We start from the raw sequence: 56,196 nt of genomic DNA on the forward strand, positions 1-56,196 counted from the left end.
TAGCCACAAACGATATACATAGAGCAACTATTAGCATTAGTGCTATTTTATTGGTGATTGACTTCACACGAATTCCTTTACATAATGATTTGAATTTTATATCGGTCAATTATAAAATAATTGAATATTAATTTTTAAGAAATTTAATGTTTTTGAAAATTTTAATTAAAAATAAATATTATTACCTTATCTCATACCTTTTTGAAACTATGTGGTAGTAAAAGGCTCCAACGAAAAAGAGGCTTCCCATAAAGGCTGCGATCATCTCCACGCTTAGTCCAAGCTCATATAAAAAGCCAATCGCAAATGAGATAAGTGCGCTAAATCCAAGAAAAACCATATCATTATACGCGATCACTCTGCCGTAAAACTCTTTTTGGCAGTTTTGCTGAAGTAGCGTGTAGGTGTAACTCCAAAGGCTTGACGTGCAAAAGCCTGCAAAGATGATGCCAATGAGTGAGAGATAAAAATTTCGCAAAGAGAGCGCCCAGATGATGATGCCAGCTCCTTGACCGATGTAGATGTAGATGAGCGTTTTTTTGTTCATAAATTTACTAAGCATGGCCGGTGCAAACATAAGCGAGATCGACCTTGAGGCGTTTAATAGGCCAATAACTAGCGAGGTTGAGAGCAAATTTGCGTATCTATAGTCAGCCAAAAGCGCGATCAATGCATCATAAGCGGTAATACCAACAAAGGCGTGCAAAAATATAAGATGCACGATGAGCCTATTTTCTTTTAGGTATTTAAGCCCATTTTTTAGCATTTTTAGAGGGCGTTCTATGAGCTCTGGCTTTAAGCCTTGTAAATTTAAAAAGTATAAAAAGAAAAAACTAAAAATGTAGAGCATACCGTCAAGCAAAAAGGCGCTTTTGATGCCAAAAAAATGTATATAAACCCCAGCAAGTCCCATGCCAGCGGTGTATGAGACTGCCCAGATGATCGAGTGGATCTCGTTTGCAAGCTTTAGGCTCTCTTTGCTTAAAATTTTTGGCAACACGCTCATTTCTACTTGAAAATACATCCCGCCAACGCCGTTTCTAACAAAAATGATAAGCAAAAGTAGCCATAAAAAATCAAGTGAGTTTATAAAAAGCAGCATAAAAACACTCACTGTCTCAACCGCCATCATGATCACAAGCATAGGTTTTGGGCTAAATTTATCCACCAAAATGCCACTAAATGGAGCGATGACAACACCTGGGATAAATGCCATCGCCGCACTTAGCGTGAGCGCCCAAACAGGAGCGTCAAGCGAGATAAGTAGCGTAAAGATGCCTGTGTGCGAGAACCACACACCAAAGTAGCACATGAGCTGGACTGTGCTTAAAAGGCGGAAATTTCTCTCATCTCTTAAAAGCTTAAGATACTCTTTCAAACTACTGGTTCCACATCAGAGTTATTTGCTCTATTTGCGCCTCGTCTGGTATCTGGCTTAAGTTTGTTATCTCTTGTGCGAGTGGATTTTTAAGCTTTATGAGCATATCGTGGCTGTTTATTTTTAGATAGATATTGTTTGCGTCGCTTTGAAATTTAGAGATGACAAGTGCGTTTTTTATATCTTTGAAATTTGATTTTAGGCTGATGTTTTCTGGAGTTTTAAACTCATTTGAGTAAATTTCGATGCTTGTAATGATGCCGTTTAGCAAGGTGTATTCAAAAATTCTCTCGTTTTTATTTGTGATGATGTAGCTATTTTCTTTTTTGGTATTGTCTCTTTTTATGTTTTTTGCGCCATAAAATTTCATCACATCAGCGTTTGCTGACTCGTTTGTAAGTTTAGCAAAAAAGCCCTTGCCAAAGAGGCTAGATCTGCCTTTTTCTCTTTTGTAGTGTCCGCTTATGTGAGCATTTTTGCAAATTTTATCATTTGCGATTATGAAGATGTCGTTAGCGGTTTTATGCACGCTTAAAGCCACGCCTTTTTCGTCTAAAAGGTAAAAAATGCCCTTGCCATAAAGCAGCTCTGAGTTAAATTTACAAAGTGGTGAGCCATCTTTTAGCGATGAGTAAAAGCTTATCTTTGCGCCATTTTTACTAGGCACGAGCACAAGCTCTAAAAAGCCATTTTTGTCTTTAAATTTAGAAAATCTAGCAAAAAAACTATCTTTATATGCCTTATTTACCGGCTCGTAATTATAAATTTGAGCCAGCACGCCAACTCGCTTATTTTTCTTATCATCAAGCTGAAGAAGTGAGTTTTTGTTTGGCACAAAGTAGCTAAGTGCGCCGCTTTCATCTTTTAGCACGATAGCGCTCTCATCGACATCAAATGTGCCGCCTTTTTCTACCAAAGTAGCAGCCTTATCCATCGTAAGCATAGTTTTTGTGTAGGTTTTGTCTTTATTTAGAGTTAGGATGGTCTTCACGCCCTCGCAGTTTGAGCATGGCAAGGTGGTATAGTAGCTCGTGTAGATAGAGTTTGAAAGTATTAGTTTTTCTGGTTTTTTGGGTTTTTCATCTCTAAGAAGAGGTTTTTCTTCTTTTGATTTTTGTGTTTGCTCTTGATTTTGTGGCTTTAAATTTTCATTTTTCGCGCAGCCGATGATAAAAAATGAGATAAGTATGGCAAAAAGATATTTCATTTGCAACTCCTTAAAAATTGCAAAATTATATCATTTTGCCTTTAAAATTTATTTTACGCGTTTAAAGATGTATTTGTCTTTTAGCTCGCCAGTGACCTCTTTTTGATCCATGTCAAGCATCTTTAGGTTCTCGCCATCGACCTTATAAAAGCTCTTCTCTTTATACTCATCAACGGTTGTGATAACGCCATTTTTAACTGAGTATTTGCCCTTGCTAACGGCTTTGTAGTTGTCTTTTGACTTGTAGTTCATCACACTTTCAAATGTGCCGTCTTTTTTAAGCGTAAGGGTTGAGTCTATGCCCATGCAGCTAGCGCAAGGTAAAAACGCCTTGTAAGTGCCCTCGATGCTGCTTACTGGAGCCATGCAGCTACCTTTTACTTCACATTTGCCTTGTGGGACGCTCGCGCTTTGGTTTGACGTAGCGCAACCTGCTAAAAGTAGAGCCGCACTTAGTGCAAAGATAAAATTTTTCATGCTGATCCTTTTTGAAAATAAAATTTAAAATGTATTATAATACTTAAGAAAATAACAAATTATAAATTAAAGGAGAGAAGATGCAAGTTGAGACATTTGGCGTTTTAGTCGTTGTTTTGGTCATTTTTGCATTTTTGTTTTTAAAAGCTGGCATCAAGATCGTATCGCAAGCAGATAACTTGCTGATCGAGCGACTTGGTAAATTTCACAAGGTGCTTGACGGGGGATTTCACATCATAATCCCATTTGTCGATCAGATAAGGGCGATCATAACTATAAAAGAGCAGCTTGTTGATATCACAAAACAGCAAGTCATCACAAAAGATAATGTTAATATTAGCGTCGATGGCATCGTCTTTTTAAAGGTATTTGACGCAAAAATGGCGGTTTATAACGTAGATAACTACAAGCGCGCCATTGCAAATTTAGCCATGACAACGCTTCGTGGCGAGATAGGAGCGATGAATCTTGACGATACACTAAGCTCACGTGACCGCCTAAATGCCGCACTTCAAGTGGCTCTTGGTGATGCAGCTGGCAACTGGGGCGTAAAGATCATGAGGGTTGAAATTTCTGAAATTTCTGTCCCACTTGGTATAGAAGAGGCGATGAATATGCAGATGAAAGCTGAGCGCGAAAAACGTGCGATCGAGCTAAAGGCCTTGGCTGAAAAAGAGGCGCTAATACGCAACGCAGAGGCGCTAAAACAAGAAAAGGTGCTTCAAGCAGAGGCGATCGAGCGTATGGCTGATGCGAAAAAATATGAGCAAATCGCCATCGCAACGGCTCAAAAAGAGGCTATGGATATGATAAATGACAGCATGAGCAAAAACGCAAATGCGGCTGAATTTCTGCTAGCACGTGACAGGGTCGGGGCATTTAGTGAGCTAGCTAAAAACAGCTCAAAAGATAAAATTTTAGTTCCTTACGAGGCGACTGAGCTAATTGGCTCGCTTAGCGTTTTAAAAAATTTCTTAGCTAAGGATAAGGCGTGATAAGTCCTTTTATAATGATAGCTATCGGCGCGCTCTTGTGCGTGGCTGAGCTTATGCTATTTTCGTTTTATCTGCTCTTTTTTGGCGTCGCTTTTATCATCGTTGGAGCGGTAAATTTTGGCTTTAGTTTTGAGTGGAGCTTTCAAATTTTAGCCGTCTTAGTGCTTGCCTTTATCTTGCTTGCGCTCTTAAAGGCGCCGTTAAAGAGTAAATTTATGGCTAAAAAAGAGAGCTATAACGAGGAGTTTTTAGATGAGCCTGGAGTTGGCGAGATCAGAGAAAATATGGTCTATTTTAAAGGCACTCTTTGGAAGTATGACGGAGCGCTAAAAAACGGCGAGAAAGTGCAGGTTTTAGGCACTAAAGGCGACAAGGTTATATTAAAATAAAGTGCCATTTGGCACTTTATCTATTTTGCGTGGGCTGGGCAGCCTGCTGGCATTTGCTCATGCATCGCACCTTGCATGCCATGATGTGGGCAGCTTGGCATATTTTCTTGCATCATTTTTTGATGATGAGCACATCCACAACTTGCACCTTGAGGCCCAGCTGGCTTTGGCTCATTTTTGGCACAACCAACTAAAAATAGCCCGCAGATAACGGCAAATATCACCTTTTTCATAACTCGCTCCTTTAAAGAATTTCTCACATTTTAGCCTTTAAAAATTAATTTTTCATAACGCCTGATTTATCATATTTAAAAGCATTTTTGGCTAAACTTTCGCCCAAAAATAAGCAAAATAAAAGGTTAAATTTGAAAAGACTTAGTGTAAATGAAGCCATCGATCTTATAGAAAATGCACCGCTTCACGAGCTTGGCAAGATGGCGCTAGCTAGAAAAAAAGAGCTTCATCCAGAAGGCATTACTACCTTCATCGTAGATCGCAACATCAACTATACAAATGTCTGCTGGGTGGATTGTAAATTTTGCGCATTTTACCGCCACGCAAAAGAAGAGGACGCTTACGTGCTAAGTTTTGAGGAGATCGGCAAGAAGATCGAGGAGCTTATCGCCATTGGCGGCACGCAAATTTTATTTCAAGGTGGCGTTCATCCAAAGCTAAAGATCGAGTGGTACGAGGAGCTTGTAAGCTACATCAACAAGCACTATCCAAGCATCACGATACATGGCTTCTCAGCCGTTGAGATCGACTACATAGCAAGAGTTTCAAAAATTTCTACAAAAGAGGTCCTAAGACGCCTAAACGAAAAGGGCTTATACTCGATGCCAGGGGCTGGAGCGGAAATATTAAGCGACCGCGTTCGTGACATCATCGCCCCTAAAAAGTGCGACACCGCAGACTGGCTTCGCATACATAAAGAGGCGCACGAGCTTGGTATAAAAACGACTGCTACGATGATGTTTGGCACGGTTGAGAGCACTCGTGAGATCGTGGAGCACTGGGAGCACATCAGAAATTTACAAGATGAAACGGCTGGATTTAGGGCATTTATACTTTGGAGCTTTCAAGGGCTAAATACAAAGCTTATGCAAGAATTCCCAGAGATCAAAAAGCAAAGCTCAAACGTCTATCTAAGGCTTCTTGCGGTCTCAAGGCTCTTTTTGGATAACTTTAAAAATATCCAAAGTAGCTGGGTCACGCAGGGCAGCTACGTAGGCCAGCTAGCACTTCTTTTTGGCGCAAACGACCTTGGTAGCACGATGATGGAAGAAAACGTCGTAAAGGCCGCAGGTGCAAGCTTTAGGATGAATCAAGATCAGATGATCGAGCTTATAAAAGATGTCGGAGAAATTCCAGCTAAGCGCAACACAAACTACGATATTTTGGAGAAATTTTAGATGAAAATTTTAGATATCAATGTAAAAAATGTAAAAATCCCAGTCGTTTTTGAAAGCTCAAAAGCGATGCCAGTAGTGAGCCTAAAGCTAGTTTTCAAAGCAGCTGGTAGCTCGCAAAATGGCAAGCTTGCAGGCCTTGCAAGACTAAGTGCAAATTTGCTAAACGAGGGTGATATGAAGCTAGGCTCAGCTAAATTTGCCAAAGAGCTTGAAGTGCGGGCGATTAGCCTAAATGCAAGCTGCGGCTTTGAGACATTTTGCATAGACCTAAACTGCCTAAAAGAGCACTTTGCCTTTGCGTGCGGCAAGCTAAAAGAGCTACTACTTGCTCCAAATTTAACAGAAGAAATTCTAAATAGGTGCAAGACCGTCACTCTTGGCGAGATCGCAGCAAATGAAAACGACTTTGACTACGTGGCAAGGCAGGGGCTTTTTGAGCTTTTATACCCAAAAAGCGTGCTTGCACAGCCTAGTATCGGCACGAAAAAGAGCGTAAAAGCGATCACGCTTGAAGATGTGAGGAAATTTTTAAACGAGCACTTAGACCTTTCAAACCTGCTTTGCGTGCTTGGTGGCGACATCGACGAGAAGCAGACAAAAGAGCTTGCTAGCGTTTTAGAAATCCTAAAACCTGGCAAGGTGCGAAAACTAGAGCGCTTTAGTCCAAGCAACAAGTGCGAAAGCAGCGAGATCATCAGGCAAAGCGAGCAGGCCTACATCTACTTTGGTGCGCCATTTAACGTAAAACCTGAAGAAAAATACAAGGCCGCAGTGGCGACATTTATTTTAGGCGAGGGTGGCTTTGGCTCGAGGCTCATGGAGGAGATCCGCGTGAAAAGAGGGCTTGCATACAGCGCCTACGCTAGAAATTTGCTAAATCTCTCTTACAGCCAGTTTTACGGCTACATGCAGACAAAAAATGAGAAAAAAGATGAGGCGATCGCCGTTATAAAAGAGGAAATTTTAAAATTTAGCAAAAAAGGCGTTAGCAAGGCCGAGCTTGAGCAGGCGAAGAAATTTTTACTTGGCTCGTTGCCACTTAGACTTGAGACGCTATTTAAGCGCCTTGACATCGCGCAGGGTGAGTTTTATGAGCATGGCGAGCTTGGGGCATTTTTAAAGGACTTGGATAAAATTTCAGCCCTTTCGCTAAACGAGCTAAATAGCTTCATAAAAGCCCACGCAGAGATAAACGAGCTAAGTTTTTGCGTCCTAAAAAATGAAATTTGAAACAAGCGACAGAGCAAAACTTCTAAAAATAGGCGTGCTTAGCCTGCTCGACCTTGCTCTAGTGCTACCAAAGGGCTTTGAGGATACGACGATCGCTAAGAGCCCAAGAGAAGGGCAGGTTTGCATAAATGTAAAGATCACCTCGCTCGCCTCGCGCCCTGGCATGCTGACAGCACTTGCCTTTTGCGAGCAGTGGCAAAGTAGCGTAAAGATCGTCATTTTTAACGCAAAGTCTTGGCACTACGGCGCTTTTAAGGTCGGCAAAGAGATGGCGATATATGGGCTTTGCTCCTACGCCTTTGGCTCGTGGCAGATAGTAAATCCAAAAATCACCACAAAAATAGGCCAGATCGTGCCTAAATTTAAGACCGAGTTAAAAGACGAAGAGCTAAAAAAACTCATCTTAAAATATCTAAATTTACAAAATTTACTAGCCGAGGGCTTAAATGAAAAAGAGGCTAAATTTCTAGCTGATCTGCAGCGGCTAGATGAGCAAAGTGTGCAAATTTTATACCGCCTAAAAAATGATAATGATGGCGTGGAAATCTTAAAATTTGTAGAAATTTTTAACTACATAAAAAAGCTAAGTGCGAAAAAAACCTACTTTAAAAGTCCAAAAATCAAGCTTTTTGACATAAGCTCTTGGCTTAAGAGCTTGCCATTTACGCCGACAAATGATCAGCTAAATGCGATAAATGACATCAGAGACGACCTTAGTGCCGTGCAGGCAAAAAGGCGCGTCATAATGGGCGACGTGGGAAGTGGCAAGACGCTAGTTATCCTTGCAGCAGCGCTTAGCGTCTATCCGCAAAGTGCCATTTTGATGGCACCAACAAGCATCTTAAGCGAGCAAATTTATAACGAAGCAAAGAGGCTGCTACCGCCTTTTATGAATGTGATGTTGGTGCGAAGCGGGGAGAAAAAGATAGACTTTAGCGGGGTAAATTTGATCGTTGGCACGCATGCGCTGCTCTTTCACGAGCTACCAAATTCGCCCCTTGTCATGGTCGATGAGCAGCACCGCTTTGGCTCAAATCAGCGCAAAAAGATAGAAGAGCTTGCCTCAAACGAGGACGAGCGAGCAAATTTCGTGCAGTTTTCAGCTACGCCCATACCAAGGACGCTAAGTTTAATTCAGTCTGAGATCGTAAATTTTAGCTTTTTAAAGCAGATGCCGTTTAAGAAAAATATAATGAGCCAAATTTTAGGCGCAAGCGAGTTTGGCTACCTGCTAGCTCACATCAAAAAGCAGCTTGAGAGTGGCTTTCAAGTAGCCATCATCTATCCGCTAGTTGAGAGTAGCGAGAGCTCAAACTATCAAAGCCTAAATGAGGCGCAGGGCTTTTGGCTAAAGAATTTCAAAAATGTTTTTGTTACACACGGCAAGGACAAAGAAAAAGAGGAAATTTTAAGACGGTTTAGAGAAGAGGGCGAAATTTTGCTCTCAACGACAGTTGTTGAGGTTGGGATCTCGCTACCAAGGCTAAATACGATAGTGATCGTGGGTGCTGAGAGGCTTGGGCTTGCCACGCTTCATCAGCTGCGCGGTAGAGTGGGGCGAAACGGCGGCGATGGATACTGCTTTTTATTTACCAAGCTAAAAGAGGCGCCAGCTAGACTAAAAGAATTTTGCGCGACAAATGACGGCTTTAAGGTGGCCGAACTTGATCTGAAAAACCGCCAAAGCGGCGATATACTAAACGGCTTTTTTCAGCACGGAGCGACCTTTAACTTCTACGACTATGAGGATGATATCACGCAGGCTGCAAAGGCCAGAGTGGCGGAATTTAAAAATAAAGTTTAAATTTGATCTTGTGGGTTGCGTGAAATTTAAGGCAGATGATCGCTTTTGACAAATTTGCGTTAAATTTAAGATGATGGTGCAAGCTTTTATGGCTAGCTTTAAATTTGATAGAAAATGGCAACTGTTACGCGGGTTGATTTAGCTTTATCGCGACTTTTTAATATTGCTGTTAAAAAGGTTGCTAGCAAACCAGTCTGGTTCTCTGTGACAAAATGGCTCAGGGTTTTAGAGCACTTTTATTTTTGCGCTATATCTAAATTTGTCTTACCTAGCGAAATCTAATCTCTCGCAGACTATTTTTAAAATTTACATGAAAATTTGATATGGCGAGATTTTTTATCGCTCACTCCCAAACTCCCATTTTCTCTCTTTTAAACCTTGCTATCATATCCTCATTTCCACTTCGCTCGCTAATGCAAATCCACTCTTTTATATTCTTTGTCAGCCATTCGTTCTCTACCGCGTATCTACACATAAACATACCCAAATTTGCCAAATCATTTTCATTACCCTTTGCGTGAAAGGTATTTTTATCAATCTTGATCAAGTCGCACTGCTTGGCAAGTTTGTCTAAATATTCATAGATCACATCTAGCTTATACTTTTTCTCTCTTATAACCTTTTCTTCATCGATCACGATCTTTGTGCCTAGTAGTGGGTAAGCCATTGTTATCCTTTTAAATTTATTTTGCATTTTAGCATTTATGATTAGTAAATTTAAGTAGAAATTTTTAGATAAAACGAGTGATCTGCCCTTAAAAATTAAGAGCAGATAAATTTAGAGTGGATAAGTGAGGCAGCAGTTTCTTTTTACTTCGTCGATGTAGCTTACGTTTAAATTTAGTCCGTAAAGCTTACTTAAATTTTCGCTTCTAATGATCTCATCAACCGTGCCAAATCCAACCTCGCCATCACCTTTTACAAGAGCGACATATCCGCCAAGAAGCACGGCAAAGTCAGGGTTGTGAGTGGTTAGCACGACCGAGTAGCCAAGCTCTTTTAGCCATTTGACGGTGCGTAGAAATTTATACTGGTTGCCAAAATCAAGCGCGCTCGTTGGCTCGTCAAATATGATCATCTTTGGCTGCGCAGCCATCGCACGAGCGATCATACACATCTGCTTTTGACCGCCACTCATCTGTGTGATGAAGCGATCCTCAAGATACTCGATCTCAAGCTTTTTGGTGTAAATTCTAGCGATCTCTTCGTCCTCTTTGCTAGGTCTTGCAAAGATACCAAGGTGCGCCGCACGACCCATCGTGATAAACTCAAGCCCTGTGTAGTCATACTCAGTAACCTCGCTTTGAGCGACATACGCCATGATCTTAGCGCGCTCTTTGTTGCTTAGGCTATCTACGTTTTTGCCATCAAGGAAAATTTCTCCAGAAACTGGCTTTAGTGAGCCGCTGATGAGCCCTAGAGTGGTTGATTTGCCAGCTCCATTTCGACCAAGAATGGTTAAAATTTCCCCAGCGCCTATCTTTAAATTTACATTTTCTAGTTTGCCAGCCCCGTTTGGGTAGCTAAAGTTTAAATTTCTAACTTCAAGCATCACGCAACCTTTTTATTTCGCCATAAAACCCAGACGAAAAATACCGTGCCGATAAAGCCAGTAAGTACGCCAAGAGGCACTTCGCTCACGCTTATGCTGCGCGCTAAGGTATCAACAAATAGCAAAAATATCGCACCCATAAATATACTTGCAGGCATGCTTTTTATGTTATTTGCGCCAACTAGCATGCGCGCTAAGTGAGGCATGAGAAGTCCCACCCAAGCGACTATACCGCTTATGCAGACGCTGCACGCTGTAAGAAGCGTAGCGCAGATGATGATGACAGCGCGCTCAAAAGCCACATTTACACCTAGTCTTGCCGCACTCTCGTCGCCAAGAGAGAGCAAATTTATACGCCAGCTCATGGCGATAAGTAAAATGGCGCAGATGATCATCACTGGGGCGATGTATATTAAGTTATCGCTATCAAGCTTAGCAAGGCTACCAAGCTGCCAATAAACGATGTCAGGTAGCTTTGTCTCAGGGTCTGCGACATATTTTAAAAAGCCGATTATTGAACCCATGAGGCCACTTACTATGATACCAGAAAGAACCAACATAAGCGTGCTCGTGCGTCCCATCATCTTAGGTATGGCTAGAGTGATAGCAACGGCTGCTAGGCCAAAGCCAAATGCAAAAATTTGTATCCAAAATAGCGATAGATCAAAGATGATCGCAGTTGCAGCTCCCACGCAAGCACCTGCTGATACGCCTAGAAGGTCAGGGCTTACTAGCTGGTTTTTAAAGACACCTTGATAGGCTGCACCGCTCACGCTAAGAGCGGCACCGACTAAGATAGCGGCTATAATGCGAGGTATGCGTAAATTTTCTATCACGTTTGTGATGTTGCTAGCTGCGCCATCTCCAAAACCAAAGCTGTGAGCTAGCACGCTAAAGACGTCGTTAAAAGGTATGTAAAATCTACCAACGCCAAGTGCGACAAAGGCGCAAACAAGCGTTAGTAGAGCTAAAAAGATAACAACTATTGAAAAATTTGTGTTTTTCATATCTTACTTGCTGCTACCGTCAGGGTTTAGGCCTTTTAAGATATAGCCATACTCTTTGTCACTAAGATCGTGATTTAAAAACTCTTTATAAAACTCTTTTGTTTTTACTTTCATATCGACATCTTTAAATAGATCTGGTTGGATAGTTTTTGCTGCCCATAAAATTTGAAGTACGTTTTCAGCACCATATCTATCCCAGCTAAATACACCTTTTGGGTTACCATAAACTTTGCCGTTTTTAACAGCGTTTGAGCCAGAGAATGCAGGGTGCTCTTTTATCTTTTTGATCTGTGCGTCTGTGTCATTGCCGCCAACGATGATGATATCAGGGTTTGCATTGATGATCTCTTCAGCGCTAACTTCGATCATTGAACCCTCAGTATTGATAGCATTTACACCGCCACCTAGCTTGATCCAAGTGTTTTGGATGGTGTTTGTACCATCAACTTTTAGCAAATTTGCACCACCAAGAAGGTGAAGTACTTTTGGACGTTTAGCATCAGGGATGCTTTTTGTTCTTGTTGTTACAAACTCAGAGTTATCGTGGATTTTACTAGCAAGTTTTTCAGCTTTTTTTCTAGCATCATCAGTGCCTATGACTTCAGCTGTTGCGTAGATGCTTTTCTCCATATCTGGATAGTCTCTAAAGATCAAATTTACCGCGCTAAAGCCGTTTTTGATAAGTTCATCTTGGTAGTTTTTGCTTGAGACTATAACAACATCAGGCGCGAGCTTAACTAGCTCTTCGATCTGAAGGTCTTTGCCGTTTAGCGCAGCTGGTAAATTTTTAAGTTTTGGATAGACGTGCTCAAACCACTTGTTGTTTTTGATCAGATCAGTTGTGGCTACAACCTTATCCATACCGCCAAGTGCTAGGATGATCTCGTTGTTTGCATTCCACAGTGCTGCGATCTTCTCAACCTTCTCAGGCACGCTTACTTTGACACCTTGCATATCGGTTATGCTTCTTGCAGACTCAGCAGCACTTAGACTAAGAGCTGTAAAAAGTGAAGCAACAAGGCCTATTTTAGCCACTTTGTGCATGAAATTCATTTGCATATTTTTTCCTTTTTTCGTGTGAAATAATTTGGTTGATATGTTACCGCTATTTACATTAATGTTATGTAAAATTTGCATGTTCATTGTGAAAAAATTGCATATTTTGTAAATTCATATAAAGCTAATAGGATAAATATTCTCTTTTTATTGACATATGTCATTAGTCACTATTTTGAAATGAGATAAACTTTCTCCTAAATTTTAAAAAAGGAGAGTTAATGCGTGAATACAAGAGATACTGGCTCGCACTTGTTGCTGTGCTGGTAGTTTGCTTTAGTATTTTAGGCTACTACGGCGTTGAGGTTTATAGAAATTCGCCTCCAGTTGTAAATTTCACTGACGAAAATGGCAAGGTCGTGATCGATAAAGAGAGTATCTACAAAGGTCAAGAGGCTTGGCAAAGCATAGGCGGTATGCAAGTTGGCTCTGTTTGGGGGCACGGGGCATATCAAGCGCCTGATTGGAGTGCGGACTGGCTTCACAAAGAGCTAGTTGCCTTTTTAGAGATCAAAGCTGATGAAATTTATCATCTAAAATACGCCGATCTAAACGACGAACAAAAGGCAAATTTAAAGGTTTTACTTAAAAAAGAGTATAGAGAAAATAGCGTAAAGGACGATAAATTTGTGCTAAGCGCTGATAGGCTAAAGGCAATAAGTCAAGTAGCTAGCGAGTATGCCGCTCTTTTTGGAGATGATCCTAAATTTAAACCTTTAAGAGAAGCTTATGCGATGAAAGAAAATACGCTCCCAGGTGCAAGCGACAGAGCCGATCTAAACAACTTCTTCTTCTGGTCAGCCTGGGCGACAGCGACAAACAGACCTGGCAGCGAGGCAACATACACAAACAACTGGCCTCACGAACCGCTAATCGATAACGTGCCAACAAGTGAGAATATCTTTTGGTCGATCGCAAGCGTCGTGATACTTCTAACTGGCGTTGGACTTCTTGTTTGGTTTAGCTCATTTTATGGCAAAAAAGATGATGAAAAACTTGAGCCAATTAGCGAAGATCCGCTTAAAAAGCTAAATTTAACACCATCACAAAAGGCGCTTAAAAAGTATCTCTTTGTCACGCTAGCTCTATTTGCGTTTCAAATTTTAATAGGCGGCTTTACAGCTCACTACACAGTCGAAGGGCAAGAATTTTATGGCATAAATTTATCAGCCTACATCCCTTATTCGCTTGCTAGAACGTGGCATATACAAGCTAGCATATTTTGGATAGCGACTGGATTTTTAGCGGCTGGACTATTTTTAGCTCCGATCATAAATGGCGGCAAGGATCCAAAATATCAAAAGCTTGGTGTTGATCTGCTATTTTACGCGCTACTTATCCTTGTAGTTGGCAGTTTTGTGGGTGAGTATCTAGCTATCGCAAACATCATGCCTATAAATTTAAGCTTCTGGCTTGGACATCAAGGATATGAATACATCGATCTTGGACGTGTTTGGCAGATCATTTTGTTTGTCGGTCTTGTCATCTGGATGTTGCTTTTACTTCGTGGATTTGCAGGTGGCTTTAAAAACAAAGGCGATAAAAATTTACTTGCTATCTTTGCTATGTCGGCGGTTGCAGTTGGCTTATTTTACGGAGCAGGGCTATTTTATGGACAAAGAAGTCCATTGCCAGTGATGGAGTACTGGCGCTGGTGGGTCGTGCATCTTTGGGTTGAGGGCTTTTTTGAAGTGTTTGCGACGGCTTCGCTCGCCTTTGTCTTTGTCTCGCTGGGTCTTGTCTCAAAAAGATTTGCGACATTTTCAACGCTTGCAAGCGCGTCACTCTTTATGATAGGCGGCATCCCAGGCACATTTCACCACCTCTACTTTGCAGGCACCACAACGCCTATAATGGCTATTGGTGCAAGCTTTTCAGCGCTTGAGGTCGTGCCTTTAGTTTTACTTGGCGCTGAAGCGTATGAGCACTACAAACTTCAGTTTGCTCAAAGCTGGGCTAAAACGCTTAAATGGCCACTTTACTGCTTCATTGCAGTTGCCTTTTGGAATATGCTAGGCGCTGGTGTCTTTGGATTTTTGATAAATCCTCCGATCTCACTATTTTACATCCAAGGGTTAAATACAACGCCAGTTCATGGACACGCAGCGCTATTTGGCGTTTATGGATTTTTGGCACTTGGCTTTGTCTGGCTCGTGGCTACTTATCTATTTAAAGGGCAAGAATTTGATGAAAATTTGATGAAAGTTGGCTTTTGGGGGCTAAATGCAGGACTTATGCTAATGATCGTGCTTTCACTACTTCCAATAGGCATCTATCAGGCATTTGCAAGCCTAGATCAAGGTATGTGGTATGCTAGAAGTGCTGAGCTTTTACAGCAGTCACACTTGCAAAATTTAAGATGGCTAAGGATGCTAGGCGACACGATCTTGATAATCGGTGGCATCTGCTTCTTTGCACAGCTTTTAAAATTTATGCTTAATAAAAAGGCTTAAATTTATGGGGGCGCTTTGCCCCTTTGTTTAAGCTATCTTTTCATAAAATAGCGCAAATTTAAAGGATAGAAATGATCAAATTTATAAAAAGAATTTGCGTTAGTTTTGTAGTGCTTTTGCACCTATTTTTGGCTCTTGTGGTCGATTATTCATTCCCGCACTACGCAAGCGTGCAGATAACTGGTGGTGACGTAAAACGCATGGACAAAGATGGCATAATAGACGCTAAAAACCCAGCAGATGGGCCTGTTAGAGATGTCTATTTTATCTACGCAAAAGATGCGCAAAATGACCAAAAGGTGATGGCTTATAGAAATGAAGATACGGCGTGGGGCTTTCCATTTTATTTTAAATTTAACTCAGCCGACATCCAAGCCAAGGCTCAAGGCTTTGCAAATAGCGACAACAACGTCACTATCAAGTACTACGGATATAGAATTTCTATGCTAAATGAGTTTAGAAACGTGATCTCGATAAAAGATAGTGGCACAAACACCAGCTGGCCTATCGCTAGCTACGTGCTTTACTTCATCTTGTTTATCTCGCTTGTTATCTGGATAAGAAAGATAAATAAGGCTTTTGCACCAAAAACTGAAAATTTAGATACGAAAAAAGAGGCTGTATAAATCAGGGGCTTTATTAGCCCTTTTTGTTTATAAGATCAATAAGCCTAACGTCCTCGCTTCTTACGATTAGGCTCTTTGGCAGGTTAAATTTAGCTATCACTTCGCACTCTTTCTCCCTCATCTGCCCGTCATCCTTTTCGTGATCATATCCCAAGATATGCAGCAAGCCATGTGTAAAAAGTAGCGCAGTTTCAGCTTCTTCGCTGTGATTTAGCTCGGCAGCTTTTTCTTTTACCATATCTTTGTTTATGACTACCGAGCCAAGTGGGGCGTGGATGACAAGCTCAAGGGGGAAGCTTAAGACGTCAGTGGTTTTATCTATACCGCGCTCAGATCTGTTTAGCTCTCTCATCTCATCTTTATTGATAAATAAAAGCTCAACTTCTCCAGGCGTTAGATATGAGCAAATTTGATCTAAAATTTCTGGATAACTCTCTTCGCAAAGTATCATTTTTGGCTTGTCCTTAGTAAATTTTTGTATAATTTTAGCAAATTTAAAGGGCAAAATATGAAAAAAGCAGTTTGTATAATGAGCGGTGGCATGGATAGCACGCTTTGCGCTGTGATGGCAAAGAGGGCTGGATATGATGTGGTCGCACTTCATTTTGACTATAATCAAAGAACAATGAAGCGAGAAAAGCGCGCGTTTGACGAGATCTGTGAGCGACTTGGCGTGGTCAAAAAGATAAATTTAGACGTTAGCTTCATCGCTCAAATAGGCGGAAATTCGCTAACGGATAAGAGCCTGCAGATAAGAAAAGATGGCGTTAGCAAGGACGTGCCAAACACCTACGTGCCGTTTAGAAATGGCGTATTTATCTCAATCGCCGCAGCACTTGCTGAAAAAGAAGGAGCGCAGGCGATCTACATAGGCGTGGTCGAGGAGGATAGCTCTGGGTATCCTGACTGCAAAGAGAGCTTTATAAAAAGCATAAATGAGGCGATAAATTTAGGCACGTCGGCTGATTTTTCTTGCGAGATCGTCACACCGCTTGTAAATTTAAGCAAGGCTGATATCGTCTCAAAGTCGCTTGAGCTTAATTCACCAATAGAGCTTACATGGAGCTGCTACGAGAGCGAGGACGAGGCGTGCGGGCTTTGTGATAGCTGTAGGCTAAGGCTAAATGGCTTTAAAAAAGCAAACGCCGTTGATAAAATCCCTTATAAAAAGTGAAATTTGCCTTGAAATTTAAAAGCTAACTACTATAAATTTAGTAGCTAGCCTAAAATTTACTCTAAATTTAGCTCGCTTATCTGTTTTGCAAGCTTCTCTTTGTATTCAGCCAAAGAGCTTTTGATGATATTTGCATAGTCGTTTTGATTTACTAAAAGATACTCCTCTTTGCGTTTTACAACCGTGCTTAGCTCCTTGTTATTTACGCTTAAAGTGGTGCTTATATCGGTATTTAGACCAACTTTTACCGCACCAAGCGTTAAGTAAGTCCAAAGTTTTTCTATCTTTGCATTGACGCTTATCGTATCCTTATCTACTTCGTTTTCATTTTTTATGACCTGGTAGCCGTTGCTTCTAAAGGCATCCTCGATGCGCGCCCTTACTACGCTAGTTGTTCTTTGCTTATTTTCTAAAATGACGTTCCATAGCCCCTTGCCATAGCTGCTTCTGGTTCTGCCGATGTATTTTTGCTTATCTTTTGCGCTAACTTCATTTACATTGTGCTTATATAAAGATGGGGTGCTTGCTTGTTTTGGGTCGTTTTCAAAGGCTCTCACATCCTTGACGCTTTCGATGTAAATTTTTGTCTTTTTGCTAATGCTTGAAGGTGCTTGCTCGTCTGGTAAACTCACAAATATCCCCTTTGGAGCGCAGCCGCAAAGCATAAAAGCGGCAAATACCACTAGTAATAAATTTTTTATTTTCATCCTTTTAAATAAATTTCAAATGTAAATCGTTTTTTTGTAAATTTTATTAACTCTTTGTGCTAGATTTCAAATTTATATTTTGATATCCATAATCATAAAATCTTAAATTTAATAACTAAAATTTAAATTTAACTTTTCTTGACTGCTATCAACCAAAATGGCTAGCCACCTAGGATAGAATCCGCTTAAATTTTTAAATTTAAAAGGAGAGACGATGAAAGATATGAAGATGTTTTGCCATCAGTGCGAGATGAGCGCTGAGGATGGATGCGGTGCAAAGGGTCAGCCTATGGGTACCTGTGGCAAGAGTGACACGCTAGCGCTTTTGCAAGATACGATGGTTTTTGGCTTAAAAGGCCTTAGCGCATACCGCCACCACGCACACGAGCTTGGCGCTGATACTAGCAACGTTGATCGCGTTATGGCTGATACGCTTTATTTCACGCTTACAAACTCAAATTTCAACTTCGACGAGCACATCAAGCAGCTTCTTGAAGTAGGCGGTGCTGGCGTTGAGGTGATGAACCTGCTAAGCGAGGCTCACACAGCTAAATTTGGCATCCCAACACCAGTTAGAGTGAGCCAAAACAAGGTCGAGGGCAAGGCGATCTTAGTAAGTGGCCACAACTTGCACGCTCTAAAAGCGCTACTTGAGGCGACAAAAGATAAAGGCATCAACATCTACACTCACTCAGAGATGCTTCCAGCTCACGGATACCCAGAACTACGCAAGTATAGCCACCTAAAAGGCAACGTCGGCAAGGCGTGGTTTGACCAAACTAAGCTATTTAACGAATTTAAGGGCGCGATACTAATGACAACAAACTGCATCGTGCCACTACGCTCAAACTGCACATACGCTGACAGGCTATTTGGCTACTCGATTGCAGGCACAAACGGCGTAAAACACATCGAAAACGACGACTTCACACCACTTATCGAGTGCGCACTAGCTTGTGGCGACGTTAGCGGCTTTGATAGCGACGAGAGCCTAGTAACTGGCGGCCACTACAAGACTATCTTAACTTTAGCCCCACAAATTTTAGACGCGATAAACACTGGCAAGATCCGCAGATTTTTCGTGATCGCCGGCTGTGACGCGCCTGGCAAGGGACGTGAGTACTATAGAGAGCTAGCTGCTAGCCTTCCAAAAGACTGCGTGATACTTACTTCAAGCTGTGGCAAATTTAGATTTAACGACATCGACTTTGGCAACGTCCCAGGCACCGAGTTACCACGCTACATCGACCTTGGCCAGTGCAACGACAGCAACGGCGCGGTTAAGATCGCTCTAGCACTAAGCGAGGCAACAGGCATCGCAGTAAATGACCTACCAGTTTCTATCGTGCTAATGTGGATGGAGCAAAAAGCGGTCATCATCTTGCTAGCGCTATTTAGCCTTGGTATCAAAAATATCAATGTAGGACCTAGCTTGCCTAAATTTTTCAATGAAGAGATCATAAATTTCTTAGTAGATAAATTTAACGTTAGACCAATTAGCGGCGACGCGCAGGCTGATCTAAAATACTTCTTAGGTGAGTAAAAAACTGCCAGGGCTTAGGCTCTGGCTCTAAATTTAAAAGAGTCCGCCTTGCTCTTTGCTTTGGCTAAGGCTATCAAGTAGTTCTTCTTTTTTGCAAAGCACGAGGGCGTAGACGAAATTTTGTAGCTTCTTTATCTCGTCTAAATTTTCATAAAAAATAGCGTTTTCAACCTTTAGCGTGCTATCTTTTGGCAGGCAAAATTTAAGCTCGCTCTCGCTGAAATTTCGCCTTAGAAATATACTTTCAGTCAAAAAAAGCTCCTCGTCTTCTTCAGCTATCACCGCTCTAAAACTGCTACCAAAGCCAACTGGCTTAAAGTCTTTGTCGATAAAGACTGGGTCAAAGTGCGATGAAATCCTGTTCTCTGTCACTTTAAAGCCGATATTGTTTTTCTTAAGATAGCCAAGAAGTCCGCAAAACATACCAGCAAAAACTCTAGGGATTGATAAATTTTGATAGTATTTGTCATCGTAAATGAGCGTTGTAAAGAAGATCGAACTTGGATTTAGCACGCTTATGTTTGTGTCAGTCCAGGCTGTCTCGTAAAGTAGCGAGAGCCTTTGAAGTATCCTCGTATCGTCGCTAAAAAATGTGTCAAACAAATTTGCATGAAAAATTTTATAAAAAAGCTCGGTTAAATTTTCAGGTATGACGTGGGCGTTTTTTTCGAGGTGCGACTTCTCTAAAAGCGCTTTTATGAAGGGATTGACCGCGCAAAATTTGATATTTTTGTGGATCGCTTCAAAGCGCATGAGCTTGATGATAGCCGTTTGCAGGCTTGCTACCTTGATAAAGGCTATCTCATCGTCGCTTGGCGTGATATCTTCTTCGCTAATGATAGCGTAGGCGCCTTGCTTTATCGCAGATGCGATCTGATCGCTTTGCGTGGCGATGAGAGCGTAGCCTCGTTTTATATTTTTGGCCTCAAACGCGAAGCTAGTCACGCTTGAGATGCTTGGGTTGTTTAAAATTTGCCCATTTATTATGTGGGTTAAATTTTCTATCGTCATTTAGCCAACGATCGCGCCGTTTTTGACCTTGCCCTGCGTGCCAAGAAGCATTAGTGAGCCGTCTGATGCGCTTAGGATCATGCCTTGTGAGACATATTTTTTCATCATTGTTCGCTCTTTTAAATTTGCTAAAACGCAAACTTGCTTGCCCACAAGCGAGCTAGGCTCGTAGTATTTGGCGATGCCTGATAAAATTTGACGTGGCTGCTCCTCGCCAAGATCTATCTTAAATTTAAGTAGCTTCTCACTGCCCTCAACCCTCTCGCACTCGAGCACTTCGCCCACTTTTATCACTATTTTGGCAAAGTCATCGATACTAATGATACCTTCTTCTTTTTTCTCCTCTTTTGGCTCAGCTTTTGCCTCTACTTTTGGCTCGCTTGCCTCGCCCATTAGCTCTTTTTCTATCCTTGGGAAAAGTGGCTCAGTAGCTTTTGCCACAAAATTTGAAATTTCATTTTTCAAAACAAGACCTTCGTAAGAAGCCGTATCTATGCTAAAGCCAAGCGTATCAGCTATCTTAGCGCAAGTTTTTGGCATAGCTGGGCTAAGCAGTATCGCCACTTTTGCAAGTAAATTTGCGCAAAGCGCCACAAGTGCGTTTGCTTCGTCACTTTTGCCAGCTTTTACAAGCGACCATGGCTCATACTTCGCAACGGCTGCGTTTGCCAGAGTTACAACCTTCCAAAGATCTTCTAAATAGCGGTTTGTAGCTAAATTTTCTAAATTTTTTATAGCCTCATCAAGATAGCCTTTTGCCTCATCAAGCTCGGCTTTGTGAAATTTGACCACGTCTTTTGAGTCGATCTTATAGTCGCTATACTTTGCACTCATGCCCACTATGCGGCTTAGCAGGTTGCCAAGTCCGTTGCCAAGCTCTGAGTTTATGCGCTCGATCAAAGCCTTTTGGCTGTAGTCGCCATCTTGTCCAAACGGCACCTCTCTAAGCAAAAAGTATCTGAAATTTTCAAGCCCATAAGCGTTTGCGACCTCTCTTGGGTTTATGACGTTGCCCTTGCTTTTGCTCATCTTTTCGCCATCTATCGTCCACCAGCCGTGCGCTGCGACGTGTTTTGGCAGTGGCAAGCCAAGGCTCATCAAAAATGCTGGCCAATAAACTGCGTGAAAGCGCAAGATATCCTTACCGACGATATGCGTCGTATGCGGCCAAAGGTCCATTCTAGCGTTATCTCTTGAGTATCCTAGAGTTGTTAGGTAGTTTATGAGTGCGTCAAGCCAGACGTACATAACGTGCTTGTCGTCATTTGCACTCTTTGGTAGCTTTATACCCCAGTCAAAGCTCGTTCTTGTGACTGAGAGATCTTTTAGTCCGCCTTTTACAAAGCTTACGACCTCGTTTTTCTTGCCCTTTGGGATGACGCAAAGCTCGTCGTTTTCATACCATTTTAAAAGTGCGTCTTCATATTTTGAAAGCTTGAAAAAGTAGCTCTCTTCTTTAACCAAAGATGTTACACGGCCGCAGTCTGGACAGCGGTTGTCCTCAAGCAGGTCTCTTTGGTTGAAAAATGTCTCGCAGCTAACGCAGTAAAAGCCCTCGTACTCGCCCTTGTAGATGTCGCCGTTTGCTTGCATCTTTTCAAAGACATTTTGCACGGTTTGCTTGTGCTCTTCGTCGGTTGTTCTTATGAAGTGGTCGTAGCTTATCTCAAATTCGTCCCAAAGAGATCTAAATTTCGCACTGATCTCATCAGCGTATTCTTTTGGCGTTTTGCCTCTAGCGCGAGCTGCTTGCTCGATCTTTTGACCATGCTCGTCTGTGCCAGTCATGAAGTAGGTCTCTTTGCCTTGCAAGCGGTTAAATCTAGCAAGTGTGTCAGCGATGATAGTCGTGTAGGCGTGACCGATGTGTGGCACGTCATTTACGTAATAAATCGGAGTAGTTATATAAGCTTTTTCTTTCATATTTTTCCTTTAAATTTAAAAATCAAATCCGCCGTCACTGCCGGTGTTGCCTTTTGACATCGAGTTGTAGCAGCTATTTACATACTCTATCCTCGTCTCGCAGTCAAAAAATGCCTCGCAGTTAAAACAGCTTTTGCGACCTTTTTGCTCTTGGCACTCTTGCATGATTTTAGCCTTTTGTTTTAGGGCTAGTTCAAATGCGTCAAGTGGCTCGTTTGCTTGTGCTTCTTGCATTATTTTTGCTCGTAAAATTTATGCAAAAGTGAAATTTCATCACGTGAGCCAAAGAAGCATGGCGTAGTTTGGTGAATTTTTTCTATTTTTATATCAAAAAGTGTTTGATTTTTGCCGTTTGAGGTTGCGCCCTTTGCGTTTTCATATATAAAGGCAAATGGCAACACCTCAAAGACAACCCTTAGCTTGCCATTTGGATGATCGCTCGTTGCTGGGTAGCTAAAAAGACCGCCGCCTTTTAGTAAAATTTGATGCAAGTCGCTTACCATCGCACCTGAGTATCTTAGCCTGTAGCCCTCGTTAAATAGCTCGTTTATAAAATTTCTATGCGTTTGGCTCCAGCCTTTTTGCGTAGCTCCTGTGGCGTTTAGCTTGCCTTTTTCTTTTAGCTCAAGCTCTTTTACAAATTTAAACTCGCCATTTTTGCCAAGCCTATAAAATTTAGGCAAAGCGCCTTTTTTCTCAGCAATTACTAGCTCAAGTCTTGGACCATAGATGCTGTAAGCTGCGGCTATTAAATTTTCTGGTTTTACCTCGTCTTCGTAGATACCAAAGATCGAGCCAACGGCGAAATTTACATCAACTAAGCTTGAGCCATCAAGTGGATCGTAAGCGATGATAAATTTAGCATTTTTATTTATCTCAAGCTCGTCCTCTTTCTCTTCGCTAATTAGCGCTTTTACGCATGAAAGCTGCTTAAATTTAGCCGTGATGATCTCGTCGCTTTTTACATCAAGCTTTAGCTGGGTGTCGCCAGTTGCGTTTTCGTGAGTTGTGTAGCCAAGATCGGCGTATTTTATGACCTCGCTTATCTCTTTTGCGATATCTTTTATGGTGTTAAAAATTTGGTTTAGTTCTTGCATTATACAGCCTTTGTATTTTTGATTATCCACGCACAAATGGCGTCTATATCGTCTAAATTTATATTTGTGATCTCGTAGGGGATCTGCTCTTTATAAGTGGCGATCGCGTCTGAAAAGCTAAGATATGCTTCATCGATCTCGCCTCTAAAGACGCTTAGTCTTGGCAGTGGTAGCGTCTTTAGCCCCTCGACTAGGAGCATATCAAACTCGCCGATCATCCTTATGACCTCGTCTATGCCTTGCGAGCTTTGTGAAAAATAAGTCGTTCTAGTCGGACTCATCACAACTACGTCAGCTCCTGCCTGAGAAAATTTAAAGCTATCCTTGCCTTCAACGTCAAATTTGGCCTTGTCGCCTGGGTCGTGCTTGACCACAACGACCTTTAGCCCGTCATCTATAAATTTTTTTGCGACTTTTAAGATAAGCGTCGTTTTTCCGCTATTTGAAGGGCCAGAAAAAGCAATGGCAAGTCTTTTCATAAGAGCCTTTTTGGTTAAAATTTCTTGCGATTATAGCTCATATTGGCTTTAAAATTTATGAGTGAAATTTAAAAAATAAAATGCTAAAATGCGAGAAAATTTAATGTTTTAAGAGTTTTTATGAGAAAATTTACACTATTTTTTATATTTGTTTTGATGATATTTGGTTGTGCTGATCAAAAAGTGATCGTGCATGAGCCACTAAAAAATGAGCTTTTAGCCTACACAAGCAAGAGTGAGATCATAGATGGCACCGATAGAACGCTCATAATCGCAACCTATCTAAATCCTATATATAACTCAAATTTAGACGAGAACAAAGAGCACTTTTTAGTAGCCATAAACCCAAAAGAGCATGCGCAAAATTTGAGCAATATAAAGGTAAATGGTGACTCAAATGCCACAAATGCAAGGCTGCTTGATGAAAGTGACGAGATGCTTAAATTTGCTGGATTTTCTATGCCTTGGGCGGTCTATTATGAAGTGACCGCACCAAGTAAGCAAAGCGACGATCTCGCGCTTAGTTTCGAAATTTATCAGTCAAAGCCGGTTTTGTTAAATTTTCGAAAAGTTGCGAAATCTTTATACTGGAACCATTAAGCGCCATATAGATCACGTAGTTTGCAAGCACCTTCTTGCCGTAGTTTCTAGTCTCAGCCACTGGGACTAGCTCGATCGATAAAAATGGCTCAAATTTACCTTCTTTAAACATATCATCTCTTGTGATGACTTTTTTGGTAAAGCCGATACCGCCGTTATACGCGTAGGCTGTAAAGAGCGGATGGTAAAGAAATTTATCAAGGTAGTTTAGGTGGTGATTTGCAAATTTAAAGGCGACATCGGTTTTAAAAAGATCGTCTTGGTCAAAATTTGGAATTTTTAGCTCTTTTTTACCGATCGCATTTGCAAGAAATGGCATAAACTGCATCATACCAAGGGCGTATGAGGTAGAAACCACGCTTGGGATAAAGAGGCTCTCTTGTCTAGCAAGTGCGTAGATCATCGACTTTCGCTCAGTGCTGATGCCCTCAAGCTCTGGTGAGCTTGGCATCAAAAAGTACTGCTTCTCCCAGCCATGCGCCTTTTGCATGAAGTATGCGTATGCGCCGATGCTCTCGTTTGTGTAAAATTTCATCGCAAATTCGCTTGCTTGTGTGGCGTTCATATCCTTTGCAAGAGCAGCGGTTTTGTTCCATAAAAATGGATCGCTCACATCAAAATTTTCGATATTTTGCTTGCTAGGTCTTGGCACGATCACCTCAAGTGGCTCACCACCGACCAAATCTCTTGCGTAAAGTGAGTAGATATTTGCATCTTTGCTAGCACTTAGCTCTTTTAAAAAACTCTCATCGCCGCTTAGTTCATACTGCCAAAATGTGGCATTGTCTCTTTGCCAAGCCCTATCAAAGGTGTTTTTAGCTCTTGTGAAAAAGCTAAAAGCAACGTCATTTTGACCAAGCAAGATGGCGTTTAGTCCAAGTGTAAATGCGTCGCTTTTTTCAGTTACAGCTGGATCTATGCTAAGTAAATTTCTTCTAAAGCCTTCATATTTTTTATTAAAAACTACATCGTTTAGTAAATTTGTAAAGCCCTTTTGCAAGTAGAGCTTGTTCATAAAATTTGCTTCAAAATTTGTGCTAAAAAGAGCGCTTTTGCTTTGCGGGTTTGAGGCATTAAAAAGCTCTAAAAAGCTCTTTGTATCATTTACATTTGCAAAGCTTAGAGCCGGGTTTGGCTCGTTTAAAGTGCGTAAAATCCTAGCTTTTTCTGGATTTGTGCTTGCAAGATTTGCCGCTAAAATTTCACGAGTTTTGCTATCAAGCTTTAGAGAAAAGCTCATCGTTGTTAGTAAATTTTGGCAAGCCAAGCTAGCAGTTGTGATATTGCTTGCGTTTATGCCAGGGCATTTGCTAGGAGCTGATTTTGGCGGCAAAATTTTATTGATTGATTTTTGAACTAAGCCACTTTTTCTAAAAACGTCGCGTGAAAGCTCAACTATCTGCTCCTTTGTGTAGCTACCTTCGTTTATGAGGCGGTTTATGTAGTAGTCTTTTGCAAGGCTTTTTGGCTCGTTTTTTAGCTCTTCGTAGGTATAAATTTTAGCTAAAAGAGCGACGCAGGCTAAAGAGATGATACTAAAGAGACGCAGCAAAAACAAACAAAAGCCTTATTAGAAATTGACTTAAAAATTGAAGTGCCAAAAGCACGATGAGCGGGGCAAAGTCGATGCCGTTAAATTCTGTTTTGATGTAGCGTCTGATGAAGCTATAAACAGGATCAGTAAGCCTATAAAGTAGCTGCACGACCGGCGAGCTAGGATCAGGCTTAACCCAGCTAACAAGCGCTGCTGCGATGATGATCCACGTATAGACAGTGACTATGATGTTTAAGATGTTTGCGATCGCTGTAAATAGTGTCGAAAGTATCATTTTTGCTCCTAGATTAAAATTTTCGCTAGATCATCTTTGATGAGCGGGTAGAGCTCGCTTAGCTCAGGGCCGTGAAGGTCGTTTGTAAGCAGCGCACGTAGCGGCATAAAAAAGTTTTTGCCTTTTAAATTTGTAGCAGCCATAAGCTCTTTTTTAAACTCATCAAATGTTTCGCATGCTTTTAAAGTACGAGCTGCTTCTTTTATGATCTCAAATTCGCTCTTGTACTCATCTGGAGCTATTTTTGGCGAATATATAGCCTCTACTTTTGCCTTTATCTCAGGCACTAGTGAGCTCTCTTGAGTATAAAATTTAACTAACTCAACCTTGCTCTCATCCACGCCAAATATCTCTTTTATGCGCTCTTTTGAAGCAAGCTTGATGTGTTCTCTATTTATCTGCTCAAGTTTTTTCACGTCAAATCTAGCAGGTGAGCGTGAAATTTTGGTTATATCAAACCACTTCACTGCATCTTCGATCGTAAAAATTTCAGTTGGAGTTTTGTTGCCAAGAAGTATCAGATAGTTTGCGATCGCCTCAGGTAAAAATCCCTGCTCAAAGAGCCATTTTACGCTTGATTCGTTCTCGCGTTTGCTCATTTTTTTACCCTCTATATTTAAAAGGATAGGCAAATGTGCGTAGTTCATCTTGCCAGTGTAGCCAAGGCCCTCGCGTATGAGGTCTTGCTTAGGCGTGTTGCTCACGTGATCCTCGCCGCGTATGACAAAGGTCACGCCCTCAAGCATATCATCAACCGCGCAGGCGAAGTTGTAAGTTGGTGTTTTGTCTGCTCTCATGATGACAAAGCTATCAATAGCGTCTGGCTCGAAGCTTAGCTCGCCTTTGATCGCATCTGTAAAGCTCATCGTGCATGTTGGTTTTTTCATGCGGATGACAAATGGCTTTTCGCAGTTTAAAACTTCAGCGTCGCTTAGTCTCTCGCAGGTGCCGTCATATCTATATGCCACGCCTTGCTCTTTTGCTTTTTGTTTTTTTGCTTCAAGCTCTTCTTCGGTGCAAAAGCAAGCAAAGGCCTTTTTATCGATGAGAAGCTTTGATGCAAGCTGTCTGTGGAATTTTAAATTTTCACTTTGGATGTAAATTTGCTCTGGTTTTATGCCAAATTTGCTCAAAATTTCTAAGATATCTTTCTCTTTTCCCTCGATATTTCGCTCTTTGTCGGTATCTTCTATGCGTAAAATAAAGCCACTTTTATCTTGCAAAGAACAAATATAGTTGAAAATAGCAGCACGTAAATTTCCTATGTGCATATCTCCTGTTGGAGAGGGTGCAAAACGATACATAAGCTCATTCCTTACGTTAAATTTGAAGTTTGGATTATAACACTAGCTTGATAAATTTAAAGTTATGTAATTTTAAATTTTTAGGCTAAGCAAAGCATAGTTTTTATAAAATCCGCACGAAAATTTAACTATTTATAGGAGAAAGAATGAGTTTTATCAGCGAATTTAAAGAATTTGCGATGCGCGGAAATGTCATAGATATGGCAGTTGGTGTTGTTATCGGTGGAGCATTTGGAAAGATTGTCTCATCACTAGTTGGTGATATTATCATGCCAGTTGTTGGCGCTATAACAGGCGGTGTAAATTTCACTGATCTTAAGCTAACGCTAAAAGAAGCAGCAGAGGGTGCGCCAGCTGTTACGATAAACTATGGCTCATTTATACAAACAATGGTTGATTTCTTAATCATTGCGTTTTGTATCTTTTGCGTCATCAAAGCTTTAAATACACTTAAAAATAAACTACCAAAAAAAGAAGAGGCAGCTCCTGCAGAGCCTGAAACTCCAGCTGATATAGCACTTCTTACTGAGATCAGAGATCTTCTAAAAAAATAAATTTTTTAATCATAAGGGAGAAAGCTCCCTTTGAAATCCGTTAAATTTTGTCCTATTTTTTATGCTAAAATGCTTTTTCATCTTAAAAGCGAGTAAAATATGATAGAACAAATCCCATTTTTTCAAGGCCTTGACGCAGAGGACCTAGCCAAACTTGAAGCAATAAGCGTTGTTAAAAAATACAAAAAAGGCGAGTTTTTATTTATAGAGGGCGAGGAGCCAAAGTGGCTTACGTTTTTGATAACTGGCTCAGTTAAGCTTTATAAAACTACGGCAAATGGCAAGGAAATTTTTATCCATCAGCTTGCACCTATGAATTTTGTAGCTGAAGTTGTAAATTTTGAAAATATCCCTTATCCAGCAAGTGCCATTTTTACGATCTCTGGCGAGGTTTTAAAGATAAATTATGAAAAATTTGAAGCACAATTTTTAACAAAGCCAGAAATTTGCATGAAATTTCTAAAATCAATGGCTCAAAAGATAAGAATAACTACAAATTTACTCCACCAAGAACTAATACTAAGCTCCGAAGAGAAGGTGGCTAGGTTCATTTTAAATCATGAAGATCTATTTAATGAGCTAAAGCATACAAAAATTTCATCAATACTCAATATGACTCCAGAAACTTTTTCGAGAATTTTAAATAAATTTAAAACAAATGGTTTAGTCAAACTTGATGAGAAGAACCAAATTTTGGAAAAAAATGTAGGTGGGCTACAAGAAATTTATTCTTATTGAAAGTTAATATCAAATAAATATATTCATTTACTTAAAGAAAAAATTTATATATTTTTGGATAATATTCGTCTAAAATTTTCGTAAAAATTTACGATATATTGATAAATTCAGGAGGAAATTTTGGCTGAAGTTAAGAAGAAATTTTTTGTTTGGTCATCTGTGATAATAGGCATCGTAATCGGCCTTATCGCTTCTATGGGCATAGCTGATGCACTTCACGCGACTGGTAGTGGCTACATCTGTACCATTTGTCACACGATGGATCCTATGAATGCTGCATATCATGAAGATGTACACGGCGGCAATAACAAGCTTGGCATAAAAGCTGAATGTTCAGCCTGTCACCTAAACCATACAAGTGCCTATACCTATGTACTTACAAAACTTAAAGTATCGATAAATGATGGCTATAAGACATTTTTTACAGATACAGACAAGATCGACTGGCGTAAAAAACGCGAGCACGCATCTCACTTTGTCTATGATAGTGGGTGTTTAACTTGTCACTCAAATTTAAAAAATGTTATTCAAGCTGGTAAATCATTCTTGCCACATAGAGATTATTTCGTTCTTGGAAATCCTAATAAGAAATCATGTGTTGACTGCCACGAGCATGTTGGTCACAAGAATTTAGGACTACAAATCGATAAATTTGAAGCAATTAAAAAACAAGAAAACAATAAAACCAAGTAAGGAGGAGAGATGTTTAAAAAGTCGCTAATGTTATTAGCCTGTCTAATGTCTTTTGGCTTTGCCGCAAACATGGATGCAAATAAATCTGACGCTTTAAACCTTAATGTTGTAAAAAACATTAAAGTTGCTCACAAAATGTCAGACTTATCAAAAAGCTGTGTTGAGTGCCACGCTAAAGAGACACCCGGCATAGTTGCCGATTGGAAAAATAGTCGCCACGCTCACGTTGGCGTAAGTTGTATGGATTGCCACTCTGTAAATGCAGATAATCCTATGGCTTCAGTTAAGGTGCATCCAAAAGATTCTAACAACCATGTTTCAATGCTAGTTAGCCCAAAAACTTGTGCTAAGTGCCACGAAAACGAAGTTGATGAACTAGTAAAGAGCGGTCACGCAAGAGCTGCTATGCAAATGTATGCTAATCCTGCAATGGTGAAACTAATGTATCACTATGAGGGAGCAGATCATCCTGACTTTAAAATGGCTCCAGATGCCACTGGTTGTTCTCAGTGCCACGGAACCGTCATCAAACTAGACGCTGATCACAAACCTACAAAAGAGACTTGGCCAAACTATGGTATAGGCAATGTTTATCCAGATGGTGGCGTAGGTAACTGTAAATCATGTCACAGCGCGCACACATTTAGCGTAGCTGAAGCTAGAAAACCAGCTGCTTGTGCATCTTGCCACCTTGGACCTGATCACCCAGATATTGAGATCTTTAACAACTCAATGCACGGACATATCTATAACAGTGAAGCTCACAAATGGAACTTTGATGCTGCTCCTGATACATGGGATGTACCAGACTTTAGAGCTCCAACTTGTGCAGCTTGCCACATGAGTGGTGTTGGTGAAACAACAACAACTCACAACGTTTCAAGAAGACTAAAATGGAACCTATGGGGCATCAGCAGTAAGCTAAGAACAGCTGGTGATGAACAAGCTGCTGTTGTTTACGAAAAAACTGGCAAACTAACCATAGGAACGCCACTTGCAGGTCATCCAAATGGACCAGAAGCAGCAAGAGCTGAGATGAAACTAGTTTGTAAAGCTTGCCACTCTACAACTCACACAGATAACTTCTTCATTATGGGTGATAAACAAGTAGAGCTTTATAACGTTTATAGCGCTGAAGCAACTAAGATGCTTGAAGAGTTGAAAGCTAAAAACCTACTACTAGAAGATGCTTGGTCAGATGAATTCCAAGATGTCTACTATCATATGTGGCACCATGAAGGTCGTCGTATGAGACAAGGCGCTCTAATGGGTGGTCCTGACTACTCACACTGGCACGGTGTATTCGAAGTTAAGAACGACATTAGAAAACTTCGCAAAATCTATAAAGAAAGAATTGAATCTGGCAAAGTCCAGTAATCTTTTTTAAGGTGGGAGTTTTCCCACCTTTTTATTTTTAAATTCCAAATTTTATCTTTTAGTTATTATCCTAAGGCAAATATCTTTTAATAATTATTTTTGTAAATTTAAATTATAAAATCATACGGCTTAGCACTACAAATTGTTCTAAATAATTAATAAAATTTATAATGTAAATTTAAAAATATAAAATATAATCCTTGTTTTCAAGGAGATATTTTGGGACTTTTTCGGATTATTATTGGGGCATTTATCTTTAGTGTTTTTACAAATTTATACTCATATAAACGTTTTATAAAAAAGGTATCTTTTTTTACTCCACATCTTAAAAAAATTCGCATATTCTTATACATTATTAGTGTGCTTGAGTTTGTATTTGTTCTTCAACTAAGGTTTTCTTTCTTAAATATAGAGCTATATCTGATAGCAGGGACGCTCATTGGTTTTTCACTATTTTTATTTGGCGTTAGTTTGTTTTATGATGTTGTTAGATCCATTTGTTCAAAAGCGCATTTTAATCCCACAAGACGAAAATTTATTAAATTTTGCTTTGATGTGACATTTGTTGTTTTTATAGTTGCTTGCTTTTTAAAAGGAATTTTTAACGCACTTACTCCGCCAAAAATTAGACAAATTGGTATAAAAATAAAAAATTTACAAAATGATCTAAAAATAGCCATGATAACAGATGTGCATATTGGTGAGTTTTTGCAAAAGGACTTTGTGGCTGAGCTTGTAAAAGAGATAAATTTAGCTAGACCAGACCTAGTGGTGATAGTTGGCGACTTAGTTGATATGAGAGCTGAGCTTGTAGGCGATTTTTTAGATCCATTAAAAAACCTTAAAAGCACCTATGGCACCTTTTATGTCCCCGGCAATCACGAATACTACCACGGAGTTGATGGGATATTAGAAAAAATTCGCGCTCTAGGCATTAGGGTGCTTGGCAATAAAAATGAAAAAATAGCTGGTATAAATTTAGCAGGGGTCTATGATCTAGCTGGCATAAGATTTAAAAATCTAGAGCCAAATTTAGATGAAGCGCTAGCAGGATGCGACCCAGATCTACCGACCATCCTACTCTCTCATCAGCCAAAATTTATAAAAACTATGCAAAAAGATGTCGATCTAGTCCTTTGTGGTCACACGCATGCTGGACAAATTTTCCCTTTTAGTATCCTAGTTTTGCTGGATCAAGGTTTTTTACATGGGCTTTATAAGATTAATGATAAAATGCAAGCTTATGTTAGTAGCGGCGCAGGATTTTGGGGGCCTCCAGTTAGGATATTTGCTCCTAGTGAGATCGCTATTTTAAATTTAAGCAAGGACTAAAATGAACAAGGACAATCTCTTTTCTCAAATTTTTGGCAAGGTTGCAAAAATAAACTTTTTCAAACCGCTTCAAGAGCTTATCAACTCCTTTTATGTAAAGCTATTTAAGATCGACATGAGCGAGTTTAAGCCATCAAATGAGTATAAAAATTTAAACGAACTTTTCACCAGAGAGCTTTTGAAGCCAAGAGAATTTGACGCAGCAGATGAGATATTTATAAGTCCGGTTGATGGCACTTGCCTTAGCTTTGGCACTACAAAAGAGCTAGAAGCTTTTAGCATAAAAGGCATGAACTACGGTGTGAAGGAGCTTTTGGGGCAGGGCGAGCTTGATGGCGAGTTTGACTTTGCCAACATCTATCTTAGCCCAAAAGACTACCACCACTATCATGCACCTTGCGACATTATGATAAAAAAAGCGGTCTATATCCCTGGTAAGCTTTACAGTGTGGCAGTAAAATGGCTTGGTAAGGTCGATAGCCTTTATACTAAAAACGAGCGTGTGGCGCTACTTTGTGAGATGAAAAATGGTAAAAAACTTTGGCTAGTCTTTGTAGGTGCCTTAAACGTTGGCAAGATAAAATTTAGCTTTGATGAGCGCATTCAAACAAATGCTATGGCAAATTTTACGCAAATTTATGAGTATGAAAATTTATATATCAAAAAGGGTGAGCGCCTCGGAAATTTCGAGCTTGGCTCAACCATTGTCATACTTAGCGAAAAAGATGCGATCGAGTACAACCTCTTTGAAAACAAAGAGCTAAAATTTGCTGAAGCTATCGGTAGGATAAAAGAGTAATTAGAAGAATTCTACAAGGTAAAAACCTTGTAGAATTTAGACATTAAACCTAAAGTGCATCACGTCGCCATCTTGCACGATGTAGTCTTTGCCCTCAAGTCTCATCTTGCCAGCCTCTTTAGCTCCGTTTTCGCCGCCATGTGCGATGTAGTCGTCATAGCTTATCACTTCAGCTCTGATAAAGCCTCTCTCAAAATCGTTGTGGATGACGCTTGCTGCTTTTGGCGCTTTCCAGCCTTTTGTGATCGTCCAAGCCCTTACTTCTACGACGCCAGCAGTGAAATAGCTTATCAAATTTAGCTTAGCAAAAGACGTTTTGATGATCTTTTCAAGGCCGCTCTCACTCGTGCCAAGAGATGCCAAAAACTCGTGAGCCTCCTCATCGCTTAGGCCTATTAGCTCCTCTTCGACCTTGGCGCAAAGCTTGATCACCTCGTGGTCTGAGGCCTTAGCATACTCTTTTAGCGCTTTTACAAATTTATTATCTTCGCTAAGCCCCTCTTCATCGACGTTTGCGCCATAAACTACCTCTTTTGCGCTTAGAAGTCTTAGCTCTTTGTTTAGCGCCAAAAATGCCTCACTATCTCTTTGCTCAAAGCTGCTTGCACTTTTGCCCTCATTTAGGTGAGCCAGAAGCAAATTTGCTATCTCAAGCGCTTCTTTTGCGCCTTTTGCATTTGCTTTTGCCTCTCTTGTGAGCTTTTCTATCTTTTTGTTTAGCTGCTCGATGTCAGCTAGTATCAGCTCGGTTTGGATGATCTCGATGTCTCTTACTGGATCGACGCTGCCCTCGACGTGAGTGATGTTCTCATCCTCAAAGCAGCGAACGATATGCAAAATAAGCTCGGTCTCTCTGATGTTTGATAAAAATTTATTGCCAAGTCCCTCGCCAGAGCTTGCCCCTTTTACAAGGCCTGCGATATCGACGAATTCGATGGTTGAGTATTGAATTTTATTAGGACTAACTATCTTTGCAAGCTCATTTAGGCGTTTATCAGGCACTGGCACGATGGCTTTGTTTGGCTCGATAGTGCAAAACGGATAGTTCGCGCTCTCGGCATTTTGCGCCTTTGTAAGTGCGTTAAATGTCGTTGATTTGCCCACATTTGGTAGGCCTACTATTCCAACTGAAAGTCCCATCAATTCTCCTTGCTAAGTGCTTGTAAAAAGTATAAATTCATTCTCACGCCAGCCCCACTCGCACCTGCTTGGTTGTATCCCCAAGCCTTTTCACGGTATGCTGGGCCTGCGATATCAAGGTGTAGCCACTTATCTTTATACTCATCTTTGATAAATTTAGCCAAAAACATGCCAGCTGTGATCGCGCCGCCATATCTGCTTGAGGCGCAGTTGCTAACGTCTGCGATCTGGCTTTTGATAAGCTCGCTAAGATAAGGGTTAAAATCAAGCGTAGTCGCTAGCTCGCCGCTATCTTTTATCTTGTTTTTAAACTCACTTTTTAAGCTCTCGCTGTTGCCCATGATGCCTGTTGTGTATTCGCCAAGTCCCACGACGCAAGCGCCAGTTAGGGTTGCCATGTCGATTAGGATGTCTGGTTTAAAGTCCTGCGCGTAGCTTAGGCAGTCAGCCAGCACCAAACGTCCCTCTGCGTCGGTGTTTCTAACCTCTATGCTAACGCCGCTTCTTGAAATTAGCACGTCGTCTGGCTTATAAGCGTTGCCGCCGATCATATTTTCAGTAGCACCCAAAATGGCGTGAATTTCAAATGGTAAATTTAGCTCTGCTGCACCTTTTATGATGCCAAGTGCTGCTGCTGCACCGCTTTTGTCTGATTTCATAGTTAGCATATAATCAGCCGGCTTTAAGCTAAGGCCACCGCTATCGTATGTTAGGCCTTTACCAACAAAGATGATGCGTTTTTTAGACTTTTTAGGCTTATAGGTTAGGTGGATGAGCCTTGGTTTATGCACGCTTGCGCGGTTCACCGCCAAAAATGCGTTCATATTCTCTTTAGCTAGAAATTTCTCGTCATAGACCTCGCACTTTATGCTGGCGATGTTTTTGGCTAAATTTAAAGCGTCCTGCGCCATCTTTTGCGGTGTGTAAATTTCTGGGATTTCATTTACGATATCTTTTGTGAAATTTGTAGCACTTGCTATTATCTCCGCCTCTTTAAAGCCCTCGTTTGCTGCCTTTAGATCGACCTTTTTGCCAGCAAATTCTTCAGTGGCAAAGATGACCTCTTTAATGGTGTATTTCTCTTTTTTCTCTTTATATTTGTTAAATTCATAGCTCCCAAGTAAAAAGCCCTCGGCTAGCGCTTCAAAACTTAGTTTTTGACACTCCGCTACGTAAGAAGCTAGCTTTATGCTCTTGATGTTAAGTGACTTTAGTGCGTTGTAAGCTTTAGCTGCCGCAACTCTAAGCTCATCAAGATCAAGCTTAGAAAGTGGCACGTAAGCTCTTTTTGCCTCGCTTAGGATGAGGACGCTATCGCCTTTGTAATTGTTAAATTTAATAGCCTCTTTATCGCCTATAAATTTATGTTTTAAGTCCTTATCTACTACGAAAATTAGTTCAATATCAGCTTTTATATCTTTTAATTTTTTATCAACTATTTGAAACTGCATGTCTTCTATCTCTCCTTTCGTTTAAAATTTTATTTTCGATGCGCTTAAATGTATATATCAAAAGTCCCATAAATATGGCAACCACTGGGATAGCGACGTACCAGTGCTCTTTTGCTTTTTGAAGCAGCACTAATATATGCTCGCCAAGTATCCAAGCAGGTATGGTGGTGATCGCCGCCCAGCACCAAGCGCTGATTAAATTTATAAAGGCGTATTTTTTGGCGTCATAGCCGGTAAGCCCTATGCAAAGCGGTATGATGACACGAAAACCATACATATAGCGTTGCAAAAAGATGATCGGCCAGCCGTATTTTTTCAGCATTATGTGCGCCACTGCAAATTTTCTCCGCTGCGTGTGAAGCCTTTTTGCGATGTATTTTTTATTATAACGGCCAAGGTAGAAGTAAATTTGATCTCCCACAAAGCCTCCAAGTCCAGCCACAAAAATAGCAAGTGCGATGTGTATGTGCGTGGTGTGAGCAAGAATTCCAGCCATTATTAAGGCCATTTCGCCCTCCATGATACACCAGACAAAAAGTATGATGTAGCCGTACTCTTTAAGCAGTTCTATAAAAAACTCTTCCATACTAAACCTCTAAAACGCTGTAAATTTTAGTAAGCGACTTTAGCTTTTCGCTACCTTTTAGATCGACTAGATCTACGATAAAGCACGCCTCTACGCAGGTTGCGTTAGTTTGATTGATAAGCTCAACTGAAGCCTTTGCAGTACCTCCAGTGGCTATGAGATCGTCCATCAAAAGCACTCTAGCGCCTGCTTTTTCTCCAAAAGCATCGATGTGAATTTGCACTTCATCAACGCCGTATTCTAGGCTATATTTTTGAGAAAGTGTGATAAAAGGTAGTTTTTTTGGCTTGCGAATAGGTACAAAAGGCAGCCTTAGCCTTGCTGCAAGCGCCGCACCAAAGATGAAGCCACGAGACTCGATGCCAGCGATGTAGTCGATACTAGCACCCTCATATCTATCAGCCAAATGGTCTATCAAAAAGTTAAAAGCCTCTTTGTTATTTAGTAGCGTCGTGATGTCGCGAAAGACTATGCCAGGCTTTGGAAAATCGTTTATGCAGCGAATAGAGTTTAGTAAAAATTCTTTGCCTTTTTGATCTAAAATTTTCATAAATTTCCTTAAATTTGAGGTTATAGTAGCGCTTCGATCTTGCCTTCAAGCTCACGTATGCGTTGTCTTAGCTTGTCGTTTTCTAGACGGTACTGAGAATTTCTTGTGCGAAGTGAGGTTACGTCGTTTTTAGTTTTGTTTAGCTCGTCTGTCAAGATGTCGATGTTGCCTAGACTTCGTTGAAGTTGGATCTGAAATTTTCTTATGACGACCTCGGTATCTTGGAGGTTATTTTTCATAAAATCTTTTGTCGCACGCTCTTTTTTCAGAAGCGTTTTGAAGTAAAAAACCATGACGGTTAGGTAGATCGCAGCACAAACAAGAGCGGTAAAAACGATCCACTCGCCTATCATTTGCTTGCCTCAAGCTCTATTTTTTTGACTCTTCTTTCGTGTCTGCCGCCTGCAAACTCAGTCTTTAAAAACGCTTCAATCGCCGAGATAGCCACGCCTGCGCCAATAACCCTTGCGCCAAAAGCGATCACGTTTGCGTCGTTGTGCTCTCTAGCAAGTCTAGCGGTAAATTCGTCGTGGCAAAGGGCGCACCTTACGTTTTCGTGCCTGTTTGCAGCTATTGATATGCCTATGCCAGTGCCACAAACTAGCACGCCGTAGCAGTTAGGCTCAAGCTTGCTTGCTAGCAAATGCGCATAATCAGGGTAATCAACGCTATTTTTATCATTTGTGCCAAGATCAACTACTTCGTATCCAAGCCCTTTAATAGCCTCTTTAAGCTCGTTTTTTAGCTCAAAACCAGCGTGATCGCTAGCTAAGAAAACTTTGTCTATCTTCATGAAAAGTCCGTTAAATTTTTTGTTGATTATAGTCAAAGTTGCATTAAAATAAAATTTTACTCTCAGCCAAAATGAAGCTATAATTTACCAAAAATTTAAAGGAGAAAATGTGAAAAAAGCACTCTTTTTAGTGGCTTCTACGCTAGCCTTTGCAAATGAAAATTTGATAGAGTTCTACACAGATCAAACCATCATCACTCAAAAATTTAGTGATGCAAATAGCTCTTTTAGTGCCTTTGTGCCAGAGGGTGTGCAGAGTGAGAACATCACTATAAATGGGGATTGTGACGCGAATGCTTATCTAAAAAAGATCAGCGAAGAAAATAGCCCAAGTTACATAAAATGGAAGCAAGAAGTTGCAAATTTAAGTAACAAGCTTGAGGCACTAAATGCAAGAGGTAGGTTTATAGAGCAAGCTTTAGTAGAAGAAAACAAAAGTAACGATGTGACAAAAAGAGCTGATGAGTTTTATAAATTTAGCCTAGAAAATATCGAGAAAATTTCAGCTGCTAAAAGTGAGCTTGAAGCGCTTAAAGAAAACGAGCCAAAGAGCGAGATGGCTGGATTTTTGCAGCTTGATATGAAATTTGCTTGCGACCCAAAAGAGGCGACGCTTTCATATATGGATGATGAGGCGCCAAAGACGCTAAATGAAATTTACGCAGACACAAAAAACAAAAACATCTTGATAAAACAAGAAATTTTACTCACAAACCCATTTGCCAGTGATGTTAAAAATTTAAAGCTCGCCATCTATCCGACCAGATATCAAAAGGCGCTTGCTCCAAGCAAGTTTTACCCTTGGTACGAGGAGAGTGAGGCGGAGGCTGATGGTTACGGCGCTTCGAAAAATATGCTAAGAGCTGCGAAAGTCGCCGCTGAGGTCGCTGATATGCGTGTGCAAAGAGATGAGAATGAGTTTGCTAAAATTTGGAAGATAGATGGGATAAATTTAGCAAAAGGTGAGAGCAAATATATAACTTACGACACGCAAAAAATGGATGCAAATTTTAGCGTTTTTGCTGATTTTTACGGCTCGCTAAAGGCATATAACGTAGCTAGCTTTAAGCTAAATGATGATCTAACACCAGCTAAAACGCAGTTTTACGTTAATGGCGTGAGTGTTGGTAGTCCTAGTGAGTTTGAGATGAAAGCAAAAGATGAGCCAGTGCAGCTATTTTTAGGACAAAACGAGCTAATCGAGCTTAAAAAAGAGCGCTTAAATAAATTTAAAAAGAGCTCGCTTCTTGGCAAAGAGCGAATAAGCGAAGAGGGCTATGAGATAAGTGTCAAAAATAACTCAAGCAAGAGTGTCGATGTCACTTTGGTGGAGCGTGTGCCAGTATCTGCTGACGAGGCGGTAAAGGTCGAGATAAAGGGCTTTGATAAAAAAGATATCAGCAAAGATGGCAAGGTAGAGCTTAAATTTAGCCTTGCACCAAAAGAGGAATTTAAAAAAGAGTACTCTTATAAGATCACAAAGCCAAAAATTTAGAGCAAATTTGCTCTAAATTTAGCCGTTTATAAATGCACTTGCGATATCTAAAACGTATCTTGTCGGATAAAAGATAGTATTTTTTAAAGGCGAGACGAGGATGATGATAAGGATGACAAAGCCATATCGCGAGATGCTCTCAAGCTTCTCTGCCAGTGCGTGAAAGCCAAAATTTCTAAGAGCATACTCGAGCGCGTGAAAGCCATCAAGTGGCGGGATCGGATAGAGGTTAAATATAGCTAACATCAAATTTAAAAGCGCAAGCGTAAATAAAAACTGAAGTAAAATTTCAAAGGTTTCTATGTTTAATAGAGCCTTTAGCACAAAAAGCGATAAGATGCCTAAGATGACGTTGTAGCAAATACCAGCTAGACTTACGTAGATAGCTGCCTTGTAGCCGCCATTTCGCACGACTGTGTAGGTATTTACAGGCACTGGTTTTGCCCAGCCAAACATCATACCAGTGCTTAGATAAAGCACCAGTGGCACGATGATAGTGCCAACAAGATCGATGTGTTTTATAGGATTTATGCTAAGTCTGCCAAGGTTTTTTGCTGTGTTGTCGCCAAATTTATAAGCGACATATCCGTGAGCGATCTCGTGGCCGACGATGGCGATTATTAAAGAGAGGACGATAGTGGCGACTTTTATGGGGTCAAAATTAGTGAAGTCCATCAACTTCTCCTTCTTTTAAAGCTTGTTTTGTGAAAAACTCATCGTTTTCTATCGTATCTACAAAGCGTCCAATACGCTCCCAGCGCACATTGTAGTTATTGTCCCAGCTAAAATATATAAACCAAGGCTGTCCAACTATATCTTTGTAAGCCACGCTTCCCCAAAAACGGCTATCGTTTGAGTGGTCGCGGTTGTCACCTATCATAAAGTATTCATCTTTTGGCACTTTGACGTAAAAAGCGTTAAAGTTAAAATTTGGATTTTGCGGTAGTGAGCTAATGAGCGCTGGCTTCATAAAAACGTTTGATTTGTTTGTATTTAGCATGAAAACCATCTGCTCAAATAAATTTACATTTTCGTCGTAATGGATGCCGCTAAATCTATATGGCTCTTTTATGAAAAGCTTGCCATCAAGTTCGGCTATATCGCTACACGAGTAGCCAAATTTACTATCTTTGCCGTTTAAATTTTCACGGCAGTTTGCCTTTATGAAGCTATCTCCCTCTTTTGGGCGTAGATAGAGGGCTTTTTCAGTAAAAACGATCTCGTCCTCGCTGGTTGCAAAGCAGCGCTTTACAAAGTGAGTTTTCTCATCGTTTGGATAGCGAAATACGACTATATCGCCCCTGGCAGGACCATCGCCAGTGATGAGGTGACCATTGTCATTTAGCTCAGGTAAAATTTTCATCTCAAGCCAAGGAATTCTTGGTGTTGGTATGCCATAAACATACTTTTTAGCAAATAAAAAATCCCCAACCAAAAGCGTGTTTTTCATCGAACCAGACGGGATCACAAAGGCTTGAGCCACAAAGAAAATGACAAGCAAAACGATGATAACCGTGCCTGTCCAGCTCGAGCAAAAGTCATAAAATTTAGTAAAAGCTCTCTTCATTATCTCACTCTTTAATTTTTTTTGCCTGTGCAGCAAGGATTGTGTTGTTTAAAAGCATGGCTATGGTCATAGGTCCAACGCCGCCAGGAACAGGCGTGATATATGAGCATTTTGGTGCGACCTCGTCAAAATCCACATCGCCCACAAGCCTGCCATCATCAAGTCTATTTATGCCCACATCAATGACTACCGCGCCATCTTTTACCATATCAGCCTTTAAGAAAAATGGCTTGCCAATGGCTGCAACGATGAGGTCAGCATTTTTGCAAATTTCTTTTAAATTTTTAGTCTTGCTGTGTGTCACTGTAACCGTTGCAGAGGCATTTAGGAGTAAATTTGCCATAGGTTTGCCAACGATGTTGCTTCTGCCGATCACCACCGCATTTAGCCCAGCTACTTCTATGCCATACTCTTTTAAAATCTCCATCACGCCAAGCGGTGTGCAAGGCACGAAGCCATCAAGCCCGCTAACAAGCTTGCCAACATTTACAGCGTGAAAGCCATCTACATCTTTTCGTGGATCGATCGCTGCGAGCACGACGTTTGTATCGATGTGCTTTGGCAGTGGTAGCTGAACCAAGATGCCATGGATGCTATCGTCTAAATTTAGCACGTTTATAAGGGCAAGTAGCTCGTTTTGGGTTGTATTTTCACTTAGACGGTGAGCTACGCTTTTTATGCCGTATTCGTTGCAGGCTTTCTCTTTGGCTCTAACGTATGTTTGAGATGCCTTATCTTCGCCGACCAAGACGACGGCTAAGGTTGGCTCGACACCAAATTTCTTTAGCTCATCAGCTCTTACTTTTACGCTTTCTTTGACCTTTAAAGATACGGCTTTTCCGTCTAAAATTTTCATATTCGATCCTTACTTAAAAGCTTTTTTAATCACAAGGGTGGTATCATACCTAAAAATAAATTAAATTTTTAAAAGAGAGGTTTATGAGGTCTGTTTTTTTGATTTTGCTTTTTTGCGTGGCGATTTTTGGTGCTGATTTTATCACAAAGACCGAATACGCCAAGATGCTCTACCTAAATCCACGTGGCATAGGCTGTGATAAATGTCACGGCGCAAAGGGCGAGGGCAGCCTAATCTCTAAATACAAGCACTTTGACAAAAAAGCAAACAAAACGGTCGATGATGAGCTTAGAGCGCCAAAGATAAACGATATAGATTTTGAAAGCTTTAAAGCAGCTCTTACAAAGCCAAAAGGCGTCATGCCAAGCTATTTTTTGACAGACGAGGAGACGACTATACTTTATGAATACATCACAAATCAGATGAAAACTCCTGCAAAAGCGGCAAAAGTAGCACCCAAAAATTTAGCTAAGCCAGCCACTCCTGCTGCTACGCAAAAACAGCCTGAACCTGCCAAAGCCGCCCCAAGCGCAAAAGCAGTAGAGCCAGCCACCGCGCAGGCACAAAAGGCCCCAGTAAAACCAGCTGATCCCGCAAAGTCAGCCACTGCGCAGGCACCAAAGTCACCAGCAAAGCCAGTAATAAATCAAAAAGATAATCAAAAGACAAATTTAAAAACACAAAATCAAAAGGATAAAAAATGACAAATAAAGAGGCATTTAGTGAAGCTAAAAAATATATCCCAGGCGGCGTAAATTCACCTGTTCGTGCATTTGGTAGCGTTGGAGGCGAGCCTGTGATGATAGATCACGCAAAGGGCGCTTATCTATACGACGTTGAGGGCAAAAAGTACCTTGACTTTATCCAAAGCTGGGGTCCGCTCATCTTTGGTCACTGCGACAAAGATATCGAAGAGGCGATCATCTCTGCTGTAAAACAAGGCGTATCTTACGGCGCTCCCTCACCAAAAGAGACCGCTCTAGCAAAGCTAATATGTGATGAGTTTAAACAAATAGATAAAATTCGCTTCGTTAGCTCTGGCACGGAGGCTACCATGAGCGCTATCAGAGTGGCTAGAGGATATGCCAAAAAAGATGGACTTATCAAATTTGAAGGCTGCTACCACGGGCACAGCGACGCACTTCTTATCAAGGCAGGAAGTGGCGCTACGACATACGGCAACGCTTCGAGCGGCGGCGTGCCACAAGATGTTGTGAAAAATACATTTTTGGCTATCTACAACGATATAGAGAGCGTAAAAGCCATTTTTGAGAACAACAAAGACAAAATAGGCGTCGTCATAATCGAGCCAATCGCTGGAAATATGGGGCTTGTGCCAGCTGATAAGAAATTTTTACATGAGCTTAGAGAGCTTTGCGATAAATTTGGCGCTGTGCTCATTCTTGATGAGGTTATGAGCGGCTTTAGGGCTTCTTGCCTTGGCTCATATCCATTTCACGAGGTGGATGCCGATCTTGTCACATTTGGCAAGGTTATAGGCGGAGGCATGAACGTCGCTGCATTTGGTGGCAAAGCTGAAATCATGGACTGCCTAAGCCCAGAAGGCGCTGTCTATCAAGCAGGCACGCTAAGTGGTAACCCAGTGGCGATGAGCGCTGGTATAGCGGCAATTTCAAAGATAAATAGCGATGTAAATTTATATGCTAGACTTGAAAAACTTGCACTAAAACTAATGGACGGCTTCAAAGAGGCAGCAAAAAGCGCTGGCATCACTATCCAAACCGAGGTTCGTGGCTCGATGTTTGGCTACTTTTTTACAGAGCATGCAGTAAAAAACTACGATGATGCGCTAAAAAGCGATACAAAACTCTTTGCTAAATTTCACCAAGCGATGCTTAAGCGTGGAATTTATCTTGCACCTAGCCAGTTTGAGACTGGATTTATCTGTGATGCGATGAGTGAAGCTGATATCGATCTAGCGGTAAACGCAGCTAAAGAGGCATTTATGGAGATAAAAGCTTAATGGCAAAATTTAAGATAAAAGATATCGTAGCAGGGGCTGAGCAGCTAAGCCTCGGCGTTTCAATCGTAGTTGCGATCTTGCTTGGCACTGGGCTAGGATATCTTGTAAAAAAGGCTACAAATTTCACGCCAGCGCTTTGGATAGGCTTTGCTATTGGCATCGCAGCTGCCATTTTAAATGTCTATAAAGCCTATAAAGCACAGGTTAAAAGCCTAGATGAGCTAAAGGACGAGACTAGATATAAAGGCTACACAAAAGACGATGATGACGAGGACGATTAGCAGGCTTTTTATTTGCTACTTTGCGCTTTGGCTAGCCTTTAGCGCGGTTGGCAAATTTATATCAAATCAATTTTTTATAAGCTCGCAAATTTCATTTTTTGCCTCGCTTATCATCCTAACGGCTAGCTTTTTTGCCTATAAAAATCGCATAAACTCAAGGCTAGAAAATGCAAGAGATGAAATTTTAGCCAAGATAGAAGAAGAGGACGAAGAGGATGAAGAAATTTTGCCCCAAAATGAGGCAAAAGAGCTTAGCCTAAAAGATGAAAAGGCAAGGCTAAAAAAGCAGAAATTTTCATTTAAAGATAGAAGCTTTGTGGCGGCATTTATGCCTTATCGTTTGGTCGCTTACGCGATACTTTTTTTTGGATTTATATTTTTAAAAAATGAAAATTTACTAAACGTGCCTGGCTTTTTAGTGGGGCTTGCTCCGATGCCTATTGGAGCTTTTATCTTTGGGATAATGCAAAATAATTTGAGAAAGGACGCAGATGGCAAGTAGCTTTAGGATCATTCGCTCGATGGGGCCGCTATTTTTAGGTATGAGCCTACTTTTTATAGGTAATGGCCTAGTCATCGCATCTTGTAGTGCGCTTCTTAAGCAAAATGGCGTAGGCGAGCTTGCGATTGGACTAATTAACACTGGATTTTTTATAGGAGCGTTAATTAGCACGATCACAGCGCACAGGATCATCTCAACCACCGGCCACATCAGAGCTTTTGCTATCTTTTCAGCTATCTTTGCAGTCTCAGCCATGCTTCACGCCATAAGTGAAAATTTGATATTTTGGGCGATTTTGCGAGCCTTTTTGGGATATTGCTACTACGCACTTTTGATGGTTATAGAGAGCTGGCTAAACGCTAAGATCCCAAACAAGATAAGATCGCGCGTCATCGCCTTTTACGAGTGCGTTTTCTACACGAGCTTTGGACTTGGAATTTTGATCTTAGCGCTTGATCTTAGCGCATTTGAAATTTTCATCATCAGCGCAGCCTTTATCATGCTCTCAAGCATACCTTTAAATTTAATCCGTATCAACCAGCCTCAAATCCCGCAGCGCCAACCCATAAACATCCCAAAAATTTTTGGTATCGTCCCACTTGCCCTTGTGGGAGCGCTAGTTGCAGGACTTGCGATAAATGGCTTTTTTTCGATGGCAAGCCTCTTTGTCTTGCTTCAAGGATATAGCGCAAAAGAGGCGTCATTTTTTATGACCATAGCGATGGCTGGGGGCTTTTTGGCTCAAACATTTATCGGAGGCTTTTCAGATAAATACGGCAGACGCCCAGCGCTCTTGCTTTGTAGCGCCGTGGCATTAGTTAGTGCGGCACTCTTTTTGCTAAATGGCTCAAATTTGATCATTCAATACATACTTTCATTTTTCTTTGGCGGTGGCATTTTTTGCACATACGGACTTTCGCTCGCTAGGGCAAATGACGAGATCACAGACAAGACAAAGAGCGTCCAAGTGGCGCGTGCGCTGCTTTTTAGCTACTCTTTTGCCTCGCTTTTCTCGCCACTTCTTATGAGCTATGCGATGAAAATTTTTGGCGCATTTGGCTTTATCTATGTCTATTTGGTGCTTTATGTTGGGCTTATTTTATTTGCACTAACGCAAAAGACCATACCACAGCACATGAGAAAAGAGTACAACGACAGGCTCGTTGCAAGGACGGCTGGCATAGCTACTATTCAGCAAAATGGCAATTTTGCCGATAGAGAAAATAAAAAGTAGAAAATGGACGTAGCAAATTCTCTAAATATATCAAACACCTCGGTTCAAACTGGGCAAAACGCCACCCAAAACGTGCCTGTCCGTAAAAACGAGGGTTCGCTTTTTAAAAATCAGCCAGCTGGGACGCCAAGCGAGCAGACCGTCTCAAACGCCCTTGATAACGTTGGCAAGCTAGTTGCAAGGGTGCTTGATGATCTAAAAAGCGCTTCAAGTCTTAGCAAAGCTGAGCAAATTTTATCTCAGGCAAAAGACACCAAGATCGCTCCAAATTTAGCAAGTGAGCTCTCAGATCTTGCCAAAAGCTTAGAGGCAGAAGCTGCGCAAAATGAAAGCCCTGAGATAAAGAGCCTTGCACTAAAACTAAAAGAATTTCTAAAGCCAATAGCCGATCTTAAAGCTGGCTCGCTAAATGATCAGATCAAAAACTCTGGCGTCATGCTTGAAGCAAATTTAAAAGATGCACTTACTCCAGAGAAGCTGCCAAGCTCGATACAAAAGCTACTAAGCGATATAAAAAATCTCTCAAATCAAAATTTGCTTAGTCAAATTTTAACCCTAAATGATGAGAGCTTGGATAATCAAAACTCATTTATGAAGCTTACTTCTATGCTTGAAAAAGCGAGCGGTGATGCTAAAAACATCCTTGATAACTCAAGCATAAAAACGCTTTTAAAAGATGTGGATAAGCTTGATAATGTGGCTAAATTTCTAGATAAAAACTTCTCAAAAGAGCAAAGCGCAGACGCTGTTAAAAGCCAGATAGTCAAGATGGAGAATTTCATCTCAAATTTAAGCGAGAAGGTAGCAAATTTAGCGAGTGAAAAGCTAAATCAAAACTTTGGCTTTACACAAAATCACAAAGAGCTAAAAGCTATCCTTGAGAGCCTAAAAAACGATCTAAAAATGCTAAATAACATAGGTGATGAAGCTGGGCTTGTAAAGGCATTTAATGAGCTTAGCGACGTCTCAAAAGAGGGCAGCTTGCAAGATAAGCTCCAAAGTGCAGCAAGACGCCTAGCTCACAGCCTAAGCTTGGCAGACCCAGAAGCAAGCACAGCCAAAAGCGAGCTATCTGAGAGCAAGGCGCTTTTAAAGCAGCTAAAACTAGCCACTAATGACATAAACAACATCACGACAAAGAGTGGCAGTGAAATTTCAAAGGTGCTAAATCAAGATGTAAAAAGCACGCTTTTAAATATCAGTGAAAAGAGCCAAAACGCCCAGACCGTCAATGCTGCAAACAAGATGATCTCGCAAATAGAAATGCACCAGATGGTCTCAAGCTTGCAAGGAGGCATACAAACCTATATGCCTTATATCTGGGACGGCGTGGAGGGCGGAAATGTCGCGTTTAAGCAGGGCAAAAAGGATAAATTTTATGCCCAGATCGATCTAAATTTTAAAAAATTTGGCCAGATAAATGTGATGGTAGGGCTTGTGGATAAACGCTATATAGATCTATCGGTGGCAACGCAGACAAATGAGTTTAAAGAGCTTATCTTAGGAAATTCAAGCGAGCTAAAGCAGGCTATCTCAAAGCTTGGACTAATCGTTTCAAATTTTAACATCAAAACCTTGCCAAAGGTGAAGCTAAACGATAGATTTAAAAATTTTGGCGGCCTTGATGTGGGCTTTGATAAGAAAATTTGATGCAAGTAAATAAGAAAAAAGCCGTCGCTCTTGGCTACAACAGATCGCAAGATAACGCTCCAAAGGTGCTTGCAAGCGGTGCTGGCGAGATAGCAAATAAGATAATAAGCCTTGCAAAAGAGCATGACATACCGATCAAAGAGGATCCTGATCTCATTGAAATTTTAAGCAAGGTCGAGGTCGATCAAGAGATACCGCCAAATTTATATAAGGCGGTGGCTGAGATATTTAGCTTTTTATATAAGATCACAAATAAAAAGTAAATATTTCACTTTAATAGTGCTATAATCTCAAAATTAAGGAAATTTAAACATTAAAAAAGGAGGTATTATGAAAATTTCATCAAAAGTGACGATGATGATCGTCTCGTCCCTGCTGGTGCTTGGAGCCATTTTAGTCTTTCTAAACATTTACGAGCAAAACAAAGCGATAGAATTTTCTACCAAGCAGCTGACTGAAACGGTCTTAGCCAATAAAAGGGCAGCTTTAAGTGAAGAGATGGATATCGTTTCAAACATTTTGCTAAAAATTCAAGAGGTCTATGACGACGCAAACGAGACCATAGAAGATCAAAAAGAAGATATCATCGACTATCTCTCAAAGGCTAGATTTGGCGATGATAAAAAGGGATACTTTAGTATCTACACTACAAAAGGTGTGGTTATCTCTAGTCCTGGAGTGCCTGAGTATAACGGTCTTGATAGACTTGAAGCAACTGACGCAGATGGCTATAAATACATAAAAGATCTCATGCAAAAAGCCTCAGAAAATAGCGAGGGCGCTTTTGTAAATTTTGTAGCTAAAGCAAAAGATGGCTCAACGACTAGAAAGATAGGAAAAGGGCTAAAACTAAACCTCTTTCATGAAGATGTAGTGCTGATGTCTGTTGTTAATCTTGAGGGTATGTATAAAGAGATAGATAAAATTTCAGCCACTATGCAAAATGATGCTAAGGCAAACACTACAAATTTTGTTGTTATAGCCGTAGTAGTTTTAATCATCTCACTAATAGTTGCCATGCTTTATTCTAAAATTTCTATCACAAAACCGCTAAATGAGCTAATCTTGCGAGCTACAAACCTCTCAAGCGGCGATGGCGACTTAACTAGAAAACTAGAAGTTGTAGGCAAAGATGAGATAGCAAAGGCAAGCGAGGCTATAAATAAATTTATAGAAAAAGTAAGGGTTTTAATCTCGGAGGCAAAAGATATCTCAAATGAAAACAGCTCCATCGCAAATGAGCTTAGCTCAACCTCAGTCCAAACTGGTCGCGGGGTAGAAAACTCAAGCAAGATAGTTGAGGACGCTGGGAAGGATTGCACTGAGATACAATCATATATGAAAGAGTCAATCGAAGTTGCAAAAGGCGGCAAAGATGATCTTCAAAAGGCGCTAAGCTACGTTGATGAGACGCTAAATACTATCTCAAATTTATCTTCAGAGATCGCTCAGACATCAGATATAGAAAATCAAATGGCTGGCAAGATCGAGCAGCTTAGCCGAGATGCCGAGCAGGTAAAGTCAGTCCTTGTGGTTATCAATGACATCGCTGATCAGACAAATTTACTAGCTCTTAATGCAGCCATCGAAGCAGCACGTGCAGGCGAGCATGGACGTGGCTTTGCAGTCGTTGCCGATGAGGTTAGAAAGCTAGCTGAGCGCACTCAAAAGAGCCTCACTGAGATAAACGCAACTATCAACGTCATCGTTCAAGCGATAAATGAAAGTAGCGAGCAAATGAGTATAAATTCTAAACAAATAAGCGAGCTAACAGGCGTGGCAAACAACGCGCAAAACACCATAAGAGATATGAGTGGTATCATGAGATCAGCCATAGGACTATCTGATAAAACTATCGAGGACTATATAAAGACTGGCAAGGATATTGACGATATAGTAAAAAGCATGGAGGGCATAAGTCAAATTTCATCTCAAAGTGCAAGAAGCGTAGAAGAGATAGCTTCAGCTGCTGAGCATCTAAACAAGATGACAGATACGCTAAATGCAAAACTTGGCGAATTTAGAACTTGATTTGTGTGGTAAATTTTAAATTTAAAGGCAATTAGTGGCTCAAAAACTGGTCTTAATAGGGGCTTCTACAGGAGGCCCAGGTCATATAAAAAAACTATTAAAAGATATAAATTTAAATGGTGCGATGGTCGTCATAGCTCAGCATATGAATAAGATGTTTATAAACTCATTTGTCACGCAAATGGGCAGGGAGTGCAACATAAATGTTGAAATTCTAAGCGAAAAGACAAATTTAAGAGAAAATATCGTCTATATCTGTGATCAAAATTTTGAAATTTCAGCGACTTTGCCAGTTAGTGCAAAGCCACAACCTGAGATAAAAACGATATATACGCCAAATGTTGATGTGCTTTTTAACTCAGGCACGCAGATCTCCAAAAATGTAAATTTACTCGCGATCTTGCTAACTGGCATCGGCGATGATGGCGCAGCTGGGCTTGATAAGCTCTATAAAGCAGGTGCAAAATGCATAGCTGAAAACGAAGAGAGCGCGATAGTTTATGGCATGCCAAAGCGTGCTAAAGAGCTAAATCAAAATTTAAAATCGTTAAATTTAATGATGATAAGAAAAGAGCTTGAGGAGTTTTTAAATGCTTTTTAACAAAGTGGATAAACAAAGCGAAGTTTTAGAGGCAAAAGCACCAAGCGATATGGATGGATTTAACGAATTTATGAGCACTATAAAGACGCTTTGCGGGGTTGATCTAGAGCCAAAGAGAGATATCACTCTGCAAAGAGTTAGTATATTTGCCAAAAATCGCCAGATAAAAAGCTTTAAAGAGTTAGTTTCGATGATAAGATTTGACACGCTGCTTAGGCAAGATCTTTTAAATTTAGTCACCGTAAATGAGACATATTTTTATAGAGAGCTAGCCCAGCTAAAAGACGTGATCTACTACGCAAAAGAGCTTGGGGAGGCTAGAATTTTATGCGCACCTTGCTCGACCGGCGATGAGGTCTATTCTCTTGCTATGCTTGCTTATGAATTTGGCCTTAAACAAAGTGATATCCAGCTAACTGGCATCGACATAAACTCAGAAGCCATACAAGCTTGTAGTGTGGGATGCTACGGCGAGAGGAGCTTGCACAGACTAAGCGAGTTTCAAAAAGAGAGATTTTTTACAAAAAAAGATGATAAATTTTTCATCAAAAAAGAAATTTTACCAAGGTGTGAGTTTAAAATTTTAAATGTCTTTGACGATGCGATGTTTAATCTTGGTAAATTTGACATCGTCCTTTCAAGAAATATGATGATATATTTTGACGATACATTTAGGCTAAAGTGCGTAGAAAGGCTGCACAAACTACTTAAACCAGAGGGCAGGCTCTACGCAGGACACGCTGATCTTGTGCCATACACCCCACTTTACACAAAGCGTTTTTCAAACGGAGCTACATATTACGAGCGCGCTTAAGGGTTAAATTTAACCCAGGCCGCTTTGCCCTTAGCAAGTTTTTATCAATTTTTGGCTAAAATCCCACAAGCTAAATTTAAGGATAAAAATGAAAGACAATCTACTTGAATTAACTCAAGATATCGCTTCAGTTGATATCGAAGATTCTATAAAAAATAGCTATCTTGACTACTCTATGAGCGTCATCGTCGGACGTGCTTTGCCTGACGCTAGAGACGGACTAAAGCCAGTTCATAGAAGAATTTTATACGCTATGGATAATCTTGGCGTTGGCAGCAGAAGTGCCTATATGAAGTCAGCTCGTATCGTCGGTGAAGTCATCGGTAAGTACCACCCACACGGCGACACAGCGGTTTATGACGCACTTGTTCGTATGGCTCAGAAATTTTCTATGCGTTATCCAGTCGTTGATGGACAAGGAAACTTTGGCTCGATTGACGGCGACGGCGCAGCTGCGATGCGTTATACTGAAGCTAGAATGACCATGCTTACTGAAGAGCTTTTAAAAGATATCGACAAAGATACGGTTGATTTTGTACCAAACTACGACGATAGAGAGGTCGAGCCAGATGTTTTGCCTAGCCGTGTGCCAAATTTATTATTAAACGGCTCAAGCGGTATCGCTGTTGGTATGGCGACAAACATCCCACCACACAGCCTTGATGAGCTAATAGACGGTCTTTTGCTCCTTCTTGAAAACAAAGAGGCGACACTTGAAGAGGTGATGGAATTTATAAAAGGCCCAGACTTCCCAACTGGCGGTATCATCTTTGGCAAAAAAGGTATCATAGAGGCCTACCGCACAGGTCGTGGCAGGGTCAAACTAAGAGCCAAAACTCACATAGAAAAAAAGCCAAACAAAGATGTCATCGTTATCGACGAGCTACCTTATCAGACAAACAAAGCAAGGCTCATCGAGCAGATCGCCGAGCTTGTAAAAGATAAGCAGATAGATGGCATTAGCGAGGTTAGAGATGAGTCTGATAAAGACGGTATCCGTGTAGTCATCGAGCTAAAACGCGACGCTATGAGCGACATCGTGCTAAATAACCTCTTTAAATCAACCACGATGGAGAGCACTTTTGGCGTTATTATGCTTGCTATTAATAACAAAGAGCCAAAGGTATTTAACCTTATCGAGCTACTTAAGCTATTTTTAAATCATAGAAAAACCGTTATCATTAGAAGAACGATATTTGAGCTTGAAAAAGCGCGCGCAAGAGCCCATATCTTAGAGGGTCTAAAGATCGCACTTGATAACATCGACGAGGTTATTGAGCTTATTAGAAATAGTGCCGATACATCCGTTGCTAGAGAAGGCTTGATGAGTAAATTTAATCTCTCAGAGCTTCAAGCAAACGCTATCCTTGATATGCGTCTAAGCAAGCTTACAGGCCTAGAGAGAGAAAAACTAGAGGCCGAGCTAGCCGAGCTTATGGCCGAGATCGCAAGACTTGATGAAATTTTAAAGAGCGAGACATTGCTTGAAAATTTGATCAAAGAAGAGCTTCTTGAGATCAAAAATAAATTTAAAGTACCAAGAGTTACTGAGATCGTTGATGACTACGATGATATCGACATTGAGGACCTCATACCAAATGAAAATATGGTCGTAACCATAACACACCGCGGCTACATCAAGCGTGTGCCAAGCAAACAGTATGAGAAGCAAAAACGCGGCGGCAAGGGCAAAGTAGCGGTTACTACATACGATGATGATTTTATAGAGAGCTTCTTTACTTCAAATACCCACGATACGCTTATGTTTGTGACAGACCGCGGACAGCTCTACTGGCTAAAAGTCTATAAGATCCCAGAGGGAAGCCGCACAGCAAAGGGCAAAGCAGTTGTAAATTTGATCCAGTTGCAGCCTGATGAGAAGATCAAAGCGATCATCCCAACGACTGACTTTGACGAGAGCAAATCTCTAGCATTCTTTACTAAAAACGGCATCGTAAAACGCACAAATTTAAGTGAGTTTAAAAACATCCGCTCAGTTGGCGTAAGAGCTATAAGCCTCGATGAGAATGACGAGCTAGTAACTGCACTCATCGCTCAAACATACGATGATATGCCAGTGACTGACCCTGAAAATGAGTTAAGTGTTGAGACAGAGGTGCTTGAAGTTGAAGAGCTTCAAAACGAGATCGATGAAGATAGTGCAAATGCCGAAGAGGACGCAAACTCAGGCGATGAGACAATGCTATTTGTCGTTACCAAAAAGGGCATGTGTCTTAAATTTAAGATCAGCAAGGTTCGCCAAATGGGAAGAACAGCACGCGGCGTAACTGGTATCAAATTTAAAGAGCCAGGCGATGAGGTCGTAGGCGCTGCAGTCATCGAAAGCAATGACCAAGAAATTTTAAGCATATCTCAAAAAGGTATCGGCAAGCGCACAACCGCTGATGAGTACCGCTTGACAAATCGCGGTGGCAAAGGCGTCATCTGCATGAAGCTAACAAGCAGAACAGGCGATCTTGTTGGCGTTGTGATGGTTGATGAAGAGCAAGACCTTATGGCTCTAACATCAAGCGGCAAGATGATCAGAGTCGATATGCAAAGTATCCGCAAAGCAGGACGTAACACAAGCGGCGTGATCGTCGTAAATGTCGATGGCGACGATGTTGTAAGTATCGCAAGATGCCCTAAGGCTGAAGACGGCGAGGACGAGGATGAAGCACCAAGCGAAGATATGGGGCTTTTGGAATAGATTTTGCTGTTAAATTTTAAATAAAAGCATAAAAAAGGTTGTTTATGAAGGTTAAAATTTTATCTTTTGCTTTGATGGTTGCTATTTTTGGCGGTTGCTCATTTAACGGCTTTATGGGCGAGCCAACTAGCACATCAAACCGCAACGTAGTCATCCAAAAGGTCGATAAAGACGATCTTAGAGAGGTGATGAAAAAAGAGAAGATGATATATGATAGCGCTCCAAGAGAGACTACATTTAGAGCCACAGGCGAGGGGATAGCTCCGCTAAATTCGCTCTCGTACGCTCAGTCGGTTACTCTTGCAAAAAGAGCGGCGATGGCTGATGCTTATTCGCAGCTTGCTGGCAAGCTTTATGGCGTAAAGATCAACGCTGAAGACACCGTAAGAGACGCGATGCTAAACGACTCATCTATCACTTCAAAGGTTCAAGGCCTTGTCAAAAACGCAAGGATCGTAAGTGAAAATTTCAAAGACGGGCTTTATAAGGTAAATATGGAGCTTAAGATAGACGAAGATAAGTGGCGAGAAGTCTTTTCTTACTAACGATACTTTTAAATTTCGCCTTTTGCCTGGAGGAGTTTATCTTCTGGGCAAAGGTCGATACGACAAATCATATTATCGCTCATGAGGAAATTTCATTTTCAAAGGCGATGACCCTTTCGCCAAATCCAAAACCAAAATTTCTTTGCCAGATAGACGCTTTTAAAGACGAAAACACCACAACACTTGGCTTTTTATATTTACATAAAGATGAGATATTTGACTGCTTTGCCTTAAAAAAAGTTATGATAAAAAATGAGCTTCATGTCAAAAATGCACAGATCTCAAACGCTTCAAATTTGAAAATTTTACCAGTTAGATTTATGGTGGAATTTAAGCCAAAATCCGCTATCATCGGTACACTTCAATAAAAAAGAGATCAAATGAATATCGTCATAGTAGAAGATGACATCAATATGCGAAAGTCGCTTGAGATCGCACTTGGCGAGTACAACGAGCTAAATATCAAAAGCTACAAGAGCGCAGTTGAGGCTCTAAAAAAGCTAGGCGACGACACTGATCTAATAATCACCGATATAAACATGCCAAAGATGGACGGGCTCGAGTTCATTAAAGAGCTAAATGGCAAATTTGACGTCATCATAATGACTGGAAACGCGACACTTAACAAGGCGATCGAGAGCGTTAGGCTTGGCGTGAAGGACTTTTTAACAAAGCCATTTGACGTCTCGACTCTTTACGAGGCGATAAAAAGGGTAGAAGCGCTAAAGCAAAAGACTCCAAAAAGCATAAAAAAAGTTGAAAGCAAAAGCGAAAATAACGGCTTTTTAGCGACCTCAAAGGCGCTTGAAACCACGCTAAATATCGCACTAAAAGCCGCAAGAACCGACGCTTCTGTTATGCTTAGTGGCGAAAGCGGCGTTGGCAAGGAGGTCTTTGCTAAATTTATCCACGCAAACTCACCTAGAAAAGATGCTGCATTTGTCGCTTTAAATATGGCAGCGATCCCTGAAAATTTGATAGAAAGTGAGCTTTTTGGCTTCGAAAAGGGCGCATTTACCGACGCAGCTACTACCAAAAAAGGGCAGTTTGAGCTGGCAAATGGCGGAACGCTATTTTTAGATGAGATCGGCGAGATGCCTATAAATTTACAGCCAAAGCTGCTTCGTGCGCTTCAAGAGCGTGAGATAACAAGGCTTGGCGCCACAAAGAGCGAAAAGATAGACGTTCGCATCATCTGCGCTACAAATGCAAATTTAGAGCTTGCGATGAAAGAGGGCAGGTTTAGAGAAGATCTTTTCTACCGCCTAAATACGATCCCACTTTTTATACCGCCACTTCGCGAGCGAAAAGATGAAATTTTGCCTATCGCACAAGATGCTTTAGAAAAATGCTGCAAAGAGTATGACTTTGAGGCTAAAAATTTCTCAAAAGCAGCCAAAGAGGAGCTTTTGAGCTATGACTATCCAGGCAACATAAGAGAGCTCATCTCAGTTGTGCAGCGTGCAGCGATACTAAGCGAGGGTGATGAAATTTTGCCAAAAGATCTATTTTTGCAGGCGAGAAGTAAAAAATAGGTAAAAATTTAAGTTTTTGGCTAGTAAAATTATGCAAATTAAGAAAATTAAAAGAAAACAAGGAGAGCAGATGAGAAAATTTAACGTAGCAGTCGTTGGTGCGACAGGAGCGGTCGGCGAAGAGCTTTTTAGAGTTATGGAAGAGGTTGATTTCCCAGTTGGCGAGCTTTTGCCGCTTGCAAGTGCCAAAAGTGCTGGCAGTGAGATAGAATTTAAAGGCAAAAACTACAAAGTAAAAGAGCTAACAGAGAAAGTTTTTAGCGAGCATGAGATCGATATCGCATTTTTTAGCGCAGGCGGCTCAGTTTCAGAGAAATTTGCTAAATTTGCAGCTGATAGCGGTGCAGTAGTCATCGATAACACCAGCCATTTTAGGATGGATAAAGATATCCCACTAGTCGTACCTGAGTGTAACCCAAGCGACATCGCTATGTGGAAAAACCGCGGCATCATCGCAAATCCAAACTGCTCAACCATCCAAATGGTGCAAATTTTAAAGCCACTAAACGACGCTTTTGGTATCAACAGGGTTGATGTTTCTACCTATCAAGCAGCAAGCGGTGCTGGTAAAGAGGGCATGGAAGAGCTTGTTGTGCAGATGCAAAAGTTTTTTGAATTTAAGCTTGATGAGTGCGAGCCAAAGGTCTTTGCGCACCGCCTAGCGCTAAATGTAATCCCTCACATCGATATTTTTTTGGATAACGACTACACAAAAGAAGAGATGAAAATGGTCAATGAAACGCAAAAAATCCTTCACAAAGATATCGAAGTGAGCGCTACTTGCGTGCGTGTGCCGGTGCTTAGAAGTCACTCTGAGGCGATCACTATCCACTTTGATAAGGACGTGAGCGCAGATGCGGCAAGAGAGGTTTTAAGCAAAGCTCCAAGCGTCGTTGTAGTCGATAATCCAGCTAAAAAAGAGTATCCGATGCCTACTATCTCAAGCGATACAAACGAGACTTATGTTGGCAGGATCAGGGTTGATAACTTTAGATCAAATGTGCTTCACCTTTGGTGCAGTGCCGATCAGATCCGCGTGGGAGCTGCGACAAATGCCGTCAGGATCGCACAAAAATGGATCACGATGCAAGAGTAGTTTGTAAATTTATTTTAGGCTAGAAAGGA

At 40.9% G+C, this 56,196-nt stretch carries 58 protein-coding genes and 1 pseudogene; 32 read left to right on the forward strand and 27 right to left on the reverse strand.

Going from position 1 to position 56,196, the window contains the following annotated elements:
- Positions 1-181 precede the first annotated feature (181 nt).
- From UNSWCS_RS05395 to UNSWCS_RS05405, 3 genes are read right to left on the reverse strand one after another with little or no spacing between them, the layout of a single operon-like run.
- Complete coding sequence (locus UNSWCS_RS05395; RefSeq protein ID WP_021087665.1) at positions 182-1,378, reverse strand: MFS transporter; 1,197 nt, start codon at positions 1,376-1,378, stop codon at positions 182-184.
- 1 nt (position 1,379) lies between these two features.
- Positions 1,380-2,585, reverse strand: coding sequence for a copper resistance protein NlpE (locus tag UNSWCS_RS05400; RefSeq protein ID WP_021087658.1), 1,206 nt, complete (start codon positions 2,583-2,585; stop codon positions 1,380-1,382).
- A gap of 48 nt (positions 2,586-2,633) precedes the next feature.
- A complete protein-coding gene (locus UNSWCS_RS05405; RefSeq protein ID WP_002940096.1) occupies positions 2,634-3,062 on the reverse strand; it encodes a copper resistance protein NlpE in 429 nt (142 codons plus the stop codon).
- An 80-nt stretch (positions 3,063-3,142) separates the two neighbouring features.
- Here UNSWCS_RS05405 and UNSWCS_RS05410 point away from each other — a divergent pair, with 80 nt between their 5' ends.
- Both UNSWCS_RS05410 and UNSWCS_RS05415 read left to right on the forward strand, forming a co-directional pair.
- On the forward strand, positions 3,143-4,057 hold the full coding sequence (locus UNSWCS_RS05410; RefSeq protein ID WP_009294606.1) for an SPFH domain-containing protein: 915 nt from the start codon (positions 3,143-3,145) through the stop codon (positions 4,055-4,057).
- A complete protein-coding gene (locus UNSWCS_RS05415) occupies positions 4,054-4,446 on the forward strand; it encodes an NfeD family protein (RefSeq protein ID WP_009294605.1) in 393 nt (130 codons plus the stop codon). The genes UNSWCS_RS05410 and UNSWCS_RS05415 overlap by 4 nt, the downstream gene beginning before the upstream one ends.
- 20 nt (positions 4,447-4,466) lie before the next feature.
- Here UNSWCS_RS05415 and UNSWCS_RS05420 read toward each other — a convergent pair whose 3' ends face one another.
- On the reverse strand, positions 4,467-4,679 hold the full coding sequence (locus UNSWCS_RS05420) for a hypothetical protein (protein WP_021087694.1): 213 nt from the start codon (positions 4,677-4,679) through the stop codon (positions 4,467-4,469).
- 132 nt (positions 4,680-4,811) lie between these two features.
- Here UNSWCS_RS05420 and UNSWCS_RS05425 point away from each other — a divergent pair, with 132 nt between their 5' ends.
- Genes UNSWCS_RS05425 through recG form a run of 3 tightly spaced genes read left to right on the forward strand, consistent with a single transcriptional unit; the run spans position 4,812 to position 8,892 of the window.
- Entirely contained in the window at positions 4,812-5,858 is a 1,047-nt protein-coding gene (locus UNSWCS_RS05425) for a dehypoxanthine futalosine cyclase (RefSeq protein ID WP_021087704.1), read from the forward strand.
- The gene (locus UNSWCS_RS05430; RefSeq protein WP_021087670.1) at positions 5,859-7,088 is read left to right on the forward strand and encodes a M16 family metallopeptidase; all 1,230 of its coding nucleotides are present in this window, start codon (positions 5,859-5,861) and stop codon (positions 7,086-7,088) included.
- Positions 7,078-8,892 carry an ATP-dependent DNA helicase RecG gene (recG, locus tag UNSWCS_RS05435; protein WP_021087672.1) on the forward strand — a complete coding sequence of 605 codons (1,815 nt, stop codon included), beginning with the start codon at positions 7,078-7,080 and terminating at the stop codon, positions 8,890-8,892. The genes UNSWCS_RS05430 and recG overlap by 11 nt, the downstream gene beginning before the upstream one ends.
- 343 nt (positions 8,893-9,235) lie before the next feature.
- Here the strand turns inward: recG and UNSWCS_RS05440 are convergent, their stop codons facing one another.
- The 4 genes from UNSWCS_RS05440 to UNSWCS_RS05455 form a co-directional block, all read right to left on the reverse strand.
- Positions 9,236-9,559 (reverse strand): hypothetical protein, encoded by a 324-nt coding sequence (locus UNSWCS_RS05440; protein WP_021087677.1) that lies wholly within the window; start codon positions 9,557-9,559, stop codon positions 9,236-9,238.
- A gap of 111 nt (positions 9,560-9,670) precedes the next feature.
- Positions 9,671-10,444: an ABC transporter ATP-binding protein gene (locus UNSWCS_RS05445; protein ID WP_012001386.1), complete on the reverse strand. Its 774-nt coding sequence runs from the start codon at positions 10,442-10,444 to the stop codon at positions 9,671-9,673.
- Positions 10,444-11,451 carry a FecCD family ABC transporter permease gene (locus tag UNSWCS_RS05450; protein WP_021087682.1) on the reverse strand — a complete coding sequence of 336 codons (1,008 nt, stop codon included), beginning with the start codon at positions 11,449-11,451 and terminating at the stop codon, positions 10,444-10,446. Before UNSWCS_RS05450 ends, UNSWCS_RS05445 begins: the two co-directional genes overlap by 1 nt.
- A gap of 3 nt (positions 11,452-11,454) precedes the next feature.
- The gene (locus tag UNSWCS_RS05455) at positions 11,455-12,510 is read right to left on the reverse strand and encodes an ABC transporter substrate-binding protein (RefSeq protein WP_035143565.1); all 1,056 of its coding nucleotides are present in this window, start codon (positions 12,508-12,510) and stop codon (positions 11,455-11,457) included.
- Between the two features lie 218 nt (positions 12,511-12,728).
- On the opposite strand from UNSWCS_RS05455, the gene UNSWCS_RS05460 reads away from it, so the two are divergent.
- On the forward strand, positions 12,729-14,960 hold the full coding sequence (locus tag UNSWCS_RS05460; protein ID WP_021087706.1) for a nitric-oxide reductase large subunit: 2,232 nt from the start codon (positions 12,729-12,731) through the stop codon (positions 14,958-14,960).
- A gap of 71 nt (positions 14,961-15,031) precedes the next feature.
- Positions 15,032-15,586, forward strand: coding sequence for a DUF1523 family protein (locus UNSWCS_RS05465; protein ID WP_021087684.1), 555 nt, complete (start codon positions 15,032-15,034; stop codon positions 15,584-15,586).
- Positions 15,587-15,599: 13 nt separating this feature from the next.
- Here the strand turns inward: UNSWCS_RS05465 and ybeY are convergent, their stop codons facing one another.
- The gene (ybeY, locus tag UNSWCS_RS05470) at positions 15,600-16,037 is read right to left on the reverse strand and encodes an rRNA maturation RNase YbeY (protein WP_021087687.1); all 438 of its coding nucleotides are present in this window, start codon (positions 16,035-16,037) and stop codon (positions 15,600-15,602) included.
- A 24-nt stretch (positions 16,038-16,061) separates the two neighbouring features.
- On the opposite strand from ybeY, the gene queC reads away from it, so the two are divergent.
- Positions 16,062-16,760, forward strand: a complete 699-nt coding sequence (queC, locus tag UNSWCS_RS05475) for a 7-cyano-7-deazaguanine synthase QueC (protein WP_021087656.1) — start codon at positions 16,062-16,064, stop codon at positions 16,758-16,760.
- Between the two features lie 56 nt (positions 16,761-16,816).
- On the opposite strand, the gene UNSWCS_RS05480 is transcribed toward queC, so the two are convergent.
- Complete coding sequence (locus UNSWCS_RS05480; RefSeq protein WP_021087696.1) at positions 16,817-17,392, reverse strand: hypothetical protein; 576 nt, start codon at positions 17,390-17,392, stop codon at positions 16,817-16,819.
- A 289-nt stretch (positions 17,393-17,681) separates the two neighbouring features.
- Here UNSWCS_RS05480 and hcp point away from each other — a divergent pair, with 289 nt between their 5' ends.
- On the forward strand, positions 17,682-19,010 hold the full coding sequence (gene hcp, locus UNSWCS_RS05485; protein ID WP_021087657.1) for a hydroxylamine reductase: 1,329 nt from the start codon (positions 17,682-17,684) through the stop codon (positions 19,008-19,010).
- 33 nt (positions 19,011-19,043) lie between these two features.
- Here the strand turns inward: hcp and UNSWCS_RS05490 are convergent, their stop codons facing one another.
- From UNSWCS_RS05490 to mobB, 5 genes are read right to left on the reverse strand one after another with little or no spacing between them, the layout of a single operon-like run.
- On the reverse strand, positions 19,044-20,021 hold the full coding sequence (locus UNSWCS_RS05490) for a hypothetical protein (RefSeq protein WP_021087667.1): 978 nt from the start codon (positions 20,019-20,021) through the stop codon (positions 19,044-19,046).
- Positions 20,022-21,944 carry a methionine--tRNA ligase gene (metG, locus tag UNSWCS_RS05495; RefSeq protein WP_021087695.1) on the reverse strand — a complete coding sequence of 641 codons (1,923 nt, stop codon included), beginning with the start codon at positions 21,942-21,944 and terminating at the stop codon, positions 20,022-20,024.
- Positions 21,945-21,959: 15 nt separating this feature from the next.
- A complete protein-coding gene (locus UNSWCS_RS05500; protein WP_002940116.1) occupies positions 21,960-22,178 on the reverse strand; it encodes a hypothetical protein in 219 nt (72 codons plus the stop codon).
- A complete protein-coding gene (locus tag UNSWCS_RS05505) occupies positions 22,178-23,041 on the reverse strand; it encodes a class 1 fructose-bisphosphatase (RefSeq protein ID WP_021087703.1) in 864 nt (287 codons plus the stop codon). Before UNSWCS_RS05505 ends, UNSWCS_RS05500 begins: the two co-directional genes overlap by 1 nt.
- Entirely contained in the window at positions 23,041-23,520 is a 480-nt protein-coding gene (gene mobB / locus UNSWCS_RS05510; protein WP_021087700.1) for a molybdopterin-guanine dinucleotide biosynthesis protein B, read from the reverse strand. Before mobB ends, UNSWCS_RS05505 begins: the two co-directional genes overlap by 1 nt.
- A gap of 120 nt (positions 23,521-23,640) precedes the next feature.
- Between mobB and UNSWCS_RS05515 the strand changes: the two genes are divergently transcribed.
- Positions 23,641-24,120, forward strand: a complete 480-nt coding sequence (locus tag UNSWCS_RS05515; RefSeq protein WP_035143569.1) for a hypothetical protein — start codon at positions 23,641-23,643, stop codon at positions 24,118-24,120.
- On the opposite strand, the gene UNSWCS_RS05520 is transcribed toward UNSWCS_RS05515, so the two are convergent.
- The 3 genes from UNSWCS_RS05520 to gltX are packed head-to-tail and all read right to left on the reverse strand — an operon-like array spanning position 24,041 to position 27,253.
- Positions 24,041-25,678, reverse strand: coding sequence for a lytic transglycosylase domain-containing protein (locus UNSWCS_RS05520; RefSeq protein ID WP_021087688.1), 1,638 nt, complete (start codon positions 25,676-25,678; stop codon positions 24,041-24,043). The genes UNSWCS_RS05515 and UNSWCS_RS05520 overlap by 80 nt on opposite strands.
- Positions 25,656-25,949, reverse strand: a complete 294-nt coding sequence (locus tag UNSWCS_RS05525; protein ID WP_021087693.1) for a YggT family protein — start codon at positions 25,947-25,949, stop codon at positions 25,656-25,658. The genes UNSWCS_RS05520 and UNSWCS_RS05525 overlap by 23 nt, the downstream gene beginning before the upstream one ends.
- A gap of 8 nt (positions 25,950-25,957) precedes the next feature.
- Positions 25,958-27,253, reverse strand: a complete 1,296-nt coding sequence (gene gltX / locus UNSWCS_RS05530; RefSeq protein ID WP_021087655.1) for a glutamate--tRNA ligase — start codon at positions 27,251-27,253, stop codon at positions 25,958-25,960.
- Positions 27,254-27,399: 146 nt separating this feature from the next.
- On the opposite strand from gltX, the gene mscL reads away from it, so the two are divergent.
- The 6 genes from mscL to UNSWCS_RS05560 all read left to right on the forward strand — a co-directional run bounded on the left by mscL (position 27,400) and on the right by UNSWCS_RS05560 (position 32,746).
- Positions 27,400-27,807, forward strand: coding sequence for a large-conductance mechanosensitive channel protein MscL (mscL, locus tag UNSWCS_RS05535; protein WP_002940088.1), 408 nt, complete (start codon positions 27,400-27,402; stop codon positions 27,805-27,807).
- A gap of 99 nt (positions 27,808-27,906) precedes the next feature.
- On the forward strand, positions 27,907-28,545 hold the full coding sequence (locus UNSWCS_RS05540) for a Crp/Fnr family transcriptional regulator (protein ID WP_021087701.1): 639 nt from the start codon (positions 27,907-27,909) through the stop codon (positions 28,543-28,545).
- 120 nt (positions 28,546-28,665) lie between these two features.
- The gene (locus UNSWCS_RS05545; RefSeq protein WP_009294580.1) at positions 28,666-29,238 is read left to right on the forward strand and encodes a cytochrome c3 family protein; all 573 of its coding nucleotides are present in this window, start codon (positions 28,666-28,668) and stop codon (positions 29,236-29,238) included.
- A 9-nt stretch (positions 29,239-29,247) separates the two neighbouring features.
- Positions 29,248-30,615: a multiheme c-type cytochrome gene (locus UNSWCS_RS05550; protein WP_021087681.1), complete on the forward strand. Its 1,368-nt coding sequence runs from the start codon at positions 29,248-29,250 to the stop codon at positions 30,613-30,615.
- Positions 30,616-30,975: 360 nt separating this feature from the next.
- On the forward strand, positions 30,976-31,947 hold the full coding sequence (locus tag UNSWCS_RS05555; protein ID WP_235044388.1) for a metallophosphoesterase: 972 nt from the start codon (positions 30,976-30,978) through the stop codon (positions 31,945-31,947).
- 1 nt (position 31,948) lies between these two features.
- Positions 31,949-32,746 (forward strand): phosphatidylserine decarboxylase, encoded by a 798-nt coding sequence (locus UNSWCS_RS05560; RefSeq protein WP_021087683.1) that lies wholly within the window; start codon positions 31,949-31,951, stop codon positions 32,744-32,746.
- A 36-nt stretch (positions 32,747-32,782) separates the two neighbouring features.
- On the opposite strand, the gene ychF is transcribed toward UNSWCS_RS05560, so the two are convergent.
- From ychF to rpiB, 6 genes are read right to left on the reverse strand one after another with little or no spacing between them, the layout of a single operon-like run.
- Positions 32,783-33,886 carry a redox-regulated ATPase YchF gene (ychF, locus tag UNSWCS_RS05565; protein WP_021087662.1) on the reverse strand — a complete coding sequence of 368 codons (1,104 nt, stop codon included), beginning with the start codon at positions 33,884-33,886 and terminating at the stop codon, positions 32,783-32,785.
- On the reverse strand, positions 33,886-35,337 hold the full coding sequence (locus UNSWCS_RS05570; protein WP_021087699.1) for a leucyl aminopeptidase: 1,452 nt from the start codon (positions 35,335-35,337) through the stop codon (positions 33,886-33,888). Before UNSWCS_RS05570 ends, ychF begins: the two co-directional genes overlap by 1 nt.
- Complete coding sequence (locus UNSWCS_RS05575) at positions 35,318-35,923, reverse strand: DedA family protein (RefSeq protein ID WP_021087666.1); 606 nt, start codon at positions 35,921-35,923, stop codon at positions 35,318-35,320. Before UNSWCS_RS05575 ends, UNSWCS_RS05570 begins: the two co-directional genes overlap by 20 nt.
- A 1-nt stretch (position 35,924) precedes the next feature.
- Entirely contained in the window at positions 35,925-36,473 is a 549-nt protein-coding gene (locus UNSWCS_RS05580; RefSeq protein WP_021087664.1) for an adenine phosphoribosyltransferase, read from the reverse strand.
- A gap of 20 nt (positions 36,474-36,493) precedes the next feature.
- A complete protein-coding gene (locus UNSWCS_RS05585) occupies positions 36,494-36,826 on the reverse strand; it encodes a hypothetical protein (RefSeq protein WP_002939538.1) in 333 nt (110 codons plus the stop codon).
- Positions 36,823-37,266 (reverse strand): ribose 5-phosphate isomerase B, encoded by a 444-nt coding sequence (rpiB, locus tag UNSWCS_RS05590; protein WP_035143572.1) that lies wholly within the window; start codon positions 37,264-37,266, stop codon positions 36,823-36,825. Before rpiB ends, UNSWCS_RS05585 begins: the two co-directional genes overlap by 4 nt.
- A gap of 109 nt (positions 37,267-37,375) precedes the next feature.
- On the opposite strand from rpiB, the gene UNSWCS_RS05595 reads away from it, so the two are divergent.
- Positions 37,376-38,761: a DUF4139 domain-containing protein gene (locus UNSWCS_RS05595; protein WP_021087678.1), complete on the forward strand. Its 1,386-nt coding sequence runs from the start codon at positions 37,376-37,378 to the stop codon at positions 38,759-38,761.
- Between the two features lie 18 nt (positions 38,762-38,779).
- Here the strand turns inward: UNSWCS_RS05595 and UNSWCS_RS05600 are convergent, their stop codons facing one another.
- Genes UNSWCS_RS05600 through folD form a run of 3 tightly spaced genes read right to left on the reverse strand, consistent with a single transcriptional unit; the run spans position 38,780 to position 41,184 of the window.
- Positions 38,780-39,436, reverse strand: coding sequence for a site-2 protease family protein (locus tag UNSWCS_RS05600; protein WP_021087668.1), 657 nt, complete (start codon positions 39,434-39,436; stop codon positions 38,780-38,782).
- Entirely contained in the window at positions 39,423-40,328 is a 906-nt protein-coding gene (gene lepB / locus UNSWCS_RS05605) for a signal peptidase I (protein WP_021087685.1), read from the reverse strand. The genes UNSWCS_RS05600 and lepB overlap by 14 nt, the downstream gene beginning before the upstream one ends.
- Positions 40,329-40,332: 4 nt before the next feature.
- Positions 40,333-41,184, reverse strand: a complete 852-nt coding sequence (gene folD, locus UNSWCS_RS05610; RefSeq protein ID WP_021087707.1) for a bifunctional methylenetetrahydrofolate dehydrogenase/methenyltetrahydrofolate cyclohydrolase FolD — start codon at positions 41,182-41,184, stop codon at positions 40,333-40,335.
- A gap of 83 nt (positions 41,185-41,267) precedes the next feature.
- Here folD and UNSWCS_RS12345 point away from each other — a divergent pair.
- The 15 genes and pseudogenes from UNSWCS_RS12345 to UNSWCS_RS05685 all read left to right on the forward strand — a co-directional run.
- A pseudogene (locus UNSWCS_RS12345) lies at positions 41,268-41,603 on the forward strand (c-type cytochrome); the annotation flags it as partial.
- 281 nt (positions 41,604-41,884) lie between these two features.
- Positions 41,885-43,168, forward strand: a complete 1,284-nt coding sequence (gene hemL, locus UNSWCS_RS05620; protein WP_021087652.1) for a glutamate-1-semialdehyde 2,1-aminomutase — start codon at positions 41,885-41,887, stop codon at positions 43,166-43,168.
- The gene (locus tag UNSWCS_RS05625; protein WP_012001455.1) at positions 43,168-43,449 is read left to right on the forward strand and encodes an AtpZ/AtpI family protein; all 282 of its coding nucleotides are present in this window, start codon (positions 43,168-43,170) and stop codon (positions 43,447-43,449) included. The genes hemL and UNSWCS_RS05625 overlap by 1 nt, the downstream gene beginning before the upstream one ends.
- The gene (locus UNSWCS_RS05630) at positions 43,433-43,951 is read left to right on the forward strand and encodes a hypothetical protein (RefSeq protein ID WP_235044389.1); all 519 of its coding nucleotides are present in this window, start codon (positions 43,433-43,435) and stop codon (positions 43,949-43,951) included. The genes UNSWCS_RS05625 and UNSWCS_RS05630 overlap by 17 nt, the downstream gene beginning before the upstream one ends.
- Positions 43,941-45,185 carry an MFS transporter gene (locus UNSWCS_RS05635; RefSeq protein WP_021087653.1) on the forward strand — a complete coding sequence of 415 codons (1,245 nt, stop codon included), beginning with the start codon at positions 43,941-43,943 and terminating at the stop codon, positions 45,183-45,185. Before UNSWCS_RS05630 ends, UNSWCS_RS05635 begins: the two co-directional genes overlap by 11 nt.
- Positions 45,186-45,188: 3 nt before the next feature.
- On the forward strand, positions 45,189-46,835 hold the full coding sequence (locus UNSWCS_RS05640; protein WP_021087697.1) for a flagellar hook-length control protein FliK: 1,647 nt from the start codon (positions 45,189-45,191) through the stop codon (positions 46,833-46,835).
- Positions 46,832-47,098 carry a FlhB-like flagellar biosynthesis protein gene (locus UNSWCS_RS05645; protein WP_223227339.1) on the forward strand — a complete coding sequence of 89 codons (267 nt, stop codon included), beginning with the start codon at positions 46,832-46,834 and terminating at the stop codon, positions 47,096-47,098. The genes UNSWCS_RS05640 and UNSWCS_RS05645 overlap by 4 nt, the downstream gene beginning before the upstream one ends.
- A gap of 67 nt (positions 47,099-47,165) precedes the next feature.
- Positions 47,166-48,866: a methyl-accepting chemotaxis protein gene (locus UNSWCS_RS05650; protein ID WP_021087705.1), complete on the forward strand. Its 1,701-nt coding sequence runs from the start codon at positions 47,166-47,168 to the stop codon at positions 48,864-48,866.
- 34 nt (positions 48,867-48,900) lie between these two features.
- Entirely contained in the window at positions 48,901-49,467 is a 567-nt protein-coding gene (locus UNSWCS_RS05655) for a CheB methylesterase domain-containing protein (protein ID WP_021087663.1), read from the forward strand.
- Entirely contained in the window at positions 49,457-50,281 is an 825-nt protein-coding gene (locus UNSWCS_RS05660; protein ID WP_021087654.1) for a CheR family methyltransferase, read from the forward strand. The genes UNSWCS_RS05655 and UNSWCS_RS05660 overlap by 11 nt, the downstream gene beginning before the upstream one ends.
- Positions 50,282-50,369: 88 nt before the next feature.
- The gene (gene gyrA / locus UNSWCS_RS05665) at positions 50,370-52,991 is read left to right on the forward strand and encodes a DNA gyrase subunit A (RefSeq protein WP_021087671.1); all 2,622 of its coding nucleotides are present in this window, start codon (positions 50,370-50,372) and stop codon (positions 52,989-52,991) included.
- Positions 52,992-53,035: 44 nt separating this feature from the next.
- A complete protein-coding gene (locus UNSWCS_RS05670) occupies positions 53,036-53,536 on the forward strand; it encodes an LPP20 family lipoprotein (protein ID WP_021087651.1) in 501 nt (166 codons plus the stop codon).
- Positions 53,512-53,904 (forward strand): hypothetical protein, encoded by a 393-nt coding sequence (locus tag UNSWCS_RS05675; protein ID WP_021087692.1) that lies wholly within the window; start codon positions 53,512-53,514, stop codon positions 53,902-53,904. Before UNSWCS_RS05670 ends, UNSWCS_RS05675 begins: the two co-directional genes overlap by 25 nt.
- A gap of 12 nt (positions 53,905-53,916) precedes the next feature.
- Positions 53,917-55,071, forward strand: a complete 1,155-nt coding sequence (locus UNSWCS_RS05680) for a sigma-54-dependent transcriptional regulator (RefSeq protein ID WP_021087686.1) — start codon at positions 53,917-53,919, stop codon at positions 55,069-55,071.
- 70 nt (positions 55,072-55,141) lie between these two features.
- The gene (locus UNSWCS_RS05685) at positions 55,142-56,167 is read left to right on the forward strand and encodes an aspartate-semialdehyde dehydrogenase (RefSeq protein WP_021087690.1); all 1,026 of its coding nucleotides are present in this window, start codon (positions 55,142-55,144) and stop codon (positions 56,165-56,167) included.
- The last annotated feature ends 29 nt before the right edge of the window (positions 56,168-56,196 follow it).

It is taken from the genome of Campylobacter concisus UNSWCS (genome assembly GCF_000466685.1).
GTDB classification, from domain to species: Bacteria; Campylobacterota; Campylobacteria; order Campylobacterales; family Campylobacteraceae; genus Campylobacter_A; species Campylobacter_A concisus_A.

What these genes read in the sequence shown, in the direction of transcription:
- UNSWCS_RS05400 (WP_021087658.1), bottom strand. Translation starts at nt 2,585, where the DNA reads ATGAAATATCTTTTTGCCATACTTATCTCATTTTTTATCATCGGCTGC.
- UNSWCS_RS05405 (WP_002940096.1), bottom strand. Translation starts at nt 3,062, where the DNA reads ATGAAAAATTTTATCTTTGCACTAAGTGCGGCTCTACTTTTAGCAGGT.
- UNSWCS_RS05410 (WP_009294606.1), top strand. Translation starts at nt 3,143, where the DNA reads ATGCAAGTTGAGACATTTGGCGTTTTAGTCGTTGTTTTGGTCATTTTT.
- UNSWCS_RS05420 (WP_021087694.1), bottom strand. Translation starts at nt 4,679, where the DNA reads ATGAAAAAGGTGATATTTGCCGTTATCTGCGGGCTATTTTTAGTTGGT.
- UNSWCS_RS05430 (WP_021087670.1), top strand. Translation starts at nt 5,859, where the DNA reads ATGAAAATTTTAGATATCAATGTAAAAAATGTAAAAATCCCAGTCGTT.
- recG (WP_021087672.1), top strand. Translation starts at nt 7,078, where the DNA reads ATGAAATTTGAAACAAGCGACAGAGCAAAACTTCTAAAAATAGGCGTG.
- UNSWCS_RS05440 (WP_021087677.1), bottom strand. Translation starts at nt 9,559, where the DNA reads ATGGCTTACCCACTACTAGGCACAAAGATCGTGATCGATGAAGAAAAG.
- UNSWCS_RS05445 (WP_012001386.1), bottom strand. Translation starts at nt 10,444, where the DNA reads ATGCTTGAAGTTAGAAATTTAAACTTTAGCTACCCAAACGGGGCTGGC.
- UNSWCS_RS05450 (WP_021087682.1), bottom strand. Translation starts at nt 11,451, where the DNA reads ATGAAAAACACAAATTTTTCAATAGTTGTTATCTTTTTAGCTCTACTA.
- UNSWCS_RS05455 (WP_035143565.1), bottom strand. Translation starts at nt 12,510, where the DNA reads ATGCAAATGAATTTCATGCACAAAGTGGCTAAAATAGGCCTTGTTGCT.
- UNSWCS_RS05460 (WP_021087706.1), top strand. Translation starts at nt 12,729, where the DNA reads ATGCGTGAATACAAGAGATACTGGCTCGCACTTGTTGCTGTGCTGGTA.
- UNSWCS_RS05465 (WP_021087684.1), top strand. Translation starts at nt 15,032, where the DNA reads ATGATCAAATTTATAAAAAGAATTTGCGTTAGTTTTGTAGTGCTTTTG.
- ybeY (WP_021087687.1), bottom strand. Translation starts at nt 16,037, where the DNA reads ATGATACTTTGCGAAGAGAGTTATCCAGAAATTTTAGATCAAATTTGC.
- hcp (WP_021087657.1), top strand. Translation starts at nt 17,682, where the DNA reads ATGAAAGATATGAAGATGTTTTGCCATCAGTGCGAGATGAGCGCTGAG.
- UNSWCS_RS05490 (WP_021087667.1), bottom strand. Translation starts at nt 20,021, where the DNA reads ATGACGATAGAAAATTTAACCCACATAATAAATGGGCAAATTTTAAAC.
- metG (WP_021087695.1), bottom strand. Translation starts at nt 21,944, where the DNA reads ATGAAAGAAAAAGCTTATATAACTACTCCGATTTATTACGTAAATGAC.
- UNSWCS_RS05500 (WP_002940116.1), bottom strand. Translation starts at nt 22,178, where the DNA reads ATGCAAGAAGCACAAGCAAACGAGCCACTTGACGCATTTGAACTAGCC.
- UNSWCS_RS05505 (WP_021087703.1), bottom strand. Translation starts at nt 23,041, where the DNA reads ATGCAAGAACTAAACCAAATTTTTAACACCATAAAAGATATCGCAAAA.
- mobB (WP_021087700.1), bottom strand. Translation starts at nt 23,520, where the DNA reads ATGAAAAGACTTGCCATTGCTTTTTCTGGCCCTTCAAATAGCGGAAAA.
- UNSWCS_RS05515 (WP_035143569.1), top strand. Translation starts at nt 23,641, where the DNA reads ATGAGAAAATTTACACTATTTTTTATATTTGTTTTGATGATATTTGGT.
- UNSWCS_RS05525 (WP_021087693.1), bottom strand. Translation starts at nt 25,949, where the DNA reads ATGATACTTTCGACACTATTTACAGCGATCGCAAACATCTTAAACATC.
- gltX (WP_021087655.1), bottom strand. Translation starts at nt 27,253, where the DNA reads ATGTATCGTTTTGCACCCTCTCCAACAGGAGATATGCACATAGGAAAT.
- mscL (WP_002940088.1), top strand. Translation starts at nt 27,400, where the DNA reads ATGAGTTTTATCAGCGAATTTAAAGAATTTGCGATGCGCGGAAATGTC.
- UNSWCS_RS05540 (WP_021087701.1), top strand. Translation starts at nt 27,907, where the DNA reads ATGATAGAACAAATCCCATTTTTTCAAGGCCTTGACGCAGAGGACCTA.
- UNSWCS_RS05550 (WP_021087681.1), top strand. Translation starts at nt 29,248, where the DNA reads ATGTTTAAAAAGTCGCTAATGTTATTAGCCTGTCTAATGTCTTTTGGC.
- UNSWCS_RS05560 (WP_021087683.1), top strand. Translation starts at nt 31,949, where the DNA reads ATGAACAAGGACAATCTCTTTTCTCAAATTTTTGGCAAGGTTGCAAAA.
- ychF (WP_021087662.1), bottom strand. Translation starts at nt 33,886, where the DNA reads ATGGGACTTTCAGTTGGAATAGTAGGCCTACCAAATGTGGGCAAATCA.
- UNSWCS_RS05570 (WP_021087699.1), bottom strand. Translation starts at nt 35,337, where the DNA reads ATGCAGTTTCAAATAGTTGATAAAAAATTAAAAGATATAAAAGCTGAT.
- UNSWCS_RS05575 (WP_021087666.1), bottom strand. Translation starts at nt 35,923, where the DNA reads ATGGAAGAGTTTTTTATAGAACTGCTTAAAGAGTACGGCTACATCATA.
- UNSWCS_RS05580 (WP_021087664.1), bottom strand. Translation starts at nt 36,473, where the DNA reads ATGAAAATTTTAGATCAAAAAGGCAAAGAATTTTTACTAAACTCTATT.
- UNSWCS_RS05585 (WP_002939538.1), bottom strand. Translation starts at nt 36,826, where the DNA reads ATGATAGGCGAGTGGATCGTTTTTACCGCTCTTGTTTGTGCTGCGATC.
- rpiB (WP_035143572.1), bottom strand. Translation starts at nt 37,266, where the DNA reads ATGAAGATAGACAAAGTTTTCTTAGCTAGCGATCACGCTGGTTTTGAG.
- UNSWCS_RS05600 (WP_021087668.1), bottom strand. Translation starts at nt 39,436, where the DNA reads ATGGACTTCACTAATTTTGACCCCATAAAAGTCGCCACTATCGTCCTC.
- lepB (WP_021087685.1), bottom strand. Translation starts at nt 40,328, where the DNA reads ATGAAGAGAGCTTTTACTAAATTTTATGACTTTTGCTCGAGCTGGACA.
- folD (WP_021087707.1), bottom strand. Translation starts at nt 41,184, where the DNA reads ATGAAAATTTTAGACGGAAAAGCCGTATCTTTAAAGGTCAAAGAAAGC.
- hemL (WP_021087652.1), top strand. Translation starts at nt 41,885, where the DNA reads ATGACAAATAAAGAGGCATTTAGTGAAGCTAAAAAATATATCCCAGGC.
- UNSWCS_RS05625 (WP_012001455.1), top strand. Translation starts at nt 43,168, where the DNA reads ATGGCAAAATTTAAGATAAAAGATATCGTAGCAGGGGCTGAGCAGCTA.
- UNSWCS_RS05630 (WP_235044389.1), top strand. Translation starts at nt 43,433, where the DNA reads ATGACGAGGACGATTAGCAGGCTTTTTATTTGCTACTTTGCGCTTTGG.
- UNSWCS_RS05635 (WP_021087653.1), top strand. Translation starts at nt 43,941, where the DNA reads ATGGCAAGTAGCTTTAGGATCATTCGCTCGATGGGGCCGCTATTTTTA.
- UNSWCS_RS05640 (WP_021087697.1), top strand. Translation starts at nt 45,189, where the DNA reads ATGGACGTAGCAAATTCTCTAAATATATCAAACACCTCGGTTCAAACT.
- UNSWCS_RS05650 (WP_021087705.1), top strand. Translation starts at nt 47,166, where the DNA reads ATGAAAATTTCATCAAAAGTGACGATGATGATCGTCTCGTCCCTGCTG.
- UNSWCS_RS05660 (WP_021087654.1), top strand. Translation starts at nt 49,457, where the DNA reads ATGCTTTTTAACAAAGTGGATAAACAAAGCGAAGTTTTAGAGGCAAAA.
- gyrA (WP_021087671.1), top strand. Translation starts at nt 50,370, where the DNA reads ATGAAAGACAATCTACTTGAATTAACTCAAGATATCGCTTCAGTTGAT.
- UNSWCS_RS05670 (WP_021087651.1), top strand. Translation starts at nt 53,036, where the DNA reads ATGAAGGTTAAAATTTTATCTTTTGCTTTGATGGTTGCTATTTTTGGC.
- UNSWCS_RS05680 (WP_021087686.1), top strand. Translation starts at nt 53,917, where the DNA reads ATGAATATCGTCATAGTAGAAGATGACATCAATATGCGAAAGTCGCTT.
- UNSWCS_RS05685 (WP_021087690.1), top strand. Translation starts at nt 55,142, where the DNA reads ATGAGAAAATTTAACGTAGCAGTCGTTGGTGCGACAGGAGCGGTCGGC.